Origin of the sequence: Brevundimonas sp. (genome assembly GCF_027484365.1) — a bacterium.
Lineage (GTDB): Bacteria > Pseudomonadota > Alphaproteobacteria > Caulobacterales > Caulobacteraceae > Brevundimonas.
This window is the reverse complement of the sequence record NZ_JAIXTC010000018.1, coordinates 164182-221394: the sequence shown is the minus strand read 5'-3', so window position 1 is coordinate 221394 and position 57213 is coordinate 164182. Positions and strand designations below refer to the sequence as shown.

General features: G+C 67.7%; 52 protein-coding genes (2 of these 52 cut by a window edge). 39 read left to right on the top strand and 13 right to left on the bottom strand.

Annotated features, from left to right (window positions below; genetic code table 11):
• On the bottom strand, positions 1-2138 hold the 5' portion of the coding sequence (gene ileS, locus Q0044_RS09155) for an isoleucine--tRNA ligase (RefSeq protein WP_298161620.1). It extends 793 nt beyond the left edge of the window; the window shows 2138 of its 2931 coding nt (coding positions 1-2138); its start codon is at positions 2136-2138; its stop codon lies off the left edge, out of view.
• A 236-nt stretch (positions 2139-2374) separates the two neighbouring features.
• On the opposite strand from ileS, the gene Q0044_RS09150 reads away from it, so the two are divergent.
• Both Q0044_RS09150 and Q0044_RS09145 read left to right on the top strand, forming a co-directional pair.
• Positions 2375-2938 (top strand): DUF3828 domain-containing protein, encoded by a 564-nt coding sequence (locus Q0044_RS09150; protein ID WP_298161619.1) that lies wholly within the window; start codon positions 2375-2377, stop codon positions 2936-2938.
• Positions 2935-3504, top strand: a complete 570-nt coding sequence (locus tag Q0044_RS09145) for a DUF3828 domain-containing protein (RefSeq protein WP_298161617.1) — start codon at positions 2935-2937, stop codon at positions 3502-3504. Before Q0044_RS09150 ends, Q0044_RS09145 begins: the two co-directional genes overlap by 4 nt.
• Before the next feature lie 337 nt (positions 3505-3841).
• On the opposite strand, the gene ribF is transcribed toward Q0044_RS09145, so the two are convergent.
• Genes ribF through Q0044_RS09130 form a run of 3 tightly spaced genes read right to left on the bottom strand, consistent with a single transcriptional unit; the run spans position 3842 to position 6205 of the window.
• Positions 3842-4828, bottom strand: coding sequence for a riboflavin biosynthesis protein RibF (ribF, locus tag Q0044_RS09140; protein WP_298161616.1), 987 nt, complete (start codon positions 4826-4828; stop codon positions 3842-3844).
• Positions 4829-4841: 13 nt separating this feature from the next.
• The gene (locus Q0044_RS09135) at positions 4842-5297 is read right to left on the bottom strand and encodes a MaoC family dehydratase (protein WP_298161615.1); all 456 of its coding nucleotides are present in this window, start codon (positions 5295-5297) and stop codon (positions 4842-4844) included.
• Positions 5298-5335: 38 nt separating this feature from the next.
• Complete coding sequence (locus Q0044_RS09130; RefSeq protein WP_298161614.1) at positions 5336-6205, bottom strand: TIGR01459 family HAD-type hydrolase; 870 nt, start codon at positions 6203-6205, stop codon at positions 5336-5338.
• 78 nt (positions 6206-6283) lie between these two features.
• Here Q0044_RS09130 and lspA point away from each other — a divergent pair, with 78 nt between their 5' ends.
• The 3 genes from lspA (at position 6284) to Q0044_RS09115 (ending at position 8005) form a co-directional block, all read left to right on the top strand.
• Entirely contained in the window at positions 6284-6790 is a 507-nt protein-coding gene (gene lspA / locus Q0044_RS09125; RefSeq protein ID WP_298161613.1) for a signal peptidase II, read from the top strand.
• Positions 6791-6862: 72 nt separating this feature from the next.
• Positions 6863-7429, top strand: coding sequence for a DUF3035 domain-containing protein (locus Q0044_RS09120; protein ID WP_298161611.1), 567 nt, complete (start codon positions 6863-6865; stop codon positions 7427-7429).
• A gap of 126 nt (positions 7430-7555) precedes the next feature.
• On the top strand, positions 7556-8005 hold the full coding sequence (locus tag Q0044_RS09115; RefSeq protein ID WP_298161609.1) for a PaaI family thioesterase: 450 nt from the start codon (positions 7556-7558) through the stop codon (positions 8003-8005).
• A 36-nt stretch (positions 8006-8041) separates the two neighbouring features.
• Here the strand turns inward: Q0044_RS09115 and Q0044_RS09110 are convergent, their stop codons facing one another.
• On the bottom strand, positions 8042-8593 hold the full coding sequence (locus tag Q0044_RS09110) for an IPTL-CTERM sorting domain-containing protein (protein WP_298161607.1): 552 nt from the start codon (positions 8591-8593) through the stop codon (positions 8042-8044).
• Between the two features lie 196 nt (positions 8594-8789).
• Between Q0044_RS09110 and serS the strand changes: the two genes are divergently transcribed.
• From serS to Q0044_RS09050, 12 genes are all read left to right on the top strand, one after another.
• Positions 8790-10073, top strand: a complete 1284-nt coding sequence (serS, locus tag Q0044_RS09105) for a serine--tRNA ligase (RefSeq protein ID WP_298161606.1) — start codon at positions 8790-8792, stop codon at positions 10071-10073.
• A gap of 156 nt (positions 10074-10229) precedes the next feature.
• Positions 10230-10601 (top strand): hypothetical protein, encoded by a 372-nt coding sequence (locus tag Q0044_RS09100; RefSeq protein WP_298161604.1) that lies wholly within the window; start codon positions 10230-10232, stop codon positions 10599-10601.
• Positions 10602-10799: 198 nt separating this feature from the next.
• The gene (gene surE, locus Q0044_RS09095; protein ID WP_298161603.1) at positions 10800-11588 is read left to right on the top strand and encodes a 5'/3'-nucleotidase SurE; all 789 of its coding nucleotides are present in this window, start codon (positions 10800-10802) and stop codon (positions 11586-11588) included.
• Positions 11585-12229 carry a protein-L-isoaspartate(D-aspartate) O-methyltransferase gene (locus Q0044_RS09090; protein WP_298161601.1) on the top strand — a complete coding sequence of 215 codons (645 nt, stop codon included), beginning with the start codon at positions 11585-11587 and terminating at the stop codon, positions 12227-12229. The genes surE and Q0044_RS09090 overlap by 4 nt, the downstream gene beginning before the upstream one ends.
• Positions 12230-12478: 249 nt before the next feature.
• Positions 12479-12937, top strand: coding sequence for an OmpA family protein (locus tag Q0044_RS09085; RefSeq protein ID WP_298161600.1), 459 nt, complete (start codon positions 12479-12481; stop codon positions 12935-12937).
• An 86-nt stretch (positions 12938-13023) separates the two neighbouring features.
• Positions 13024-14088: a M23 family metallopeptidase gene (locus Q0044_RS09080; protein WP_298161599.1), complete on the top strand. Its 1065-nt coding sequence runs from the start codon at positions 13024-13026 to the stop codon at positions 14086-14088.
• Between the two features lie 113 nt (positions 14089-14201).
• The gene (gene yajC / locus Q0044_RS09075) at positions 14202-14519 is read left to right on the top strand and encodes a preprotein translocase subunit YajC (protein ID WP_298161597.1); all 318 of its coding nucleotides are present in this window, start codon (positions 14202-14204) and stop codon (positions 14517-14519) included.
• Positions 14520-14550: 31 nt separating this feature from the next.
• A complete protein-coding gene (gene secD / locus Q0044_RS09070) occupies positions 14551-16155 on the top strand; it encodes a protein translocase subunit SecD (protein ID WP_298161595.1) in 1605 nt (534 codons plus the stop codon).
• Entirely contained in the window at positions 16152-17135 is a 984-nt protein-coding gene (gene secF, locus Q0044_RS09065) for a protein translocase subunit SecF (protein WP_298161594.1), read from the top strand. Before secD ends, secF begins: the two co-directional genes overlap by 4 nt.
• Positions 17136-17182: 47 nt before the next feature.
• Positions 17183-17800 carry a hypothetical protein gene (locus Q0044_RS09060; protein WP_298161592.1) on the top strand — a complete coding sequence of 206 codons (618 nt, stop codon included), beginning with the start codon at positions 17183-17185 and terminating at the stop codon, positions 17798-17800.
• Positions 17793-18425 carry a squalene/phytoene synthase family protein gene (locus tag Q0044_RS09055; protein WP_298161590.1) on the top strand — a complete coding sequence of 211 codons (633 nt, stop codon included), beginning with the start codon at positions 17793-17795 and terminating at the stop codon, positions 18423-18425. Before Q0044_RS09060 ends, Q0044_RS09055 begins: the two co-directional genes overlap by 8 nt.
• Complete coding sequence (locus Q0044_RS09050; protein WP_298161589.1) at positions 18425-20023, top strand: phytoene desaturase family protein; 1599 nt, start codon at positions 18425-18427, stop codon at positions 20021-20023. The genes Q0044_RS09055 and Q0044_RS09050 overlap by 1 nt, the downstream gene beginning before the upstream one ends.
• Here Q0044_RS09050 and Q0044_RS09045 read toward each other — a convergent pair.
• Both Q0044_RS09045 and Q0044_RS09040 read right to left on the bottom strand, forming a co-directional pair.
• Positions 19995-20372 (bottom strand): response regulator, encoded by a 378-nt coding sequence (locus tag Q0044_RS09045; protein WP_298161587.1) that lies wholly within the window; start codon positions 20370-20372, stop codon positions 19995-19997. The genes Q0044_RS09050 and Q0044_RS09045 overlap by 29 nt on opposite strands.
• Positions 20365-21876, bottom strand: coding sequence for an HWE histidine kinase domain-containing protein (locus tag Q0044_RS09040; RefSeq protein ID WP_298161586.1), 1512 nt, complete (start codon positions 21874-21876; stop codon positions 20365-20367). Before Q0044_RS09040 ends, Q0044_RS09045 begins: the two co-directional genes overlap by 8 nt.
• Positions 21877-21976: 100 nt before the next feature.
• On the opposite strand from Q0044_RS09040, the gene Q0044_RS09035 reads away from it, so the two are divergent.
• A complete protein-coding gene (locus Q0044_RS09035) occupies positions 21977-23500 on the top strand; it encodes a carboxylesterase/lipase family protein (protein WP_298161585.1) in 1524 nt (507 codons plus the stop codon).
• On the opposite strand, the gene Q0044_RS09030 is transcribed toward Q0044_RS09035, so the two are convergent.
• Entirely contained in the window at positions 23497-24843 is a 1347-nt protein-coding gene (locus Q0044_RS09030) for a GH1 family beta-glucosidase (RefSeq protein ID WP_298161584.1), read from the bottom strand. The two genes, Q0044_RS09035 and Q0044_RS09030, sit on opposite strands and share 4 nt — an antisense overlap.
• A gap of 267 nt (positions 24844-25110) precedes the next feature.
• Between Q0044_RS09030 and Q0044_RS09025 the strand changes: the two genes are divergently transcribed.
• The 8 genes from Q0044_RS09025 (at position 25111) to Q0044_RS08990 (ending at position 37372) form a co-directional block, all read left to right on the top strand.
• Positions 25111-26151: a LacI family DNA-binding transcriptional regulator gene (locus Q0044_RS09025; RefSeq protein ID WP_298161582.1), complete on the top strand. Its 1041-nt coding sequence runs from the start codon at positions 25111-25113 to the stop codon at positions 26149-26151.
• The gene (locus Q0044_RS09020) at positions 26148-29177 is read left to right on the top strand and encodes a TonB-dependent receptor (RefSeq protein WP_298161580.1); all 3030 of its coding nucleotides are present in this window, start codon (positions 26148-26150) and stop codon (positions 29175-29177) included. Before Q0044_RS09025 ends, Q0044_RS09020 begins: the two co-directional genes overlap by 4 nt.
• Before the next feature lie 98 nt (positions 29178-29275).
• Entirely contained in the window at positions 29276-30718 is a 1443-nt protein-coding gene (locus Q0044_RS09015) for a glucoamylase family protein (RefSeq protein ID WP_298161578.1), read from the top strand.
• Positions 30715-31992 (top strand): sugar ABC transporter substrate-binding protein, encoded by a 1278-nt coding sequence (locus Q0044_RS09010; protein ID WP_298161577.1) that lies wholly within the window; start codon positions 30715-30717, stop codon positions 31990-31992. Before Q0044_RS09015 ends, Q0044_RS09010 begins: the two co-directional genes overlap by 4 nt.
• Complete coding sequence (locus Q0044_RS09005; RefSeq protein ID WP_298161576.1) at positions 31989-32879, top strand: carbohydrate ABC transporter permease; 891 nt, start codon at positions 31989-31991, stop codon at positions 32877-32879. Before Q0044_RS09010 ends, Q0044_RS09005 begins: the two co-directional genes overlap by 4 nt.
• Positions 32876-33691, top strand: a complete 816-nt coding sequence (locus Q0044_RS09000; protein ID WP_298161575.1) for a carbohydrate ABC transporter permease — start codon at positions 32876-32878, stop codon at positions 33689-33691. Before Q0044_RS09005 ends, Q0044_RS09000 begins: the two co-directional genes overlap by 4 nt.
• 2 nt (positions 33692-33693) lie before the next feature.
• Positions 33694-36900: a discoidin domain-containing protein gene (locus Q0044_RS08995; RefSeq protein WP_298161574.1), complete on the top strand. Its 3207-nt coding sequence runs from the start codon at positions 33694-33696 to the stop codon at positions 36898-36900.
• 37 nt (positions 36901-36937) lie between these two features.
• Positions 36938-37372, top strand: coding sequence for a hypothetical protein (locus Q0044_RS08990; protein WP_298161572.1), 435 nt, complete (start codon positions 36938-36940; stop codon positions 37370-37372).
• A gap of 171 nt (positions 37373-37543) precedes the next feature.
• Here the strand turns inward: Q0044_RS08990 and Q0044_RS08985 are convergent, their stop codons facing one another.
• A complete protein-coding gene (locus Q0044_RS08985) occupies positions 37544-38818 on the bottom strand; it encodes a lytic murein transglycosylase (protein ID WP_298161571.1) in 1275 nt (424 codons plus the stop codon).
• 336 nt (positions 38819-39154) lie between these two features.
• Here Q0044_RS08985 and Q0044_RS08980 point away from each other — a divergent pair, with 336 nt between their 5' ends.
• Genes Q0044_RS08980 through Q0044_RS08970 form a run of 3 tightly spaced genes read left to right on the top strand, consistent with a single transcriptional unit; the run spans position 39155 to position 41130 of the window.
• Positions 39155-39577 carry a cupin domain-containing protein gene (locus Q0044_RS08980; RefSeq protein ID WP_298161570.1) on the top strand — a complete coding sequence of 141 codons (423 nt, stop codon included), beginning with the start codon at positions 39155-39157 and terminating at the stop codon, positions 39575-39577.
• Positions 39578-39592: 15 nt separating this feature from the next.
• Positions 39593-40711, top strand: a complete 1119-nt coding sequence (locus Q0044_RS08975) for an acyltransferase family protein (RefSeq protein ID WP_298161569.1) — start codon at positions 39593-39595, stop codon at positions 40709-40711.
• Positions 40711-41130 carry a DUF1801 domain-containing protein gene (locus Q0044_RS08970; protein ID WP_298161568.1) on the top strand — a complete coding sequence of 140 codons (420 nt, stop codon included), beginning with the start codon at positions 40711-40713 and terminating at the stop codon, positions 41128-41130. The genes Q0044_RS08975 and Q0044_RS08970 overlap by 1 nt, the downstream gene beginning before the upstream one ends.
• 132 nt (positions 41131-41262) lie before the next feature.
• On the opposite strand, the gene Q0044_RS08965 is transcribed toward Q0044_RS08970, so the two are convergent.
• Positions 41263-41493: a hypothetical protein gene (locus Q0044_RS08965; RefSeq protein WP_298161565.1), complete on the bottom strand. Its 231-nt coding sequence runs from the start codon at positions 41491-41493 to the stop codon at positions 41263-41265.
• 90 nt (positions 41494-41583) lie between these two features.
• Here Q0044_RS08965 and Q0044_RS08960 point away from each other — a divergent pair, with 90 nt between their 5' ends.
• Complete coding sequence (locus tag Q0044_RS08960) at positions 41584-42573, top strand: helix-turn-helix transcriptional regulator (RefSeq protein WP_298161564.1); 990 nt, start codon at positions 41584-41586, stop codon at positions 42571-42573.
• Here Q0044_RS08960 and Q0044_RS08955 read toward each other — a convergent pair.
• Positions 42570-44012 (bottom strand): helix-turn-helix domain-containing protein, encoded by a 1443-nt coding sequence (locus tag Q0044_RS08955; protein WP_298161563.1) that lies wholly within the window; start codon positions 44010-44012, stop codon positions 42570-42572. The genes Q0044_RS08960 and Q0044_RS08955 overlap by 4 nt on opposite strands.
• Positions 44013-44172: 160 nt before the next feature.
• On the opposite strand from Q0044_RS08955, the gene aceA reads away from it, so the two are divergent.
• Together aceA and Q0044_RS08945 are read left to right on the top strand one after the other, a co-directional pair.
• Positions 44173-45453, top strand: coding sequence for an isocitrate lyase (aceA, locus tag Q0044_RS08950; protein WP_298161562.1), 1281 nt, complete (start codon positions 44173-44175; stop codon positions 45451-45453).
• Between the two features lie 20 nt (positions 45454-45473).
• Positions 45474-45692 carry a hypothetical protein gene (locus Q0044_RS08945; protein WP_298161561.1) on the top strand — a complete coding sequence of 73 codons (219 nt, stop codon included), beginning with the start codon at positions 45474-45476 and terminating at the stop codon, positions 45690-45692.
• Between the two features lie 101 nt (positions 45693-45793).
• Here the strand turns inward: Q0044_RS08945 and Q0044_RS08940 are convergent, their stop codons facing one another.
• Positions 45794-48085, bottom strand: coding sequence for an ATP-binding protein (locus tag Q0044_RS08940; RefSeq protein WP_298161560.1), 2292 nt, complete (start codon positions 48083-48085; stop codon positions 45794-45796).
• A gap of 175 nt (positions 48086-48260) precedes the next feature.
• Here Q0044_RS08940 and Q0044_RS08935 point away from each other — a divergent pair, with 175 nt between their 5' ends.
• From Q0044_RS08935 to Q0044_RS08905, 7 genes are all read left to right on the top strand, one after another.
• The gene (locus Q0044_RS08935; protein WP_298161558.1) at positions 48261-49661 is read left to right on the top strand and encodes a sensor histidine kinase; all 1401 of its coding nucleotides are present in this window, start codon (positions 48261-48263) and stop codon (positions 49659-49661) included.
• A 146-nt stretch (positions 49662-49807) separates the two neighbouring features.
• Positions 49808-51247 (top strand): phosphate ABC transporter permease subunit PstC, encoded by a 1440-nt coding sequence (gene pstC, locus Q0044_RS08930; RefSeq protein WP_298161557.1) that lies wholly within the window; start codon positions 49808-49810, stop codon positions 51245-51247.
• On the top strand, positions 51240-52553 hold the full coding sequence (pstA, locus tag Q0044_RS08925; RefSeq protein WP_524536155.1) for a phosphate ABC transporter permease PstA: 1314 nt from the start codon (positions 51240-51242) through the stop codon (positions 52551-52553). The genes pstC and pstA overlap by 8 nt, the downstream gene beginning before the upstream one ends.
• Before the next feature lie 4 nt (positions 52554-52557).
• Positions 52558-53478: a phosphate ABC transporter ATP-binding protein PstB gene (pstB, locus tag Q0044_RS08920; RefSeq protein ID WP_298161556.1), complete on the top strand. Its 921-nt coding sequence runs from the start codon at positions 52558-52560 to the stop codon at positions 53476-53478.
• Positions 53475-54212, top strand: coding sequence for a phosphate signaling complex protein PhoU (phoU, locus tag Q0044_RS08915; RefSeq protein ID WP_298161555.1), 738 nt, complete (start codon positions 53475-53477; stop codon positions 54210-54212). The genes pstB and phoU overlap by 4 nt, the downstream gene beginning before the upstream one ends.
• A gap of 36 nt (positions 54213-54248) precedes the next feature.
• Complete coding sequence (phoB, locus tag Q0044_RS08910; RefSeq protein WP_298161553.1) at positions 54249-54938, top strand: phosphate regulon transcriptional regulator PhoB; 690 nt, start codon at positions 54249-54251, stop codon at positions 54936-54938.
• A 70-nt stretch (positions 54939-55008) separates the two neighbouring features.
• Positions 55009-56808 carry a gamma-glutamyltransferase family protein gene (locus tag Q0044_RS08905; RefSeq protein ID WP_298161552.1) on the top strand — a complete coding sequence of 600 codons (1800 nt, stop codon included), beginning with the start codon at positions 55009-55011 and terminating at the stop codon, positions 56806-56808.
• On the opposite strand, the gene Q0044_RS08900 is transcribed toward Q0044_RS08905, so the two are convergent.
• Positions 56802-57213, bottom strand: partial view of an Hsp33 family molecular chaperone gene (locus Q0044_RS08900; RefSeq protein ID WP_298161550.1) — the 3' portion only. 530 nt of this gene lie beyond the right edge of the window; only the last 412 of its 942 coding nucleotides appear in the window; its start codon lies off the right edge, out of view; the stop codon is at positions 56802-56804. The genes Q0044_RS08905 and Q0044_RS08900 overlap by 7 nt on opposite strands.

Genomic DNA, 57213 nt, shown 5'->3' with positions numbered 1-57213 from the left:
AGCTTGCGATAGGCGTCGACCGTGGTCTGGAGGATCTGCTTCCCGATCCTCTGGTCCTCGGCATAGTCCACCAGGGCGACCCACAGGCGCAGGATGTCGGCGCCCGATTCCTTGATGACGACGGCGGGGTCGGTTGTGTTGCCCCGCGACTTGGACATCTTCTCCCCGTTCTCGTCCTGGGTGAAGCCATGGGTCAGGACGGCGTCATACGGGGCGCGGCCGCGGGTGCCGGAGCCTTCGAGCAGGTTGGACTGGAACCAGCCGCGATGCTGGTCCGAGCCTTCGAGATAGAGGTTGGCCGGCCAGTGCGACGGGCGGTCGCCGACATAGCCGTGGGCCGGGTCGCGCGTCTCCAGGGTGAAGGCGTGGGTGCAGCCGGAATCGAACCAGACGTCGAGGATGTCCTCGATCTTCTCGTAGCTGGCCGGGTCGTGCAGGCCGAGGAAGTCGCTGTCCGGGCGGGTGTACCAGGCGTCGGCTCCGCCTTCCTCGATCGCGGCGACGATGCGGGCGTCGACCTCGGGGTCATGCAGGGGATGGCCGGTGTGCTTGTCGACGAACATGGCCAGAGGCGTGCCCCAGGCGCGCTGGCGGCTGATCAGCCAGTCGGGGCGGCCCTCGACCATCGAGCGGATGCGGTTCTTGCCGGCGGCGGGGTGGAAGTCGGTCTGGTCGATGGCCGTCAGGGCCGTCTCGCGCAGGGTGGCGCCGTCGGCATGGTCCAGGGCCTTGTCCATGCGGATGAACCACTGGGGCGTGTTGCGGAAGATCACCGGGGCCTTGGAGCGCCAGCTGTGCGGATAGGAATGTTCCATCCGGCCGCGCGCCAGCAGGTTGCCCGCCTCGATCAACTTGTCCATGACGGCGGGGTTGGCGCTGCCGAACTTGCCGGTCTTCTTGCCCTCGGTCTCGAGCACCTTGAGGCCCGCGAACAGGGGAACGGAGGGGTAGTAGGCGCCGTCGGGATCGACGGTGTCGGGCACCTCGTGATGACCGTGGGCCTTCCAGACCTCGAAGTCGTCGGCGCCGTGGCCCGGCGCGGTGTGGACGAAGCCCGTACCCGCGTCGTCGGTGACATGGTCGCCGTCGAGCAGGGGCACATTGAAGCGGTAGCCGTCGTCCAGCTCGGCCAGGGGGTGGGCGCAGACGAGGCCCGACGGGTTGATGTCGTCCAGACGGGTCCAGGTCGCGATCTTCGCGGCCTTGAAGACCTCCTCGGCCAGTTTGTCGGCGAGGATCAGCCGGTCACCCGGTTTGGCCCAGGGGGCGAACTCCAGGCCCGTCTCCATCGACTGGACCTCATACAGGCCATAGGCGATCTCGGGGCCGTAGCTGATCGCGCGGTTGGCCGGGATGGTCCAGGGCGTGGTGGTCCAGATGACGATCGACGGCGTCTGATGGCGGAAGGCCAGCAGGTCGTCGGGGTGGTCGTCGGTCGCGGCGATGACCGGGAACTTGACCCAGATCGTCGGTGAGACGTGGTCGTGATACTCGATCTCGGCGTCGGCCAGGGCGGTGCGCTCGACCGGGGACCACATGACGGGCTTGGAGCCGCGATAGAGCTGGCCGGAGTTCTTGAACTTGTGGAACTCCTTCACGATGGCGGCCTCGGAGCCGTAGTCCATCGTGGCGTAGCGGTTCTCGAAGTCGCCGGTGATGCCGAGGCGCAGGAACTGGGCCTTCTGCACCTCGATCCAGCCGGCGGCGTATTCGCGGCAGGCGGCGCGGAACTCGGCCTTGGAGACCTCGTCCTTGCGACGGCCCTTGGCGCGGTACTGTTCCTCGATCTTCCACTCGATGGGCAGGCCGTGGCAGTCCCAGCCGGGCACGAAGTCGACGTCGTAGCCGAGCAGGAACCGGCTGCGGACCACGAAGTCCTTCAGCGTCTTGTTCAGGGCGTGGCCGATGTGGATGTCGCCGTTGGCATAGGGCGGGCCGTCATGGAGGACATAGAGCGGGGCGTTCTGCTTTTGCCGCTCGGCGCGCAGGGTCGAATAGAGGTCGCCCCACTGTTCCAGGATCAGCGGCTCCTTCTGCGGAAGGCCGCCGCGCATGGGGAAGGGCGTCTCCGGCAGGAAGACGGTCTCCCGATAGTCGCGGGCGTCGGGGGAATCGGGAGTCTGGGCGTCGTCGGCCATGGGGTCGGTCTCGGATAATCGTATCGGGGCGTCGGGTGAGGTCGGCTGGAAATCCCGGCGTAAGCGGGGGCGAAGGGCCCCGTCGGCGCTACGCCGGGCGGCTAATCTCGATCGGAATGATCCGGCGCGCGTCCATGGGAGGGTCCTATCAGGGCGCGGGGGCTGGGAAAAGCGTGGGCTTTCGGTAACGTCGCTTTCGAACGGTGCCGCACGCGCGCCGGCAGGGACGAAATCCGATGCGCACGATCCTTATGATGACGGCCGCCGGTCTGGCCCTGACCGCCTGCAGCCCGCCCGCGGACAAGGTCGAGCCGGCACCGACGACGGCCGCAGCGACGCAAACCGCCCTGTCCCCGGAGGCCTTCGTGAGGTCTCTGTATTCCGCCGAGGCCGGCGGAACCGCAGCGGCGGCGGCCGAGGCGCCGGAGATCTGGTCCGCGCGGACCGCGGCCCTGATCGCCGAGACGGAGGCGCTGGGGAATCCGGGCGAGTACGCCTATTTCGAAGCCGACCCGATCTGCGACTGCCAGGACGACGGCGGCATGGTGCTGACCAGCGTCACGCCCGGGACCGTGAGCGGCGACCGCGCCGACGTCACCGTCCTCATGACCTGGACGATGGGCGACCCGGTCGAGACACGGACCCAGACCTACAGGCTCGTCAATGAGGGCGGTGCCTGGAAGATCGACGACATCCTGCGCGACCAGACCACGGCGTTTCCGCAGCCCCCGCTGGTTCAGGACATGACGCGCTGGATCGCCGAACGGCAGGCCGAAAACGCAGCAGGAGCGAAGGGATGATCCGGACCCTGATTCTTGTTTCGATCGGTGCGATGACGCTGGCGGCCTGTTCGCAAGGCGAGGAGGCCGGCAAGACCGCGAGCGCCCCGGCCTCGGCCACGGCGGGCTCCGCGGCCGCCCCGACCGGGCCCGTGTCGCGCGACCAGGTCTATGCGGCGGCGGGCGAGGGGCCCGAGGCCTTCGTGCGGACGATCTATGCCCAGTATGTCAACGGCGGACCGCAGGGCGAACAGCCGGCACCGGGGCAGGACCCGATGTTCTCGCGCACCATGAACGCCCTGATCGGCGCCGATTTCCGGGCCGCAAACGGGGAGGTTCCGACCCTGAACTACGACCCCCTCTGCGCCTGTCAGGACCAGGGCGAGTTCGTCGTCGCGGCGATGGCGGTAGCGCAGTCGGACCCGAACACCGCCGAGGCCAATGTCGCCTTCACCAATATGGGCGAACCGAAAAACCTGAAGCTCAAACTGGTGCGCGAGGGGCCGAACTGGAAGGTCGACGACATCATCGACGGCACGGACTCGCTGCATGACACCCTGATGGCGGTGGCCGAGGCGGCGGGGTGAGGCCTGATCAGTGGCGTTGGATCACGCCGCAGGCGTCGTCGCCGCCTCCGATCTGAATGTCGATATGGACGGGGCGGCTACGGGCCTGAGCACTGAATCTGTGACGCTCTCGCCGTCGTCGCAGAACGGCGGATGGATCTCGGTCATGATCAGCCCCTCGCCGGGGCTTACTCGCCGGGGGCGGGCTGGCGGGGCCTTTGCGCCTCGCGTTCTTGCTGGGCCCTGTCAAGGGAGGCGGCGGCCATCACGAGGCCGGTCACGCAGCCGGATAGTGAGACGCTGAGGACGGCAGCCAGGATGATTGTGGAAATCGCGGGCAGGGTGGGCCGGTTGAACGTCATGCTGGGTCTCCTCCGTTCAAGGCGATTTGAGCCATCCTTGCATCGCTGTCGATCTGGGTCTTGAGGGCGTCGAGGCCATCGAATTTCATTTCGCCACGCAGCAGGGCGACCAGCTCGGTCTCGACGGTCTGGCCGTAGAGCTCCTCCGCGAAATCGAACAGCCAGACCTCGAGCAGGGGTTCGGCGATCTCGAACATCGGCCGGACGCCGAGGTTGGCGACGCCGTCGATGACCCGCCCGTCGGGCAGGCGGGTCCGGGTCGCATAGACCCCGTAGGCGGGGCGCATGTAGTCGCCGAGGCGGACGTTGGCGGTGGGGACGCCGATGGTGCGCCCGCGCTTTTCGCCGTGGACCACCTCGCCCTCAATGGCGAAGGGGCGGCCGAGGATGGCGGCGGCTCGGGTCATGTCGCCGGCGTTGAGGGCCTCGCGCACGGCGCTGGAGGACAGTTTCAGTCCGCCGGCGTCGTCGACCCGTTCTGTGACCGCGACCGGGAAGCCCAGCCTGGTACCGATGCGGGCCAGCCCATCGGGCGAGCCGGTGCGGCCCTTGCCGTAGGTGAAGTCGAAACCGACCGAGGCATGGGCCAGCCCGAGGCCATCCTTGTGGCCTGCCGCGCCTTGCGCTGCTTGAGGCCGGCCGGACAGGACATCGACGGCGAAGGCCTCGTCCGACATGGCGGCCATCTCGGCATCGAAGGGCAGGAGGTAGAGGCGGTCGACGCCCAGGGGCTCGAGCGCGCGGGCCATCTGGCCGGCCGTCATCAGGCGGAAGGCGGCGGCGTCGGGCTGGAACCAGCGGCGCGGGTGCGGGTCGAAGCTGATGACGGCGAGGGGGACGTTGAGGCGGTCGGCGGCCTCCCGGGCCGAGGCGATCACCGCCTGATGCCCCCGGTGGACACCGTCGAAGGCTCCCAGGGCGGCGGCGGCGCCGCGCTGCGAGGCCGGCAGGTCGCGCCAGTCGCGGATGATCTCGATGGGCACGGCCGGGCCCCGGTCAGTCCCTGGCGGGGCGGCGGCGGCGGGGAACGCGCACGATCGCCTCGCCTTCCATGATCATCTCGTCCCCGACATAGCCCTCGGTCCGCAGGGTGACGCGGGCCGATTCGGCATCGACGGCGGCGACGGTGATCTTCGCCGTCACCACGTCGCCGATACGCACAGGTTTGTGGAAGGCAAGGCTCTGGGACAGATAGATGGCTCCGGCCCCCGGCAGGATGGTGCCGACGACGGCGGAGCCGAAGGAGGCGCTCAGCAGGCCGTGGGCGATCCGGCCCCGGTAGGCGGTCTTCGAGGCGAAGGCCTCGTCCATGTGAACGGGGTTGAAGTCGTCGGACGCCTCGGCGAACTGCTGGATGCGGTCCTCGGTGATGATCACGTCCTTGACGGCCACCATGCCGGGCGAAAGTTCTTCGAGGATATAGCCGCCCGAGGGGTGAGGTCCGGTGTTCATGGGGCGGTGTTAGCGATGCCGCGCCGATTTGGCGAGGACTACCACTTCAGATCGAGCGCGGCGTAGCGGGCGTACGCGGTCTCGGGCGTCAGGAGGGCGGCGGCGCGGGTCGGGTCGATCAGACCGTCATCGCCACGGGCGGCGTCGCCATGGATGCCCTGGGCGATGAACAGACAGTCCAGTCCCTGCTGGTTGGCGCCGAGAACGTCGGTGATGACGCCGTCGCCGATGCAGAGGACGCGGGAGCGGTCCACGGGGCGGCCCATCAGGGCCTCGGCCTCGGTCAGGGCGAGGGCGTAGATCGGGCCAAAGGGCTTGCCCGCCATGGTCACCCGGCCGCCGAGCGATTCGTAGACATCGGCCAGTGCGCCGCCGCAGTAGATGATCCTGTCGCCGCGCTGGACGATCCGGTCGGGGTTGGCGCAGATCAGCTCGAGATCGCGCGCAGCCGCCTCGGACAGCTGTTCGGCATAGTGGTCGGGCGTCTCGGTCTCGTCGTCGATCATGCCGGTGACCGACAGGAAGGCGGCGTCGGCGACGCCGGTGGCGCGCTCCAGGTCCAGGCCTTCATAGAGGATGTCGTCCCGGGCGGGGCCGATGATCAGGGCCGGGCCGGGGGCGCGGCGGGCCAGCTCCATCCGGGTGGCGTCGCCCGAGGTGACGAAGGCCCTCCAGCTGTCGCGGGGCACGCCGAGGGCGTCGAGCTGGGCGATGACGTCGTGTGACGGACGCGGGGAGTTGGAGATCAGGACGACGTGGCCGCCCTGTTCGTTGAACCTCGTCAGGGCCTCGCAGGCCTCGGGCCAGCTCTCGCGGCCGTTGTGGATCACGCCCCAGACATCGCAGAGCAGAATGTCGTAGTCGGCGGCGACGGCGCTGAGGGCCGGAAGGGCGTGGGGCAGGGTCATGGCGAGTGACTAACGCGTCAGGTCGAAAGGGTGAAGCGAGGGTTTGTTGGCGGGACCATGTCCTGCTAACCGACCCGCATGAAAATCCCTCGCATCGCCTGGGCGGCCTATGGATTCGCCCTCGTCATTATCGTGCTGGACCAGCTGACCAAGTTCTGGATCCTCGAAGGTCTGGACCTGCGTGAGGTCGGTCGGGTTCTGATCGCCCCGCCGGTTCTGAATTTCTCCTATGTCGAGAACGACGGCGTCAGCTTCGGCCTGTTCGGCGGCGGGTCCGGACGCTGGATTCTCAGCCTCTTCCCCCTGGTCGTGGCGGGCTTCCTGGGCTGGTGGGCTCTGAAGACCGACCGACGGACCCTGATAGCGGCGATCGGCCTTATCATCGGCGGCGCCCTTGGCAACGCCATCGACCGGATCCAGTACGGCTATGTCGTCGATTTCATCGATTTTTCGGGCACGGGCGTCTTTCCGTGGGTCTTCAACGTCGCCGACAGCGCCATCAACATCGGCGTCCTGCTGCTGATTATCGACAGCCTGCGTTCGGAACGGAAGCCGACCGTTGGCGCGGCCCACGAAAAGGCGTAATCACCCGCTCTTTCCTGCACTCCACACTCGTCTGACCTGGGCGCCGAATCCGCGCCGGAGCCGAACCGACCCATGCGAACCGCCCGTATCCTGACCGTTTCCGCCATCGCCGTCTCGGCCGTCGCCCTGACCGCCTGTGGGGGCCTGCGCCAGTCCATCGGCCTGACCAAGGTCGTGCCCGACGAGTTCCTGACCGTGTCGTCCGCCCCGCTGACCGTGCCGCCGGAATACGGCCTGCGTCCGCCCGCGCCGGGCCAGCCGCGTCCGCAGGAACTGGCGCCGGAAAGCGCCGCCCGCCAGATCCTTCTGGGTCAGCGTCAGGCCGTGACCCGCACCCCGGGCGAACAGGCTCTCGTCGCCGCCGCCGGCGCCGATCGCGCCGACCCCCTGGCCCGCTATGTCGTCGACGACGAGTTCGGCGACCTGGCGCACAAGGAAGAGAGCTTCGCCAACCGCATCCTGTTCTGGCGTCGCGACGACGCGGCCAGCCAGGCCCCGACCACGTCCCAGACGGCCCAGGGTGCCGTCACCATCGACGCCGCCAGCGAGAACGCCCGTCTGCAGGCCCTGACCGGCACGCAGAGCACCATCGTGATCGCGCCGCGCCGCTCGGGCGGGTTCAAGCTGCCGGGCCTGTAGAAGCCCGGCTTTCGAAGTCGATGAGGGGCGCGCCGGCGACGGTGCGCCCCTTTTCAATTCGGCGAGCGCTTGCCTCGGGCCTTGGACCGTCCTTATTGTGAACGGACCTTCTACGGGACCCTTCGCATGACCGATCTCCGATCCCTCAGCCACCTGTCGGGCGTCGAACAGTTGCGGCTCAGCTTCCTGGCGGACCGCAACACCGCGCCCATCGCGCAGACGCTGGACTATCGCATGACCGCGGTCGAAGAGGGGCGGGTGGTGTTCGAGGGGACGCCGACCCTGGCGGTCTACAATCCCATCGGCACGGTGCACGGCGGCTGGATGGCGACCCTGCTCGATTCGGCCTGCGCCTGCGCGGTGCATTCGATGCTGAAGCCGGGGCAGGCCTATACGACGCTGGAGATCAAGACGGTCTTCCACCGCGCCCTGACCGAGGGGGTGCCGGTCATTGCCGAGGGCCGGATCATCCAGATCGGTCGCCGTGCCGGATTCGCCGAGGCGGACCTGAGGGGGGCCGACGGCAAGCTGTATGCGACGGCGACCTCGACCTGTCTGGTGATGGAGGTCGGCTAAGCGCCCGGCCCCGTGGGGACGGGCGCCGGAAAGTCTCTAGGCCTGGACTGCCCGCCGCTGGATAACGATTGCGGCGCCGCCGGCGAGTGAAAGGGCCAGCAGGATCATGGCCCACTCGGACAGGGTCGGGACAGGGGCCGGCGGCGCCGAGCTCAGAACCACGGACGCGGCATTGACCGACGTCCTCGCAATCATGCTGTCACAGCTCGCCGACGCGCAGGTGTTGTCGCTGCCCGAGGAGACGTCCGGCGTCCCCGCATTGAGGTTCGGGCTGAAGCTCAGGCCGAAGCCGGGGTTGCCGCTTCCGAAGGGCGTGTTCGAGACAAACAGGACCCCAGGGTCCGAATAGCTGACGGCCGTATAGGTTTGAGCGGCCCGCGCTGCGCCCGTGTCGGTCAGGCCCGCGCCGACGCTGATGTTGGCCGATGTGACCTTCGATATGCCGGGATCATAGACGAACGACCCCGTGAAGGTCCCCGTCCCCGGCGCCTGGAAGCTGCCGGACACATTGTAGGTCACGGTCTGCGCGGCGGCGACGCCCGGCAGGGCGAGCACGAGCATCAGAATCAGTCCGGCCAGAATTCGCATCTACTCTCTCTCTCCCGCAGTCCGAGGCGTGGTCAAAAACTGCGATTTCGCTAATGGCGAAGCTTGATCCGGTCAAGCGGACAGGGCTTTCGGGCCTGCACCGGCCGGATTGTCATCGGACCTGCCAAGGTTTGCCCCATCGGGCGACGCCCGCTAGAGCATCCGCTTCCCTGAAGCCTGCCCCAAAGACCGCGCCATGCACGATATCCGAGCCCTTCGAGACAACCCCGGCCAGTTCGTCGCCGGCTGGTCGTCGCGCGGCGTGGAGGATGCGCAGGCGCTCGTCGACCAGATCCTGAGCCTCGACACCGAACTGCGCGCCGCCCAGACGGCGGGGCAGGAGGCGCTGGCCAGGCGCAATGCGGCGTCCAAGCTGATCGGCGCCGCCATGGGCCGCAAGGACATGGCGGAGGCCGACCGGCTGAAGGCCGAGGTGGAGACGCTCAAGGGCGAGATCGCGAAATCTGAAGCGGATGAGCGGGACTTGAAGGCCAAGCTGTCCGGGCCTCAAGGGCTGCTGGCGGCACAGAAGAACCTTGCGGCCGAGGACGTGCCGGACGGCGAGGACGAGGCGGGCAATGTCGAGACCGCGCGCTGGGGCACGCCGCGCGCCGGTGGGCCGGCCAAGGATCATGCCGACCTCGGCGAGGCCATGGGCCTGCTGGACTTCGAGGCGGCGGCGCGGATGTCGGGCGCGCGGTTCGCGGTGCTGAAGGGCGGGCTGGCGCGGCTGGAACGCGCCATCGGCCAGTTCATGCTCGACGTGCAGACGACCGAGCACGGCTATCTGGAGGTCAATCCGCCCTATCTGGTGCGGGACGAGGCGATGTTCGGGACGGGGCAGTTGCCGAAGTTCGAGGAGGACCTGTTCCGCGTCGGCGAACATCTGCTCATTCCGACCGCCGAGGTCTCCCTGACCAACCTCGTGCGCGAGCAGATCACGCCCGAGGAGGAACTGCCGTTGCGGCTCACCGCCCTGACGCCCTGTTTCCGGGCCGAGGCGGGGTCGGCAGGGCGGGATACGCGCGGGCTGATCCGCCAGCACCAGTTCCACAAGGTCGAGCTGGTCTCCATCACCACGCCGGACCAGTCCGACGCCGAACACGAGCGGATGACGACCTGCGCCGAGGCGGTCCTCCAGAAGCTGGAGCTACCCTATCGCCGGATGCTGCTGTGCAAGGGCGACATGGGCTTCTCGGCGAAGAAGACCTTCGACCTCGAGGTCTGGCTGCCGTCGCAGGGGACCTATCGCGAGATCAGCTCGGTCTCGAACTGCGGGGACTTCCAGGCGCGGCGGATGGACGCGCGGTTCAAGCGCAAGGAGGGCAAGCCCGAGTTCGTCCACACCCTGAACGGCTCGGGCCTGGCCGTCGGCCGGACCCTGGTGGCGATCATGGAGAACTATCAGGACGAGAACGGCAAGATCGCCGTGCCGGCCGCCCTGCTGCCGTATATGGGCGGGGCGACCCACGTCGGCTGACCTGAAATCCGCTCATCCCCGCGAAAGCGGGGACCCAGTGATTTTGCGAGTGACTGGTGCATGAGATGAGCAACGGTGCGAATTCTGCCGCGTTGATCGCCTACAGAACTGGGTCCCCGCTTTCGCGGGGATGAGCGGAAACAAAGGGAGTCCCTGATGAAAATGATCCTTGCGGCCCTGTCACTGATCGTCGCCGCCCCGGCTGCCGCCGAGGTCCAGCCCGCCGCGACCCCGACCACCTTCGAAGGCTGGATCAATTTCTCGGGCGAGGAGTTCCAGCTGGTCGAGAGCCAGAACCGCTACGTCGCGGGCACGCGTCGACCCTGCATCTCCGGGGCCCTGCCGCGCGATCTGCAACGGATGTCGGCCTCGACCATCGGCCGCCAGAAGGTGCGCGTCACGGGGACAACGATGGCCTGGTCCGAAGACCTGCCGGGCGATCGCTATGAATACGAGGGATCGGTCGTGCGCAACGAGTGCGAGGGCGCCCTCGTGATCCTGGGCACGGACATCGCCGTCATCCAGTAGTCGGCTGCCCTTGCGGATCAGCCCCGTTTTCGTCATTCCGGGCGGAGGCGCGCAGCGCCGCAGACCCGGAACCCAGCGGCGCGCGAGAGCGCGAAACTGTCGCGCACGCGCTCGCTGAGACATTTCGCCTTCGCTTCGCTTCGGCGCCGCTGGGTTCCGGGTCTCCGCTGCGCTTCGCCCGGAACGACGAAAGAAAAGATGCGCATCCTGCTGACCAACGACGACGGCATCGAGGCCGAGGGCCTGGCCTGTCTGGAGCGGATCGCGCGGACGCTGTCGGACGATGTGTGGATCGTTGCGCCGCATGAGGAACAGTCCGGCAAGGGCAGGGGGATCACCCTGACCGAGCCGCTGCGGGTCAACCGGTTCGGCGAAAAGCGGTTCTCGGTGACGGGGACGCCGACCGACTGTGTGGTCCTGGCCGTCAACGACCTGATGGATGCGAAGCCGGATCTGGTCCTGTCGGGCGTCAATCGCGGGCATAATGTCGGGGAGGACTGCTCCTATTCCGGCACGGTGGCGGGGGCGCTTCAGGGCATGGCCTTCGGCATCCGCTCGATCGCCCTGAGCCAGTCGCTGGAGCGGTTCCACGACGAGGTCACCGCCCACTGGGAGACGGCCGAGGCCTATGCCCCGCCGATCATCAGCCGGCTGCTGGCCGAGACCTGGCAGCCGGGCGTGGTGATGAACCTGAACTTCCCCGCCCGTGCGCCGGAGGACGTCACGGAGGTCGAGGTGACCGTGCAGGGCTTCCGCCAGGCCGGGGAGATGCATGCGGTCAAGCGCACCGACCTTCGCGGGCGCGACTACTACTGGATGAGCTTCCGCGGCACGAAACAGGACCATGCGCCGGGCACCGACCTGCGGGCCATGGACGACGGAAAAATCTCGGTCACGCCCCTGCATATCGACCTGACCCACCGGGCCAGCGTCCACGACCTGAAGGGCGTGCTGGGCGGGGCGCCGCCGAAGGCGCTGGCGGGATGAACCTGCGCGACGACCGGGCAGGGCGGCTGATCCTGTCGCTGCGGCAGCAGGGGGTCACCGATCCCCGGGTGCTGGCGGCGATGGAATCGATCGACCGCGCCGTGTTCGTGCACGAGAAATTCCTCGACCAGGCCTGGGAGGATCAGGCCCTGCCGATCGACTGCGCCCAGACGATCAGCCAGCCCTATATCGTCGGCCTGATGACCCAGGCGCTGGAGGTCGAACCCCGCCACCGGGTGCTCGAGATCGGCACCGGCAGCGGCTACCAGTGCGCGGTGCTGTCGCGGCTGGCCCGCTATGTCTATTCGGTCGAACGCTACCGCAGCCTGCTGATGGAGGCGGAAGGCCGTCTGCGGCGGCTGGAGATCGACAACGTCATCACCAGACATTCCGACGGCGGCCTCGGCTGGCCGGAACAGGCGCCGTTCGACCGGATCATGGTCACGGCCGCCTCGCCGACCGAACCGACCGAACTCCTGAAACAGCTGAAGCCCGGCGGGGTGCTGGTCGCGCCTGTGGGCCGGACCTCGGTCCAGATGCTGCATCGCTATACCGGCCAGGACGACGGCTCCTTTCGCCGCGAGAGCCTGTGCGAGGTGCGGTTCGTTCCCCTGGTCGAGGGAACGGCGAAGGAGGGGTGACGCCGGCGGTTGTATGGCGGACAGTGAAGCCATGTGGTTTCGTTTGGTCCTCCTGATCAGTTTGCTGTGCGGCGCGACGCCGGCTGCGGCGCAGACGTGGAACGTCTGCATCGATTCTGCATCCGGCGGTCTGACGGCTGACGGCTTCAGATCGGTTCGGGAGGTCGCGGCCGCCGCGTCAGCGTCGCAGTATGGCTTTCTGAACTATCGGATTCGCCGATCCTGTCTCGGTCGGCAGGCGGCCGCGCCATGATCGCAGTGATTTTCTTTACGGTGCTGGCTTCTCAGCAGGCTGCCCCGCCGCCGCCATGCATGCCGCCGTATGTGGATGAGCACGTCATCTATTTCCCGACCGGTGATGCGACGCTGGACCTGCAACGCGCCTGGCGGGTGGCGCTGGCGTCGGATGCATTGGAACACGGCGTCGCGCGTGTCCTGCTGCGCGCCTACACCGATACGATCGGCGCGCCAGAGGCCAATATCGCCTTGTCTCGACGTCGGGGAGAGGCCGTGGCCGACGAATTGGTGCGGCTCGGCGTGCCGCGAGAGACGATCACCGTAGAGGCGCTGGGTGAACCGAATCTGGCGCGCCCCACCGGCGATGAAACCGCTGCGGACCTCAATCGTCGCGTGGTGATCAGCTGGCAGGGCGGCGACTCCGGGCTGATGGACAGGCTGCGCGCCGCCTACTGCCTCGACCCGCATTAACCTCTCCGCCCCACTTTCGCGCGCTTTGGCGGGTTGGCTTATGGTTGACGGCGGGGCATGTCGGGCAGGGCGAACGGGAGCGGCGGATGCGCATTTCTAACTGGATCAGGGCGGGGGCGATCGCCGTCGCCGGCATGGCGGCCACGGCCTGCGCCAGCTATCCGGACGCGCCCCGCTATTCGACCCGGCCGATGGAAGGCTATGGCGCGAACGGCGTGCGCCCGGCCGATCCGTATGGCGCACCGCCCCAGCCCCAGCCGCCGGTCTATGAGGCGCCGCCGCCCCTGACCGCGCCGACCGAGCGGATCGAGGGCGGAGCCCTGCCGCCGCCGTCGTCGTCGGCCTCGAACAGCTATCCGCCGCCGCCTGCCTACAACCCGCCGCCGCCCGCGACCTCGCCCTCCTATGTGACGCCCAGCGCGCCGGTGAGCGTCAATGCGGGCGCGGCCTATGTCATCCAGCCGGGCGACACGATCTCGGGCGTCGGGCGGCGTTTCCAGACGCCGGTGCAGAACCTGATCGACCTGAACGGCCTCGGGCCGCGCGGCGCGATCACCGTGGGCCAGTCGATCATCCTGCCCGACAGCGCCCTGGATACTGGCCCCGATCCCTATGCGACCGGTCCCGCGCCCGTCGGGGTCATGGTGCCTGAGAACGGGGTGATTCCCCCGCCGCCTCCGCCGCCGTCCGGAAATCCCGCTGCGCCGCCGCCGCCGCGCCAGCCGGCTGCGACCGGCTCGACCGGCGTGGCGCCCGCCGGCTCGACGGTCCTGCAATGGCCTGTGCGCGGGGAGGTCCTGCGCCGGTTCGGGCCCGTGGGTCTGGGCGAGCGCAACAACGGCATCAACATCGGCGCAGCCGCAGGCGCTCCGGTCAACGCCGCCGCCGGCGGACGCGTCGCCTATGTCGGCGACGATATCGTAGGGCAGGGGCTGACCGTGGTGCTCGTGCACCGGGACGGCTGGCGCACGGTCTATGGCCATCTGGGTTCGGCCACGGTCGACGACGGGGCCGACGTGCGCGCGGGCCAGCAGGTCGGCACGGTCGGCCTGACGGCGGGCGACGGACGGCCCTCCATCCACTTCGAGACCCGGCGGATGCAGGGCGACGAGCCGGTTGCCATCGATCCGTTGACCGTTTTGCCACGGTAAGGACGCCGAAACATCACGCCGCGTTGCAATCCCGGAGTCTCGGCCCTAGGTTCCGCGCCTTGTTTTAAACGGGCGCCCGGAAGCGGCTGCCTCATCCCCCGGGGACTGACCAAATGACATCCACTGGTGAAGGCGGCCTGGTGGCCATGATCGTGCAGTTCCTGCCGTTCGTCGCGATCTTCGTCCTGTTCTACTTCCTGCTGATCCGTCCGCAGCAGAAGCGCGCCAAGGAACATGCGGCCCTGATCGCCGCCGTGAAGCGCGGCGACACCATCGTCCTGTCTTCGGGCCTGATCGGCAAGGTGACCCGCGTCGAGGAGACCGAGGTCAATGTCGAGATCGCACCGAGCGTCAACGTCCGCGTGGTCAAGAGCCTGATCGCCGAGGTGCGCAACCGCACCGCCATCGCCGCCAACGACTCCAAGGCGTGAGCCTCGGCTCGTTGAACCGGAACCCCCGTCCATGATTCAGCTGTCCCGCTGGAAAATCATCCTGGTCGCGCTCGCGCTTGCCTTAGGCGTGCTGCTGGCCTTCCCCAACGCCCTGTCTCCAGCCCAGCGGGCGGCCCTGCCGGGCTGGCTGCCGAAGAACGCCCTGAATTTGGGCCTCGACCTGCAGGGCGGATCCTATCTGCTTCTGGAAGTCGATGTGGACGCGATGCGGACCAAGCGCGTCGACAACCTGATCGAGGACGTCCGTGTCTCCCTGCGCGAGGACGGCATCGCCACCAACCAGATCTCGCGTGAAGAGGGCGGCGCGGTCATCACCCTGGCCGACCCGGGCCGGCAGGACGCCGCCTATACGGCACTGCAGGCCCTTGTCGGTCCGACGAACGCCAGCGGCGTGGCGGAACGTCAGGTCCAGCGTATCGGCAACGATCGTGTGCGCCTCGCCTTTACCGAGGCGACGCTGAATTCGATGGGCGCGACGGCGGTGGACCAGTCCATCGAGGTCGTGCGTCGCCGCATCGACAGCCTGGGCACCCGCGAACCCTCCATCACCCGCCAGGGCGCCGAACGGATCGTCGTGCAGGCGCCGGGCGAGAGCGATCCCGCCGCCCTGGAACGGGTCATCGGCCAAACGGCCCAGCTGACCTTCCAGATGGTCGATTCCGAGAACTCGGTGCAGGACGCGGTCGCCGGCCGTGTGCCGCCGGACTCGCAGCTGTTGCTCGGCCCCGACGGTGTGACTCCCTACCTGGTCAAGAAGCGCGTGCTGGTCTCTGGTGAGAACCTGACCCGGGCCGGCGTCGGCGCCGACCAGAGCGGCCGCCCCGCCATCGACTTCCGCTTCGACGGCCAGGGCGCGCGTCGCTTCGGCGAGACCACGGCGGCCAATGTCGGCAAGCCCTTCGCCATTATCCTGGACGGCAAGGTGATTTCGGCTCCGACGATCCAGAGTCCGATCACGGGCGGCACGGGCCAGATCACCGGGAACTTCTCGATCGAGGAGGCGTCCGAGCTGGTGAACCTGCTGAACGGCGGCGCCCTTCCGGCTCCGCTGACGGTCGAGGAACGCCGGACTGTGACGGCTGAACTCGGCGCCGACGCCGTCAAGGCCGGCGCCCTGTCGACCATCATCGGCTTCATCATCATCGTGCTGTTCATGCTGCTGGCCTACGGCTTCCTGTTCGGCGGCATCTCGGTGCTGGGGCTGATCCTGAACGGCATCCTGATCGTGGCGGCCATGTCCCTGACCCAGGCGACCCTGACCCTGCCGGGCATCGCCGGCCTGATCCTGACCTTCGCGGTCGCCGTCGACGCCAATGTGCTGATCTTCGAGCGGATGCGTGATGAGGCGCGGGCCGGACGGTCCGTGATCGCCTCGATGGACGCGGGCTTCAACAAGGCCATGGGCACGATCATCGACGCCAACCTGACCACCCTCGTCGCCGCGATGATCATGTTCATCTTCGGTGCAGGTCCGGTGCGCGGCTTCGCCTGGACCCTGACCATCGGCGTCTTCACCTCGGTCTTCTCGTCCGTTCTGGTCGCCCAGATCCTGCTCGCCTACTGGCTGAAGATCGCCAAACCCAAGTCCCTTCCGATCGCGGAGTCCGCCCGATGACCTGGTGGCCCCTTATCAAGATCCTGCCGCAGAAGACGAACTTCACCTTCGTCAAATACGCGCGCTACGCGGCCGTTCTGTCAGTCGTCCTGTGCATCTCGGCGATCGTGTCCTGCTTCTATCCCGGCCTGAACATGGGCATCGACTTCAGGGGCGGCGCGTCGCTGGAAGTCGCCAAGCCTGCCGGTCAGACGATCGACCTCGAGGCCGTGCGCAGCTCTGTCGGCGAACTCGGGCTGGGTGACGTCGGGGTCCAGGGGATCGCGCGCCGCGACACCAACGTCGAGGACGGCTCGACCGCCGTCCTTCGGTTCCAGATTCCCGACGGTCAGGACCAGACCGCCGTCGTCAACCAGGTCGAAAACGCCATTACCGGTGCGGTCGGCGAGGTCACCTATTCGGGCGTCAGCGTCGTGGGCTCCAAGGTCTCGGGCGAATTGTTCACCTCCGGCCTGCTCGCCCTGGGCTCGGCCATCGTCTTGATGTTCGCCTATATCTGGTTCCGGTTCGAGCCCCAGTTCGGCTTCGGCGCCGTCGCCGGCCTGCTGCACGACGTGATCCTGACCTTCGGCCTGATCGTCCTGTTCAAGCTGGAGTTCAGCCTGAACATGGTCGCCGCCATCCTGACGGTCATCGGCTATTCGATGAACGACACCGTCGTGGTGTTCGACCGACTTCGCGAGAACCTGCGCAAGTACAAGACCATGCCGTTGCGCGAAGTGATCGACCTGTCGCTGAACGAGACCCTGTCGCGGACCATCATCACCGGCGTCACCGCCGTCATGGTGCTGGGCGCCCTTGCGGTGTTCGGCGGCGAGGCCCTGTTCGGCTTCTCCATCGCCCTGATGTTCGGCATCATCGTCGGCACCTATTCCTCGATCTACGTCGGGGCGCCGATCATCCTGCTTTGGGGCGTGAAGCGCGGCGAGCTCGCCGAAGACGCCAAACCGGTCAAGCTGGGCATGGCATCGCGGCCGTAGTCAGCTAGAGTTCGCCCCTTCACGATTCCCTGGGGAGGGGCGAACACATGGCCAATCTGCTTTCTAATTTCAGGAACACGCTGATCCTCAGCCTCGTGCTGGCGGCGGTGATGATCTTCGCCTTCTTCCGCATTGCGGAGGTCGACGCCCTGCAGTTCTGGCAGGCGGTGGCCCGCTGGTTCCACGTCGGCTTCGGCATCCTGTGGATCGGGCTGCTGTACTATTTCAACTTCGTCCAGATCCGCGTCATGCCGTCGATCCCGGGCGAGCTGAAGCCGGCCATCTCCAAATACATCGCGCCCGAGGCCCTGTTCTGGTTCCGCTGGGCGGCCCTGTTCACCGTGTTGGCGGGCCTCGCGGTCATGCTGCTGAAGGGCCACGTCTATTCGATGGAGGTGCTGAGCTTCGGCTTCGCCGGGGGTCTGGTCCAGGGTGATCAGGGCTTCGCCCTGATGGGCGTCGGCGTCTGGCTGGCGATCGTCATGTTCCTCAACGTCTGGGGCATCATCTGGCCGAACCAGAAGCGGGCCCTGGGCATCGTCGTGGTCGACGACGAGAAGAAGGCGAAGGCCGCGCGGGTCGCCATGCTGGCCAGCCGCACCAACCTGCTGCTCAGCCTGCCCATGCTGACCTCCATGGCGATGTACCAGACCCTGTTTGGCTGATCCGGCTACCAGTCTCGACGATCAGGTCCGCGCGGCCGATCCCGACCGCTGGCTGTCCAGCCGGTTCGTCGGTGATGCGCAGGCGCGGGCGGACCTGATCGCCCTCTACGCCTTCGAGGCGGAGCTGATGAGCATTCCCGCTCGGGTGACCCAGCCCCTGCTGGCAGAGATGCGCTATGCGTGGTGGCGCGAGCAGATGGACGGGGTGTTCGCCGGGGTCGCGAGGAAGGGCCATCCGGTGCTGGAGGCCCTGACCGATCTGGTCGCCCGTCGCAGCCTCGACCGCGCGCCGTTCGACGCCCTGATCGAGGCCCATATCGGCCGGGTGCACAGCGAACCGCACGATCTGGACGCCTTCTATGTCGGGCCGATGCAGGCGGCTGTGCGTGTCCTGGCCGGAGCGGGCCACGATGACGCCGTCGCCGAGGCGGGACGGGTTCGGGGGCTGAACCAGGTGGGCCGAAGGGATGAAGCCGCGGCCTTGAGACCGGCCGCGAACCGGGCGCTCAGGACCCTTCCGGCCGAGGCCTTTCCAGCGGTGGCGCACGCCGGGCTGGCGACCGGGGCGCCTGAACCGGTCAAGCGGCTGACGTTGATCTGGGCGACGTTGAGAGGCCGGATCTGATGGCGGCGACCGAAACCGACGTCGTCATCCTAGGGGGCGGCCACAACGGGCTGGTCTGCGCCTTCTATCTGGCGCGGGCCGGGCTGAAAGTCACGGTGCTGGAGCGGTGCGGCGTCGTCGGCGGAGCGGCGGTGACGGAGGAATTCCATCCCGGCTTCCGCAACTCGACCGCCAGCTACACAGTCAGCCTGCTGAACCCGAAGATCATCGCCGACCTGGAACTGGCCCGGCATGGGCTCAGGGTGGTCGAGCGGCGGATGTCGAACTTCCTGCCGCTCGACGGGGACTATTTCACGGCCGGCGAGGGACGGACCCAGGCGCAGGTGGCGAGGGTCTCGGCGCGGGATGCGGAGCGGTTGCCGGACTATGAGGCGCGGCTGGAGGCGGTGGCGGCGGTGCTGCGGGCGCTGGTGCTGGAAACGCCGCCGAACCTGCCGTGCGGCGGCTGGCTCGAGGCCCTGCCGGAAATGCTGAAGTCGGCCTCGGTGGCCAGGCGGCTGGGCGGGCTGGACCTGACCGGGCGGCGTGACGTGCTGGACCTGTTCGCCAAGTCGGCCGGCGACTGGCTGGACGGCTGGTTCGAGAGTGATCCGATCAAGGCCCTGTTCGGGTTCGACAGCGTCGTCGGCAACTATGCCAGCCCCTATACGCCGGGGTCCGCCTACGTCCTGCTGCACCACGTCTTCGGCGAGGTGAACGGACGCAAGGGCGTCTGGGGCCATGCGATCGGCGGCATGGGGGCGATCACACAGGCCATGGCCGCCGCCTGTCGTGAGCAGGGAGTCGATATCCGGCTCGACACCGAGGTCGCCGAGGTCCTGACGGAGAAGGGCAGGGCGGTCGGGGCGGTGACGACGGCGGGCGACACGATCAGGGGCCGTGCCGTCGTCTCGAACCTGCATCCGCGCCTGCTGTTCGACCGGCTGGTCGATCCGGCGGTCGTGCCGGCCGATTTCACGGAGCGGATGAGCCGCTATGCATCGGGGTCAGGGACGTTCCGGATGAACGTCGCCCTGTCGGAACTGCCCCGGTTCACGGTCCTGCCGGAGCCCGGCGACCACCACACGGCCGGCATCATCATCGCGCCCAGCCTCGCCTATATGGATCGGGCCCATGCGGAGGCGCGGCTGAACGGTTGGTCGTCGCAGCCGATCGTCGAGATGCTCATCCCCTCGACCCTGGACGACACCCTCGCGCCATCGGGACAGCATGTCGCCAGCCTGTTCTGCCAGCATGTAGATCCGACGCTGGGCGACGAACATCGCGATACGGTGGCGGACCTGATGATCGAGACGGTCGAGGCCCATGCGCCGGGCTTCAAGGCCTCGGTGCTGGGGCGGCTGGCCCTCGGGCCGCGCGATCTGGAACGTCGTTTCGGCCTGGTCGGAGGCGACATCTTCCACGGCCGGCTGACGCTGGACCAGCTGTTCAGCGCACGGCCGGTTCTGGGCCATGCCGATCACCGCATGCCCGTGCCCGGCCTCTATCTGTGCGGATCAGGGGCGCATCCCGGGGGCGGGGTCACCGGTGCGCCGGGACACAATGCAGCCCGCGCCGTGCTGAAGGACATCAGACGCGGGCGACGCCCAGAGCCTTGAACAGGGCCGCTTTCACCGCGTCCTCGGTGAAGGGCTTCTGGATGGTGGCCTGACCGCGCCAGTGGTCGGGGAGGCCTCCTTCGCCATAACCGGTCGAGAAGACGAACGGGATCCCCTTGGACTTCAGGGCCTCGGCGACAGGGAAGACTTCCCTGCCGGCCACGTTGACGTCCAGCAGGGCGCCGTCCAGCAGGGGATCGTCGGCGACGACTTCCAGAGCCTCGTCGACCGTGGCGACCGCGCCGACGGGCACCGCGCCCATGTCTTCGAGAATGGTTTCCAGCAGCATGGCGACCAGCGACTCGTCCTCGACCACCAGGATACGGCGGCCCGTCAAACCCTCAGACATGCTGTTGCGTATCCTTATCAAGCGGAATGCAGAATTCCGCGATAAAACCGTCGCTTGCGTAGCTGAGTTTGACCTCGCCCGCCAGATCGTGGCGGACGTTCCTTTCAATGAGCCGGCTCCCGAAGCCTCGCCGGGTCGGGGTCTCGACCGGGGGGCCGCCGGCCTCGCGCCAGACAACGTTCAGTGTCCGGCTGGCCTGATTGGCGACCGTCCAGTCGACGCAGACCCGTCCATCCTGCGCGGACAGGGCGCCGTATTTCGCGGCATTGGTCGCCAGTTCGTGGAAGATCATCCCCAGTGACAGGGCGGCTGCCGGTTCGAGCGCAACAGGCGGGCCGTGCAGGGCGATTCGGGCCGGGCCGTGGGCGTCCGTCTCGTGCTCCAGAACGGCGCGGAGATCGGCGCCCTGCCAGTGACTGAGGGTCAGGAGGTCGTGGGTGTGGGAGAGACTCATCAGCCGGGCCTGGAAGCTCTCGGCGAACGTCTTGGGGTCCGCGTGCGATCGGGCGGTCTGCATGGCGATCGACTGGATCGTGGCCAGGGTGTTCTTCACCCGGTGATTCAGCTCGTCGATCATCAGCCGCTGGCGTTGCGCCGCATGGATTGTTTCCGTGACGTCGTGGCCCTGGACGAAGATGCCCACGACGGCGCCATGATTGTCGCGGACCGGCTGATAGATGAAGTCGACGTAGCGGCTCTGTGCCCGTTCGGCCCCGTTCGGCCGGAAGGTGACCGGCACCCCCTTGCCCTCATAAGGTTCGCCGGTCGCGAAGACGGAATCGAGACGCTCGTAAAAGCCCTGCCCCGCGAGGTCGGGAAGCGCCTCATGGATTGTCTTCCCGGTGATGTCGTTGCGACCGACGATGCGGGCATAGGCCTCGTTGTGCATCTGGAACACATGATCGGGGCCGGACAGGATGGCGACGAAGCCGGGCGCCTGCATGAACATCTCGACGAGGCGGTTGCGCTCGGTCTCGAGGCGGCGATTGTCCTCCTGAACGGCATGGGCCCGGCTCATGACGCCGCCGCCCAGGATCATGTCCAGGGCGCTGACGCTCGGCGCGTCGTCCCGCGCCCGCCGCAGGCGCTCCAGTTCGGTGATGTCCGATGTGTGCTGGAGGATCAGCACGATCTTGCCGTCGGCGTCGTGCAGCGGCGTGTGGCTGGCGCTCCAGTAGCGATCCTCGTGGATCACGGCCCCGTCGGGGCCCGTAACCGGTATGGCGAAGTGAATCAGCGCCAGATGATCGCGTTCGCCGGTCGCCAGGACCTTTTCGAAGGACGCCCGGAGCTGGCGGACGTTCTCGGCCCCGGCCTCGGTCGGTCCGCCGGTGAAGATGTCGAAGATGGGCTGGCCGATGAGCTGGTCCCGGCACATGCCGACCGCAGACAGATAGGCGGCGTTCATCCCCGCGTAGCGCAGGTCGGGGGTCAGCAGCATATAGGGGTTGGACGAGGCCTCGAACGCCGCCGCCAAGTCTATCGCCTGATCAAGTGCCCGCACGCGTAACCTCTTCCCCGATCCGGGGCAGCGCACAAGGCGACGATTGGTTCCCGGGGAGGGTGACGATTGTTTCGTGGACCCGTCCGGTTAGGATCGCCCCATGTTCCTCGCAAGTCTCGCCCTGGCCGCCCAGATGACGCTGTCGCCCGTCTCCTCAGACAATCCGCAAATCCAGGTGGCGCAAGGACGACTGGTCGGGCGGCAGGCCGGTGACATCGAATCCTTCAAGAGCATCCCCTTTGCGGCGCCGCCCGTTCGGGACCTGCGCTGGCGTCCGCCCCAGCCTCCCGCCGCGTGGACCGGGGAGCGCGATGCGAGCCGCGTCGGCGCAATCTGCATCCAGGCGCCGGCCAACGGCGACCCGGGCGTGGGACCTGAGCCGGCGAGCGAGGACTGTCTGACGTTGAACGTCTGGCGACCGTCGGCGCGAGCCGAGCCGCTGCCGGTGATGGTCTGGATTCACGGCGGCGGGTACAATAACGGGTCGGGCACGCCGCCGCTCTATGACGGGACGAACCTGGCGCGGCGTGGCGTGGTGCTGGTGACGATCAACTACAGGCTCGGGCGACTGGGCTTCTTCGATCATCCGGCCCTGGCGTTCGAGCGCGGGCCCGTCGAGCCGGCCGGAAACTATGGCGTGATGGACCAGATCGCGGCCCTGGAATGGGTCCGGGACAATATCGCGGCCTTCGGCGGCGATCCGGGGCAGGTCACGATCTTCGGTGAATCGGCCGGTGGTGCGGCCGTCGCCCAGCTGATGGTCGCGCCCGCCGCGCGCGGCCTGTTCCAGCGCGCCGTGATTCAGTCGGGTCTGGGGCGGCAAAGGTCCGCCCTGCTGGACGACGATCGTCCCGGACGCCCCTCGGCCCAGACGCTGGGGGTCGCCTTCGCGCGGTCAGCGGGGCTGCCGAATGCGACGGCGGACGACCTGCGCGCCCTGCCCGCCGAGCGGCTGCTGTCGCCGATGCCGGCCTTCTACAGCGACAACCTGATCGTCGACGGCACGGTCCTGCCCGAGGACGTGGTCGAGGCCTTCGCGGCCGGACGGCAGGCCCCGGTCCCCCTGGTCATCGGCACCAACAGCGCCGAGTTCTGGTGGATCCGGCCGACGGACGCCGGCGCCTATGGCCGGACCGACGACGTGATGACCGACGCCGAGTATGACGCCCTCGTCGCCGCCTATTCGGGGCAGGCGGGCTATGACGCCAACGTCATCAGCGACCTGATCTTCAACGAGCCGGCCAGGCATCTGGCGCGATTGCATGCGCGGGCCGGTCAGCCGACCTGGCTCTATCGTTTCGACGTCGTGCCTGAATCCAACCCCGAGCCGAGCGGCGGGGCGACCCATGCGTCGGAGCGGCCCTATGTCTTCGACAATCTCCACACCGTGGGGCGGCCGATGGGCGAACGGGACGACCGGGCGGCGACGGCGATGGCCGACTACTGGACGACCTTCGCGAAGGCGGACGATCCGAACGGCGGCGACCGTCCGGCCTGGCCGGAGTTCGGCGACGCGCCGGACCAGCTGCTGGAGTTCACCAATGACGGGCCGGTCGCGAAACCGGTCCCGTTCCACGAGCGGCTGGACCTGATCGAGCAGTTCTATGCGCGGATCAGACCCTAGAGGCAGGCCCCGTTGGTGCGGATCACCTCGGCGTAGAGGTAGCCTGAGTCCTTGATCGTCCGCTCCTGGGTCAGGAAGTTGACGTGGGTGATGCCGAACCGCTTCGAATAGCCCAGCGACCATTCGAGATTGTCGAGCAGCGACCAGGCCATATAGCCCTCGAGCCTGACGCCCTTGCCGAGGGCGTCGTGAACCGCCTTCAGGTGGTTGGTCAGATAGTCGACCCGCATCGGGTCGTGGATGCGTCCGTCGATGGCATGGGGCGGATCGTACCAGGCCGAGCCGTTCTCGGTTATCATCAACGGCAGGCCGTTGGTCTGCTCATGCAGCCAGACCAGGGTGTCGGTGAGGGCAGGGGGATAGACCTCCCAGCCGGTTTCCGTGTGGGCGTGCTGGACCTGTTTCACCGGCCGGGCGCGGACGGGCCAGGCGTCGGGCGCGTTCTCGGGCACCGCGCGCGTGTACCAGTTCAGCCCCATCCAGTCGGTCGGGGTGGCGATCAGGTCGAAGTCCTCGGCCGGGAAGTCGCGCATCGCGTCGCCGTAGACCTCGTGAAGCTCCGCCGGATAGCCGCGGCCCATCAGGGGGTCGAGGAACCAGCGGTTCATCTGGGCCTCGGCGCGTCTGCGGGCGGCCTCGTCCTCCGGCCTGTCGCTGGCCGGATATTTGGGCTCGATGTTGAGGACGATGCCGATTCGGCCCTCGCCGACCTCGCGGAAGCGTCGGACGGCGGCCCCGTGGGCGCGCAGGACGTTGTGGCCGGCGATCACGGCCTCGTAGTGGGACCTGTGGCCGGGGGCCAGGACCCCGTGCAGATAGCCGCCGTCGACGATGACCCAGGGCTCGTTGATCGTGCCCCAGGTCTTCACCCGACCCTTGAACCGTTCGAACAGGACCTGGCCGTAGTTGGCGAACCAGTCGGCGATCTCGGGGTTCAGCCAGCCGCCGCGATCGTCGAGCGCCGCCGGCAGATCCCAGTGATAGAGGGTGCAGAGCGGCTCGATCCCCGCCTCGATCAGGGCGTCGATCAGATTGTCGTAGAATTTCAGCCCCGCCTCGTTCAGCCGACCCGTGCCGTCCGGCATGACCCGGCTCCAGCTGACCGAGAATCGGTAGGCCTTGAGCCCCAGCCGTTTCATCAGTTCGACGTCCTCGCGCCAGCGATTGTAGTGGTCGCAGGCCACGTCGCCGGTGTCGCCGTCCTTCATATTGCCGGGAATCTGGCAGAAGCGATCCCAGGTGGATTCCCCCGCTCCGTCCGCCATGGACGAGCCCTCGATCTGATAGGCGGCCGTCGCCGCTCCCCACAAAAAACCCTCTGGAAATTGATAGTTGGCGGTCATCGAAAGGCTTTCATCAGTGGTCGGAGCGATGGCTTCGGCGGGGAGGCGGGAAGCGATGCAGTGAGGTCACGCAGGGGAGTTTTCCGTCGTATGGCCAAACTACGGCACTTGCGGGCGGCATTACCAGTGTGCGATGTAACCGATTACAGGTTTTTGTCGACGGACCTTCGATAAGGGGGCCGGTACGAACGGGACGTTTCAGGACACACGCGTGCAACGCACCTTGACCCACAGCTCAGACGGCCGTGCGCTGATCGGACCCGCGGCATGAAGCCGGCGACGATCCGTGACGTGGCGGAGCGCGCCCAGGTCTCCGTGGCCTCGGTGTCGCGCGTGCTGACGGGGGCCGGCGCCGTGACGGAACCGACCCGGCTGAAGGTGCTCGAGGCCGTCGAGGCCCTGTCCTACGTTCCCCATTCCGGCGCCCGCAGCCTGTCGACCAGCCGGACGGACACGGTCGGCGTCATCCTGCCGGACCTGTTCGGCGAGTTCTTCTCTGAGCTGATCCGGGGCATGGACGTGGCCGCGCGCGCAAACGGCCTGCATCTGATCGTGTCGAGTTCACACGATGACGCCTCGGAGGCCGCCGCCGCCATCCGCTCCATGCGCGGCCGGGTCGACGGGCTGATCGTCCTGTCGCCCCATCTCGATTCCGCCAATCTGGCGCACAGTCTGGCAGGCCGCCTGCCGGTGCTGCTGATGAACGGCGGGGCCAATGACGCCGGACGGCCGTCCATGGTCGTCGACAATGTCGGCGGCGCCGTCGCCGCAGTCGAGCATCTTCTGGCCCACGGGCGTAAGCGGATCGTCCATATCGGCGGCCCGTCGGGAAACCTGGAGGCGCGCGAACGGCAGGCCGGCTACGTCCAGGCCATGACGGCTGCGGGGCTGGAGCCGGCCGTCGTCGCCGGGGCCTTCACCCAGGCCTCCGGCCTTGAGGCGACGACCCTGCTGCTGACCGAGGGCGTGCGCCCGGACGCCATCTTCGCCGCCAACGACACCATGGCGGTCGGCGCCCTGCTGGCGCTGCAGGAGGCGGGCGTGCGCTGCCCCGAGGATGTCGCCGTCGTCGGTTTCGACGACGTGCCGATCGCAGCCCTCGTCCGGCCGGCCCTGACCACCCTGCGTATCGAGATCGCCGAGACCGGCCGCCGCGCCATGGACCGTCTGGTCGCCCTGATCGCCGCTTCCAATGACCCGCAGGCGACGCCCGACGCCGCCTGCGAAACCATTCGACCCCGACTCGTCGTCCGCAGTTCCTGCGGCGCCGCCCCATCCAGCATCGCCCTCAACGGAGAAACCCAATGACCCGCATGACCCTGCGCACCCGCGCGCTGGGCGCCGCCTCGGCCCTGGCCGTCGCGACCCTGCTGACAGCCGGAGCCGCCTCGGCCCAGGTCTCCACCTCGACCCTGCGCGGCACGGTCTACGAAGGCCAGGCCGTCGAGCCCGGCGGCGAGGTCGTCGCCCGCGACACCGCGACCGGCTACACCAACCGCGCCCGGGTTTCGGACCGCGGCACCTACGTCCTGTCCGGTCTGCGCCCCGGCAGCTACGAGGTGACGGTCACCAGCGCGGACGGTCAGACGGCGACGGACACCGTGACCCTGTCGCTCGGCCAGATCGGCACCCTGGACCTGGAAGTCGGGGCCACCGCCACGGCGAACGCCGGCGAAGGCACCCAGGTGGACGACATCGTCGTCACCGGCCGTCGCATCTTCGAGGTCCGTACCTCGGAAGTCGCCACCAACGTCAGCCGCCAGCAGATCAACGACCTGCCGCAGATCAGCCGCAACTTCCTCAACTTCGCCGCCCTGGCTCCGGGCGTGGTCGTTCAGGAAGGCGACACGGAACGGACGATCTCGGCCGGCGGTCAGCCGTCGCTCGCGGTCAACGTCTTCATCGACGGCCAGAGCCAGAAGTCGACCATCCTCGACGGCGGCATCGCCGGTCAGGACGACAGCCGCGGCAACCCCTTCCCGCAGAGCGCGGTGCAGGAATTCCGCGTCCTGACGCAGAACTTCAAGGCCGAGTATGAGCAGGCCTCGTCGGCCATCATCTCGTCGATCACCCGTTCGGGCACCAACGACCTGACCGGCGATCTGTTCGTCTACTACCAGCCCAGCGACTGGATCGCCCAGGACGTGTTCGGCCTGCGCGCCGGTCGGCCTCAGGCGCGTCTGGACCGGCTGCAGTACGGCGGCTCGCTAGGCGGCCCGATCATCGAGGATCGGCTGCATTACTTCCTGAGCTACGAGCGCAAGGACGAGACGCGCGAGCGTCAGGTGTTCCTGAACCGCACCGAATACAACAACCAGTTCGCGTCGCGCCTGGGCACCTTTGAGGCCCCGTTCGAACAGGATCTGTTCTTCGGCAAGCTGTCCTGGCAGGTGGATGATCGTCAGCGCGTCGACCTGTCGACCACCTATCGCACGGAGACTGATCTCCGTGACTTCGGCAACGGACCGACCGACATCAGCCGGGCGATCGAGATCAACGGCGAGACCCTGGGCGTCGTCTTCAAGCACCAGTTCCAGGGCGAGAGCTTCCTGAACGAGTTTTCGATCGACTATCTGGACTCGGTCTACAATCCGACCGCGTCGAACTTCAGCGAGTCCGGACGCCGGTTTCTCATCTATCGCGACACCAATGCGACGACGCCCGGCTTCCAGTTTGACTACAACCAGACCGAGGCCAACGTCTTCAATCAGGGCGGCGGGTCGAACAACCAGGACATCGAGCAGCAGAGCCTGACGTTCCGCAACGACCTGACGTTCAACGCGATCGAATGGATGGGGTCGCACACGATCAAGGTCGGCGCCAAGTATTCCATGCAAGAATACTATGTGAACAAGCAGTTCAACCGGAACCCTCAGTTCGACTACGACATCACGGCCAACCCGGCGATCTTCGGCAGCGCGACCATCCCGACCCGGGTGACACTGAACCTGCCGGTGGCTCCGACAACTGCCGAGAACGCCGTCTTCGGCCTCTACATCCAGGACGACTGGCAGGTCACCGACAAGCTGGAACTGAACCTGGGCCTGCGTTGGGACTATGAGGACAACGCCGTCAACAACGACTACACGACGCCCCAGGTCGTGCGTGACGTCCTGGCCCTGATGGTCGCCAACCCGAACTATGTCCGCCAGGTCGACGTCAACGACTACATCACTACGGGCGGCCGCGACGCCTACACCAAGGCGTTCCAGCCGCGCATCGGTCTGTCCTATGACGTGTTCGGCGACGAGCGCACCGTCCTGTTCGCCGGCGCCGGCCGCTATTTCGACCGGATCGCCTTCAACTTCGCCTTCGACGAACGCTACAAGCCTTTCCAACTGAGCCGCACCATCTACTTCTCGCCCGCGGGCGGGGCGTTCGGCGGACAGCCCAACACCGTGGCCTGGAATCCGACCTATGCGACTGCGGGCGGGCTCGACACCCTTCTGGCCGGCACCCAGGGCCGTGGCGAAATCTTCCTGGTCAACAACGAAGCCCCGCCGCCGCGCACGGACCAATTCAACTTCGGCATTCGCCAGAAGTTCGGCGACATCCAGACGGCGCTGACGTTCTCGTACGCCAAGACCGAGAACGAGTTCCAGTGGTCGCGCCTGAACGTCAACAACACCAACGGCATCACGGTGCGTCCGTCGCAGTTCACCAATCCGGCGACCGGCCAGCCCTACGCCTTCAACGACAGCGTCTTCTACTCCGACCACGGTCGCGAGCGTGAATATAAGGCGATGTATGTGACCATCGACCGTCCCTACACCGAGGAGTCGGGCTACGGCTTCAACCTGGCCTACACCCTTGCGGACGGGACCCAGAACGGCAGCCGGGATCAGGGCACCGGGAACTTCGACTTCGACTATGCCTCGACCGCCTTCAGCCCGACCTTCAACTCGCCGGGCGTCGAGCGTCACCGCATCGTCGCCTCGGGCACCCTGCGCCTGCCGTATGCGTTCAAGCTGTCGTCGATCGTGACCCTCGGCTCGGGCCGTCCGTTCACGGGCTTCCCGGACGGCGGCCTGCCGATCCAGTGGTTCGCCCACTTCCCCGACAAGCGCGCCTTCCTGCCGGGCCTGAACTTCGCCTATCGCCAGGTCGACCTGCGTCTGGCCCGCCCGATCGCCATGCCGGGCGGAACCCGGCTGGAACTGACGCTGGACGCGATCAACGTGTTCAACTTCCGCAACTACTCCGGCTACAACCAGGGCATGTTCCTGGACGGCAACAACCCGGCCCTGCGTCGTCCGAACCCGATGTTCGGCGCCCCGACGGCCCAGTTCGTGCCGACCCAGAGCTTCCAGCTCGGCCTGCGCTACGTCTTCTAGAAACCTCTCCTGAGACTGGCCGCCCTCGCTTCAGCGTGGGCGGCCAACTTTTTGTTGGGGCATGATCGTCCCGCCGGTTCCGCGTAAGAGGTGTACCCATGGATCGTCGTCGCTTCTTGATGGGTTCGACCCTGGCCGGTCTGGTGGCCGCCGCCGCATCGCCGGCCCTGGGTCAGGACCGGAGAGGGGTGCGGTCAGGCGTCAATCCTGTCGATCCGGAGATCGATGAGCTTCAGCGCCGGACCTTCGACTGGTTCGTCCATGTCACCGACCGTGAGACCGGCCTGACGCCGGACCGATGGCCGACCGAGTCCTTCTGTTCGGTCGCGGCCGTGGGCTTCGCCCTGGCCTGCTGGCCGGTGGGGGTGCAGCGCGGGTGGATGACCCGGGCCGAGGCGCGCGAGCGGACCCTGATCACCCTGCGCTACTTCGCCGCCCTGCCGCAGGGGCCGGAGGCCAGCGGCGTCAGCGGCTACAAGGGCTTCTTCTATCATTTCCTCGAGATGGAGACCGGCCACCGCTACGCGCGCTGCGAACTGTCGACCGTGGATACGACCCTGCTGCTGGGCGGCATGTTGTTCGCCGCGCAGTATTTCGACGGCCGCCATGCCGACGAGGCAGAGATCCGTCGTCTGGCCCAGGCCATCTACGACCGCGTGGAATGGGACTGGGCCGTGGTGCGGCCCAACCGCATCTCGATGGGCTGGCATCCGGAGACGGGCCACATCCCGCACGACTGGTGGGTCTACAACGAGGGGATGCTGGTCCTGCTGCTGGCGATCGGCAGTCCGACCCACCCGGTTCCGACCGGCGTCTGGGACGAGTGGGTCCATGCCTATGAGCAGAGCTGGACCGACCGCTGGGGCGACTGGCATCTGCAGTTCGCGCCGATCTTCGGCCACCAGTACAGCCACATGTTCATCGACTTCCGCGGCATCCGCGACGCCTGGATGCGGGGCCAGTCGATGATGACCGAGCAGTCGCTCGACTATTTCGAGAACAGCCGCCGCGCCGTCCACGCCCAGCGCAGATACGCCGTCGACAATCCCGGCGGATGGGACGGCTATTCGGCCGACGTCTGGGGGCTGACGGCCTGCGACGGGCCGGGCGACTTCAAACAGGTCATCGACGCGCGCGAGCGGGAGTTCTTCTCCTATTCGGCGCGCGGCCCGGGCGACCGGGACGACGGCACGATCGCGCCGACGGCGGCCATGGCCAGCTACCCCTTCGCCCCGACCGAGGTGACCGCCGCCCTGAAGGCGATGAAGACCCGCTACGGGTCTGGCATCTATACCGAATGGGGCTTCCTCGACTCGTTCAACCCGACCCTGACGGAGCGGGAAGGGCGGTTGCAGCACGGCCGGATCGTGCCGGGCCTCGGCTGGGTCAACGGCGACTACCTCGGCATCGACCAGGGACCGATCGTGGTCATGATCGAGAACGGCCGCTCCGAACTGGTCTGGCGTCACATGCACGGCGAACCGAACCTGAAGCGCGGACTGCAACGGGCCGGGTTCACCGGCGGCTGGCTGGACGCATGATCCATCGCCGGTCCGCGCTGGGACTGATGGCGGGGGCGGGCGGTCTTGCCCTTTCCGGCGGCCTGGCGGGGTGCGGCCGCGAGGACGGGATCACCCGATTGACCTTCTGGGCCATGGGCAATGAGGGGACCCATGTGCCCGATATCCTGCCCGCGTTCGAGGCGGCCAATCCGGGCATCAGGGTCGTGGTCCAGCCCCAGCCCTGGTCGGCCGCGCACCAGAAGCTGCTGACCGCCTATGCCGGCGCCTCGCTGCCCGACGTCAGCCAGATCGGCAACACCTGGGTCGCGGAACTGGCGGCTATCGGGGCCCTGTCGCCGACGCCGGAGGCGGCCGCGGACCTTCTGACCGATCAGTTTCCTGCTGTGCTGGAGACCAATGCGATCGCCGGTCGCGCCATGGCCACGCCCTGGTATGTCGACACGCGGCTGATCTTCCTGCGCACCGATATTCTGGCCCGTGCGGGCTTCGACGCCATGCCGACCGACTGGGCGGAGTGGAAGCGGGCGATGCATGCGGTCAAGCGCGTGTCCGGCGACGGCAACTTCGCAATCCTGTTGCCGGTCAATGAGTTCGAGCAACTGCTGACCTTCGGTCTGCAGGGCGATCAACCCTTGCTTCGTGACCAGGACACGCGCGGCAACTTCTCCAGCGAGTCCTTCCAGGCGGCGCTCGCCTTCTACAAGAGCCTGTTCGACGAGGGCCTCGCCCCCCTGGCCTCGGCGGCCCAGATCAGCAACGTCTGGAACGAGTTCGCCAGGGGTTATTTCGCCTTCTACTTCTCGGGCCCCTGGACCATCGGCGACATGAAGACCCGGTTGCCGCCGGAGGTTCAGCCGCACTGGACGACGGCCGGCGTGCCCGGTCCGACCGGTCCCGGCGCCTCGGCCCCCGGCGGGTCGTCCCTGGCCGTCTTCCGCTCTTCCCCCCGTCAGGAGGCGGCCTGGAAGCTGGTCCGCTACCTGTCCGATCCGGCGGTGCAGGCCCGGTTCAACGTCATCTCCGGCGACCTGCCCGCGCGTCGCTCCGCCTGGGCCGCGCCGAAGGTGGCGTCCGACCCCTATGTCACCGCCTTCAACGGTCAGTTGGCGCGCGCGAAGGCCGTGCCCAAGGTTCCCGAGTGGGAGCGGATCGTGACCGAGATGCAGGTCGTGGCGGAGCGGATGGTGCGCGGCGAGTTCTCCGTGCAGCAGGCCGGCGCCGAGATCGACCGCCGCGCCGACCGCCTGCTCGAGAAGCGCCGCTGGATGATCGAACAGGGGCGGGCGGCATGATCTCTCGCCGGGAACGCGCCGCATGGGGCTTCGTCGCCCTTGCGCTGATCGCCATCGCGATCTTCTTCGTCATTCCGGTCGTGTCGTCGCTGCTGCTCAGCCTGACCGACTTCGACATCTATGCCCTGGCCGACCTCGGCAACATGCGGTTCGTGGGCCTGCAGAACTATGAGCGGCTGCTGACCAATCCGCTGTTCTGGCAGGCGATGAAGAACACCCTGTGGTTCAGCGTGCTCGGCGTGCCCCTGTCGATCATCGCCTCGCTCGCGGCGGCCGTGATCCTGAACGCCCGGACCATCAAATGGCGGCCGGTCTGGCGGGTCATGTTCTTTGCGCCTTACGTGACCACGCTCGTGGCCACGGCGGTGCTGTGGAACTATCTGCTGCACACCCGCTACGGCGTCATCAACTGGGCCCTGACGTCGATCGGCCTGCCCGCCGTCGACTGGCTGGGCAGTCCCGACACCTCGATCCCGGCCATCCTGATCTTCGTGGTGTGGAAGATCTTCGGCTACAACATGCTGATCTTCCTCGCGGTCCTCCAGACCGTGCCGGACGACCTCTATGAGGCCGCGCGGATCGACGGCGCCGGGCCATGGGCGCGGTTCACCAATGTGACCCTGCCGGCCATCGCCCCGACCCTGCTGCTGGTGTCGATCATCTCGGTCGCCGGCTTCTTCCAGCTGTTCGCCGAGCCCTATGTGATGACGCAAGGTGGCCCGGCGCAGTCGACCGTGACGGTGCTCTACTTCATGTACGAAGAGGGCTTCAAATGGTGGAACCTCGGGTCCGCCTCGGCCGTCGCCTTCATCCTGTTCCTGTGCATCTTCGCGGTGACCATGGTGCAGCTGGCCGTGTCGCGGCGGCTGGGCGGAGATCACACGTGAAGCCCCGGACCCTGCTGTTGAACCTCGGCGTGGCCCTGATCGGGCTGATCGTCCTGTTCCCCCTGCTGTGGATGCTGTCGGTCAGTTTCATGCAGACGGGCGAGGCCGCCGTCTTCCCGCCGCCGCTTCTGCCCCGGACACCGACGCTGGAGCACTACCGCGACCTGTTCGTGAACCAGGGCATGGGCCGCTATATGTGGAACAGTTTCGCCCTGGCGACCCTGGCAACAGGCCTGGCGCTGGGCTTCACCGTTCCCGCCGGCTACGCCTTCGCCAAACTGGCCTTCAAGGGGCGGGACCGACTGTTCCAGCTGCTGATCGGCGCCCTCGTCATTCCGGCCCAGATCGGCACCCTGCCGCTGTTCCTGATGCTGAAGTCCATGGGGCTGGTGAACACCTATGCCGGGGCCCTTGTGCCGTGGCTGGCGTCGATCTTCGGCCTGTTCCTGGTGCGCCAGTATGCGCTTTCCATCCCCGACGAGATGCTGGAGGCCGCGCGCGTCGACGGCGCGACCGAGGGCCAGATCTTCCGCCGCATCGTCCTGCCGACCCTGACTCCAATCCTCGTGACCCTCGGCCTGTTCGTCTTCCTGGGCAGCTGGAACGACTTCCTGTGGCCGCTCATCATCCTGACCGACCAGTCGAACTATACGCTGCCGGTCGCGCTGGCGGCCCTGTCGCGCGAACATGTCCAGGACGTCGAACTGATGATGGCGGGCGCCGTGATCACGGTGGCGCCCGTACTGGTCCTCTTCCTCGCGCTGCAGCGGTTCTATATCCGCGGCATGCTGGCGGGCAGCGTAAAGGGTTGAGTATGCGTTGGGTCCTCGGGCTGGTTGCCGCCTTGCTGTTCGCCGCCCCCGCGCACGCCCAGTCGTCACGGACGCTGGATGCGTTCGAGGACCTGGCCCCCTGGACCGCCGATGCCTCGACCGATGTGACCTCGACCCTGTCCAGCGTGACCGGCCATCGTGGCGAGGCCCTGCGCCTGGACTATGATTTCAACGGCCGGTCCGGCTACGCCTTCGCGGCCCGCGACCTGCCGTTCGAGGCGCCGGAAAACTACGAAGTCAGCTTCCGGGTCCGGGGCGCGGGCCCGACCAACACCTTCGAGGTCAAGTTCACCGACGCCTCGGGCGAAAACGTCCACTGGAGCCGCACCGCCCGCTACGACTTCCCCGACGGCTGGACCCTGTTCACGATCAAGAAGCGTCAGATCGGCTGGGCCTGGGGCCCCCGCGCGGACCGGACCTTCCGGGGCGCCGAGCGGGTCGAGTTCGTGGTCACGGCCGGAGAGGGGGGCAGGGGCTTCATCGAGATCGACGACCTGACCCTGCGGACCCTGCCGCCTGAGCCGTCGGTTCCGCCGCGACCGGTCGCCGCGGCGATGAGTGAAGACGGAAACGCGATCGCCTCCCTGAGCGTGGATGACAATCCGCTCAGCGCATGGACGACCCTCGGAGCGGGTGAGCAGAGCCTGACGCTGGATCTCGGCTACGAGCGCGAGTTCGGCGGCCTGACCCTGCGCTGGGCCGACGGCAAGGCGGCGTCCGCCTATCGGGTCATGGCCTCAGCCGACCGCCGACAGTGGCGTGAGATCGCCCGCGTGCGTCAGGGCGACGGCGGAACGGACTGGATCCGGACGCCCGAGGCCTCGGCCCGCTGGTTGCGGCTGGACCTGATGACGCCCCAGACTGCGCCGGGCTCCGGCCAGATGGGCGCCGGGTTCGGCACGACCGGCGCGGCGGCGACGGCCTATTCGCTGGCCGATCTGCGCATCGAACCTCTGGCGTTCGGCGAGGACGAGACCGCCTTCCTGACCGCCGTCGCGGGTCAGAGCCGACGCGGCCTCTACCCGCGCGGCTTCCGGGGCGAACAGCCCTACTGGACCCTGGTCGGCGTGGACGGCGGCGGCGAGAGCGGCCTGATCTCCGAGGACGGCGCCATCGAGCTGAAGCGTGGCGGGCCGTCGATCGAACCCTTCGTTCTGGACAACGGCCGGCTGGTGACCTGGGCCGATGCGCGGATCGAACAGGCCCTGGTCGACGACGACCTGCCGATCCCGACCGTGACCTGGGCGCATGACGACTGGACGCTGAAGATCACGGCCATGGCCGAAGGATCGCCCGACGCCGCAGCGCTGTACGGCCGCTACGACCTGACCAACACCTCGGCCCTTGAGCGGACCCTGACCCTGGCGCTGGCGGCACGACCGATGCAGGTCAACGGGCCGGAACAGTTCCTGGCCGTATCGGGCGGGGCGGCGCCGGTTCGCCAGATGCAATGGCATCAAGGGGAGCTGGTGCTGGATGACGTCGTTCGGGTGCATCCCCTGGCCGCGCCCGATGCGGTGCGCACCGCGACCTTCGAGGCCGGAGCCGATCCGCAGAGCCTGATCGCGCGGACCGGCGAGGGCGTTCGCGACGGCGCCCGGACCGCCGATGCGACCGGTCTGATGTCGGGCGCGATGCTCTACACCGTCACCCTGCGACCGGGCGAGACGCGCACCTTCGGCTGGGTTTCGTCGCTCGACGGGCCGCGACCGGCTCTCCCGGCGACGGCCTCCGTCGAGGCGGCGCTCGATCTGATCCAGACCCGTGTCGCCGCCGGCTGGCGCGAAAAACTGGACCGGTTCGACCTGATCACGCCGCCGGAGGGGGCGCGGATCGAGGCGACCATGAAGAGCTCTCTCGCCCATATGCTGATGTCGCGTCAGGGGCCGGCGCTCCAGCCCGGCACCCGCAGCTACAACCGCTCGTGGATCCGCGACGGAGCGATGATGGCCGAGGGGCTGAACCGGCTCGGTCATGCTGCTCTCAGCCAGGACTATCTGCGCTGGTATGCCCCCTATGTCTTCGAAAACGGCAAGGTGCCGTGCTGCGTCGACAGCCGGGGGGCCGATCCGGTGCCGGAGAACGACAGCCACGGGGAGTTCGTCTTCCTGGCGGCCGAGACCTGGCGCTACACGGGCGACCTGACCCAGTTGCGCGCCGTCTGGCCCCAGGTCCAGGCCGCCATCGGCTATATGGACACGCTGCGCGCCTCGACCCGCACCGAAGCGAACCGTACGCCGGCGACCCGTCATTTCTACGGCCTGCTGCCGCCGTCGATCAGCCACGAGGGCTATTCAGACCGCGCGGCCTGGTCCTACTGGGACGATTTCTGGGGCCTGCTCGGCTATCGAGACGCCATCGAGATCGCGGAGGCTCTGGGTGAGACCGAGGCCGCCGAACGGTTCGCGGCGGCGCGCTCGGAGTTCTCGGCGGACGTCACGGCGTCCATCACCGGCACGGCCATCCACCACCGCATCGACTGGATCGCCGGCGCCGCCGACCGGGGCGATTTCGACGCCACGTCCACGACCATCGGCCTGTCGCCGGGCGGCCTTCAGGACGAGCTCCCGCAGGGTCTGCTGATCCGGACCTTCGAGAAATACTGGGAGAACTTCACCGCGCGTCAGGCCAACCGGACGGTCTGGCGCGACTACACCCCCTATGAGCTTCGGACTGTCGGGGCCTTCGTCAGGCTGGGCCAGCGCGAGCGGGCGATGCAGGCCCTGGACTTCTTCTTCGCCGACCGCCGGCCCCGGGCCTGGAACGGCTGGGCCGAGGTGGTGGGGCGGGACCTGCGCGAGCCGCGCTTCATCGGCGACATGCCGCACGCCTGGATCAGCTCGGACTATATCCGCTCGGCCCTGGACCTGTTCGTGTACGACCGCGACGCGGACCACGCGCTCGTGCTCGCTGCCGGCCTGCCGATGAGCTGGATCGACAGCGCGACCGGTGTCGGTGTCCGCGAGATCCGTACGCCCTACGGACCATTGACCTACGCCCTGCGTCGCCGGGCAGGCCTGACCACCCTGACGCTGTCGCCGGGCGTAACCCCGCCGGGCGGGTTCGTTCTGCAATGGCCGGAGGGGCAGGACCTGCCGGCGCGCATCCGCATCGACGGGCGCGCGGGCGAGTGGAAGGGCCGCGAACTGGTGATCCCGACCGGCGCACGGCGGGTCGAACTGCGCTGACCTTTTCGAGGCGCAGAGGAGGGGATAGAGCGGACGCATGACCCAGACTCTCCGCCGCCTTTTCGACCTGCCCGGCGTCGCCGACCTTGAAGCGAAGGCGCTGATGAAGCCCGGCTATGCCGACCCGTCGCGCCGCGACGAGTTTCCCGAGGTGGACGAGGTGCTGGTCGCCGTCTTTGGCCTGACCGCCGAACAGGCCGAGGACGCCCCGCGTCCCGACGACTGGGACGGGATCGAGCGGCTGTCGCCTCAGGATCAGGCGGATCTGTTCGAGGCGGAAGGCTGGGACGTGCGCGACGCGAAGCGCAAACCGCTGCGCATGCTGGCGGTGATGGCCGAACCTCTGGCCCTGGCCATGCGGGGCGTCGCGGGCGCGCTGCCCGAAGCGGCCTTCGTGCCGGAACCGGCCGAGGAGAAGAGCGACTGGGGCTCGGGCCTGGCCGCCGAGGCTGCGCGATTCAGGAAGCGGTGATGGATTCCTTCTCCCCTTGCGGGAGAAGGTGGCAGCCGAAGGCTGACGGATGAGGGGTCACGCAGTCGGATGAAGTGAGGGCTGGCAGGGCTGACATCCAAGGTCAGCGCGACCCCTCATCCGACCTCGCTTCGCTCGGCCACCTTCTCCCGCAAGGGGAGAAGGGCCTGTTCACATGCCCCGCATCAACTCATCGGCCAGGGCTGCCGTCAGGTAGCCGTCGGGGATGCGGCCGTGGGCGATCTGCCATTGTTTGAGGGCCCGGCGGGTGCCGGAGCCGACCACGCCGTCGATGGCCCCGGGGTCGTATCCGGCGCGCGCGAGGGCGGTCTGGGCCCCGAAGCGCTGCTCCCGTGAGATCGGACCGTCATCGGGCCATGTCCCCACCAGACCGGGACGCCCGGCGATGCCGTCGGCCGTCAGTCCGATGGCCAGGGCATAGCTGACCGAGTTGTTGTAGCGCCGGATCACATAGTGGTTCGGCAGGGCCAGGAAGGCCGGGCCGCGCGCGCCTTGGGGCAGCAGGATGACGCCGTTTTCGGCCGCCTCGTCGGCGGACGGCGCGCCGCCACGGGCGATCGCGACGCCGCGCTGGGCCCAGAAGCTCCACGGACGGCCGTCGGCCTCGGCCAGGGCATAGTCGAACCCGGCCGGCAGGGTGATTTCGTAGCCCCAGGCCTGACCCCGCTTCCAGCCGGCCTCGGCCAGCAGGTTGGCGGCGGAGGCGAGGGCGTCTGCGTCCGAACCCCAGATGTCGACATGGCCGTCACTGTTCTGATCGACGCCGAGACGAAGATAGTTGTCGGGCATGAACTGGGTCTGGCCCATGGCCCCGGCCCAGCTGCCCAGCAGGCCCGACCGCTCGCGGCGGCCGTCGACCACGATGTCGAGGGCATTCTTCAGCTGGTCCTCGGCCCAGTCGCGGCGGCGTCCGTCGAAGGCGAGGGTGGCCAGGGAGCGGATGACGTCCTTGTCGCCCTGGACCTGGCCGAAGCTGGACTCATTACCCCAGATGGAGACCAGGATCTCCGCAGGCACGCCGAAACGCTGGGGCACGCCCCACGGCACAGCGTCGATACGACGCCGCGCCTCGGCGATCCGGACGGCCGAGGCGGCGTTGGAGATATAGGCGCCGGCCGGACGGCTGAATTCGGGCTGGCTGCCGTCCAGGCGAATGACGTCGGGGTCGGGCGTCAGATCGGCCAGCTGTTGCTCGTAGAGCGCCCGCCGCTCGCCGCCCTTCCGCGACAGGAAACCCTGTTTCCAGCCCTCGAACCCGGCGGCGTCGACCTGCGGCGGGGCCGCCGGCGTCGGCGTGGGCTGCGGGCGTTCGGGTTCCGGGAGGCCGGGGGTCGTCCAGCCGGTCGCACTCACGGGCGGCGGCGGCAGCATCGGCGCGCAGGCCGAAACGCAGGCGATCAGGGCGAGGCGGTAGTCGAAACGCATGAGCCGAGGGTTTCCCGAATTGATCCGACCGGATCAAGAGCCTGCAAACAGCGCGCGAGTATGGCGGTCCGTTGCGGCGAAAGGATGAACACCATCTCAACCGTGTTCGATTCCATCATCTTAGGACATCTGCGACATTCTGTCCCCGCTCTCGGACACGGCCTGGTGGCGGAGGGGCGACGCAACGGGTGTGCAAACCCGTAGACCCTCCGTTCAACTCGGAGGCCAGGCCTCCAAGCACTCTCCTCACGTGCGCTAACGCTCCCGGCGCGGTCGCTCGCTGCCTGAACGCGGGAACCCCTCACATTTGACAGTCGAAGCGGGTAGCGTTCCCGCATGCCCACCGCTGCCGACATCATCGCCCTGCTGGACCTGAAGCCCCATCCGGAGGGCGGCCACTATCGCGAGACCTTCCGGGATCCTCGCGAGGTCGACGGCCGGTCCGTGGGCACGGCCATCTATTTCCTGCTGGCCGAGGGCGAGAGCTCGCGCTGGCACCGCGTCGATGCGGCGGAGATCTGGCACTGGCACGCGGGCGCGCCTCTGGAGTTGCGGATCGCCGACCCGGTCGAGCAGACGGTCATGCTGGGGCCTGACCTGATGGCCGGAGAGCGGCCGCAGGGCCTAGTCCCGACCGGAGCCTGGCAGGCGGCCCGCAGTCTCGGGGCCTGGACCCTGGTGGGCTGCACCGTCGCGCCGGGATTCGACTTCGCCGGGTTCGAGATGGCGCCGGAGGGCTGGTCGCCGCCGGGCGTCTGACTGTATCACGCAGCCGTGACCCCTATCGCCCCCTCCACGTCAGCCGCACCCCGCCGTTTCGAGGCCCTCGATTCCCTGCGGGGGATCTGCGCCGTCCTGGTGGTCATGTTCCACATGCCCGTCGCCAGCCACTGGCGCGACTGGGGCCTGGTCCAGCACGGCTATCTGTTCGTCGACTATTTCTTCGTGCTCTCGGGCTTCGTCATCGCCCACGCCTATGCGACCCGGCTGAAGACGGCGGGCGATGCCGGACGGTTCATGGTGCGCCGGCTGGGGCGGGTGTGGCCGCTGCATGTCCTGATGCTGGGCGCCTTCATCGGACTGGAGCTGGCCCGGCTGTGGTTCCACATCGACTTCGCCACGCCGTTCACGCGCGACCGGTCGGTCGAGGCGATCTTCGCCAACCTCCTGCTGGTCCAGGCCTGGCACATCCTGCCGTCCCTGACCTGGAACGGCCCGTCCTGGACGCTGAGCGCCGAAGTGGCCTGCTATCTGATCTTCGCCGGATTGGTGCTGGCTGCGCCGAAACGGTTCCGCTGGATCGGCGCCGTGCTGGCGGTGATCGGCGGGATCATGGTCCTGATGTTCGCCCGGCGCTGGATGAACACGACCTATGATTTCGCCGTCCCGAGGGCGGTCTACGGCTTCTTCCTGGGCTGCCTGCTGCAAGGGGTCTGGATGAGGATCCCCAGACTGAAGGGCCGGGCGGCGACCGCCCTTGAGGTCGCGACCGTCGTGGCCATCTGCGCCTTCATCGGCTGGGCCGAGGGGCCGGTCACGGTCGCGGTGACGCTGCTGTTCATCGGCGTGGTCTGGGTGTTCGCGGGCGAGGACGGGGCCCTGTCGAAGGGGCTGGATCACCCGGCCCTGGTGACCCTGGGGCGGTGGTCGTTCGCGATCTACATGGTGCACATGTTCCTGCTGACGGTGATGATGATCATCGCCCGCAAACTGGACTGGATGCCCGGCGGGCGAAGGATCGACTTCGGCTCGATCTGGATCAATGATCTGTTCGCCGTCGGCATGTTCGGCCTTATCGTCATTGTCGCCGTGGCCGCGCATCGTCTGGTCGAGCGGCCGGCACAGAAACAGATCGATCGCTGGACCGCCGTGCAGAAACAGGGAGCGGGATGATGGCTGGGCAGAAGACGAAACCGACAGCCGTATCGGTCGAGGCCTTCATCGCCTCGGTGGAGGACCCGAAGCGACGCGAGGACGCCCGGGCCCTGGTCGCGCTGATCGAGTCGGAGACGGGCGAGACCGCCACCCTGTGGGGCTCGTCGATCATCGGCTTCGGCCACTATCGCTACCGGTATGAGAGCGGCCACGAAGGCGACGCCAGTCTGGTCGCCTTCTCGCCCCGGAAAGCGAACCTCGTGCTCTACATGGCCGCCGATGAGCCGACCCGGGCGGACATGCTGGCCCGCCTGGGAAAGCACAAGACGGGCAAGGGCTGCATTTATTTGAATCGCCTGTCCGATGTGGACGAAAGCGTCTTGCGCGAGATGGCGAGGGTCTCGGTGGCGACCCTGAAGGCGCGCTACCCGGCCTAGAGCATGATCGTTTCTGGTGGACCCGCTTCGCGGGTCCGGCATGAAGCGTGAATCATGCTCTCGCTTTAGTCTGGAGCCTGATTCACGGCATCAGCGGAATCGCGAAGCGATTCCTCCTCAGCCGATCAGGCTCTAGGCCGCCATGCGGAAGTCGTCGCAGTGTGCGTCGGCGGCGCGGGCCTCGTCCCACAGGGCGTCCTCGTCCGAGTAGCGGGCGCTGGCGCGGGCGTCGATCACATCGACCACCTGTTCCTCCAGCCGGTCCCAGATCACGGCCAGGTCGCCGCAGCCGTCGGCCTCGCACGGGACGATCAGGTAGCGGCTGGCGTTGATCTGCGTCTGGGGAGCGAAAGCGCGGGCCATGGGGTGTCTCCGGTCTCGAGGCGGTTGCTGTTGAGGATGAGATAGGACAGTGTTGCGTCAGTTTCGGACGTACCTTTCGGAGGCGGGCGCTTGCGGCACGACAAGGCGGTGATGGTCATCGAGCTGGCGCGGCGCATGGCGGCCTCGGCCGAAGGGCTGACGCTGGACGAGATGGCGCGCGAGAGCGGAGTCGGCCGGCGCACGGCCGAGCGGATGCGCGACGCCGTCATCCTGCTGTTCCCCACGGTGGAAGAGGTCTCGGACCCGCCGACCAAGCGCTGGCGCATCCGGGGCGGACTGTCGGCGTTCGAACAGGCCCCGACGGCGACCGAACTGCTGGAACTGACCAAGGCGGCGCAGGGGCTGCGGGCTTCGGGCGAGGCGGGCCGGGCGGCGGCGCTGGAGGGGCTGGAGCGCAAGCTCAAGTCGGCGATGCGATCGACGACCCTGAACCGTCTGGCCCCCGATCTGGAGGCCCTGGTGCGGGCCGAGACCATCGCGGTCCAGGCTGGGCCGAGGCCCAGCGCCGACGAGGCGATGCTGGCCACCATCCGGGGCGCCGTCCTCGCCCAGTCTCCGCTCGCCTTCACCTATTCGCGGCCGGGGGCGGAGGCGCGCCGGCGGTCTGTCGCCCCCTGCGGCGTCATGTTCGGGCGCGCCAACTATCTGGTCGCAGCGGACCGGGAGAGCGGCCGGGTGCAGACCTTCCGCCTCGACCGGATGAGCGCCGTGGAGGCCCAGGACGGGTTCGCACCGCCGCCACCGGAGTTCGACCTGTCGGTCTTCGCCAGCCAGTCCTTCGGCATCTATCAGGACGAGATCGAGGACGTGGTCCTGCGCGTCTCGCCCGAAGGCGCGGCCGAGGCGCGGGGCTGGCGCTGGCACCCGACCCAGACGCTGGAGGATCAGCCGGACGGCGGCGTCATCGTCCGCTTCCGGGCCTCGGGCATGCGCGAACTGGCCTGGCACCTGTTCACCTGGGGCCAGCAGGTGAGCATCGGCGCGCCGCAGCGGCTCAGGGCGGTGATGGCCGGCGAAATTGCCGCAGCGCAGCGGGCGCTGGACACCGCCCCCGGCTAGGTCGTCGCGAACGGATAGGGGCTTACCGACTTCGACCAGTCGTCGACGCGCAGCGGCCGGTCCACCGGCGGGGCGGCGCGTTCGGCGCAGGGGTGGCGGTGGCACAGGCGGCAGGCCGGGCCGATCGGGGTGACCTCGGGCGCGGTCAGATCGAGACCGCGCCCATAGACCAGCCGATGGGCGTCCTTGAGCTCGCAGCCCAGACCGATGGCGAGGTCGTGGGGCTCGCCGTAGCCGTCGTGTCCCTGGCGATCGACGGTGCGGGCCAGGGTGAACCAGCGCCGGCCGGGCTCGTTGTTCTGGGAGGGCGTCTCGATGATCTGGGTGACGATCCGCCCGGGCGTACGGAAGGCCGAGTGCAGCCGCCAGCGGGGGCATGCGCCGCCGAAGCGGGCGAAGGGGAAGGCGCCCGAGGCATAGCGTTTCGACACATTGCCCGCCTGATCCACCCGCATCAGGAAGAAGGGCACGCCGCGCGCCGTCGGGCGCGACAGGGTCGTCAGGCGGTGGGCGACCTGTTCGAACGAGACGGAAAACCGCGTCTGGAGCCGGGCGATGTCATAGCCGGTCTGCTCTGCCGTCCGCTGGAAGGCGGCGTAGGGCATGAGGATGGCGGCGGCGAGGGTGTTGGTCAGGGACACCTTGAGCAGGGCGCGCGTCGTCTCGTCCTGAGGGCGGGCGATGTCGGCGAGCGCCGTCAGCTCGGCCTCGTGCTCGGACAGAGCCAGCTGGTAGGCGATAGCGAAGCCGCGCGATGACGGGTCCAGCGTTTCGGACAGCAGCAGGCGTCGGCGATGCGGGTCGAAACGGCGGGTCCATTCGACCATGACCTCGGCCGGCATGACCCGGACCGACAGGTTGTGGCGGGCCTGAAGGCGGGCGCGGGCCAGGGCCTCGAAGCCGTCGCCGGTCTGGTTGGGGTCGAGGGCGGCATGCAGGGCCTCGCCGAGGGCGTCCAGCTCCGGGAAATGGTTGGCGCGGGACTGGATATGGTCGCGGACCCAGTCGGCGGGGGAGGGACCGCTCCCCGTCTCGCCGCCGTCGATCAGGGCGGCGCGGGACCGGTCGCGCTGCTCCGCGAAGGCGCGATAGAGGCGAAGCAGGGCCTCGGCGGCGCCCGGCGCCTCGTCGGCCAGCTGCAAAAGTTCGTGGCGCGGGACGTCCAGCCCCTGGAACAGGGGGTCGGACAGGATCTCCGACAGTTCCGCCTCACCGGCCGTGCCCGACTGGCCCAGCTGACGCAGGTCGACGTCATAGGTCTGTGCCAGCCGCAGCAGGAGCTGGGCCGAGACGGGCCGCTGGTTGCGCTCGATGTGGTTCAGGTAGCTGGGCGAGACGCCGAGGTCTCCGGCCATGGCCGTCTGGGTCAGTCCCCGGTCGCGTCGCAGCCGTTTGAGCCGGGCGCCGAGGAACAGTTTGCGATCGGTCGAGGCGTCCATGGGCGCAGAATGTCACAACGTGACCCAAATGCAAGAGTCACGATATGACAACATGACACGATATGCCTGCCCTGTGCTGTATCAGAAATGACAGCGGCGTGTTCTCTGTCCTGACCGAACCGGGGCGACGTTCGCCCCGGCAGATCCTGAGCAGAGCGCCATGACCACCTTCGCCGATCTCGTCCCTTCGCCCAAAGGCCGCTTCGACGGCATCGAGCGTCCGTACACGCCGGAAGACGTCCTCAAGCTGCGCGGTTCCGTGCCGATCACCCACACCCTGGCCGAGCGCGGCGCCAACCGCCTGTGGGAGCTGCTGCACACCGAACCCTTCATCAATGCCCTGGGCGCGGTGACCGGCAACCAGGCCATGCAGATGGTCCGCGCCGGGCTGAAGGCCATCTACCTGTCGGGCTGGCAGGTCGCGGCGGACGCCAACACCGCCGGTGCCATGTACCCGGACCAGTCGCTGTACCCCGCCAATGCGGCGCCGGAACTGTGCCGCCGCATCAACCGCACCCTGCAGCGCGCCGACCAGATCGAGCATGCCGAGGGCGGCGCCAAGCGCGACTGGTATGTGCCGATCGTCGCCGACGCCGAGGCCGGCTTCGGCGGGCCGCTGAACAGCTTCGAGATCATGAAGGCCTTCATCGAGGCGGGCGCCGCAGGCGTCCACTTCGAGGACCAGCTGGCCTCTGAGAAGAAGTGCGGCCACCTCGGCGGCAAGGTGCTGATCCCGACCCAGGCGCACGAACGCAATCTGGTCGCCGCCCGCCTGGCCGCCGACGTCATGGGCACGCCGACGATCACCGTCGCCCGCACCGACGCCGAGAGCGCCCAGTTGATCACGTCCGACATCGACGAGCGTGACCAGCCCTTCATCGACCGCGAGAACCGCACGCCGGAAGGCTTCTTCCGCCTGAAGGAAGGCACGGGCCTGGATCACTGCATCGCCCGCGGCCTCAGCTACGCCAACATCGCCGACCTGCTGTGGTGGGAGACCTCGCATCCCGATCTGGACGACGCGAAGAAGTTCGCCGAGGCGATCCAGAAGGCCCACCCCGGCAAGCTGATGGCCTACAACTGCTCGCCCTCCTTCAACTGGAAGGCCAAACTGGACGACGCCACCATCGCCAAATTCCAGCGCGAGCTGGGGGCCATGGGCTACAAGTTCCAGTTCGTGACCCTGGCCGGCTTCCACAGCCTGAACAACTCGATGTTCGAGCTGGCGGACGGTTACCGCGACCGCGGGATGGCCGCCTATTCAGAGCTCCAGCAGCGCGAGTTCGCCAACGAGGCCATCGGCTACACCGCCACGCGTCACCAGCGGGAAGTCGGCACCGGCTACTTCGACCAGGTCGCCACCGTCATTTCCAACGGGCAGTCCTCCACGACCGCCATGAAGGAATCCACCGAGACCGCGCAGTTCGTCGCGGCCGAATAACCCATCGAGGAGAGACGCTTATGGAACCGCTGAGCCGCCCCCAGGCCATCATCGACTTCTGCCTGGCGCCCCTGGCGCTGGATGCGGGAACCGAGGCCGAACGTGAAGTCCGCCGCCGTCTGGAGCATGTGATCAAGACCTACCAGACCAAGCTGGCGGTCGCCTCGGCCCCGACCGCGGTCGACTTCAGCCAGATGCCGTCACAGGTCATCAACGAAGCCGCCCACGGCTACGAGTAGAAGGACCAGGCCGCCGACGCTTCGCAGTGTCGGCGGCCTTTGCCGTTCGAGACGGCTCGAATTGGCGGTCTCGGCGGTTCACGTCGCCGAGTTTTTGCCGTTCACGCCGCCGCCGCGCTTTGCCGGTTCTCACCGCCGAGCTCGGCCATCAGCGCGAGCAGTTCCGCGGCGTCGAACGGCTTGGCCAGGTGGCGGTCGGCGCCGGCCGCCTTGGCGGCCGCGACATGGTCGGGCAGGGCGTTGGCCGTCAACATGACGATCGGCGCGCGGTCCCGGCCCATGGCCAGTTCGTGCAGACGGATTTCGCGCACGGCGGTCAGGCCGTCCATGACGGGCATCTGCATGTCCATCAACACCACGTCGAAGGGCTGGGCGCGGCAGGCGTCCAGGGCCTCGGCGCCGTTTTCGGCCTGGACCAGATCGACCGGCGTCTGCGCCAGGATCAGCTCGACGACCTTTCGGTTGGTCGGATGGTCGTCGGCGACGAGGACGCGCAATCGCCGGGCGGAAGCGTCCTTGGTTCCGGCCGCCGGGGTGACGACCGCTGCCGGGGCTTCGCCCACGATCAGGGGCAGGGTCAGGATGAAGGCCGAGCCGCCGCCGGGCTCGCTCTCGCAGTCCAGTTCGCCGCCCATCATATCCGCCAGCTGACGGCAGATGGCGAGCCCGAGCCCCGTGCCGCCGAAGCGCCGGGTGATGGTGCCGTCAGCCTGTTCGAACCGGGTGAACAGCCGCGCCTTGGCGGCGGCGTCGAACCCGACGCCCGTATCCTCGACCGTGAAGCGCATGATGGGGGCGCCGACCCGGTCCTTGCCCACGCAGGCGGTCAGGCTGACGAAGCCGGTGGTGGTGAACTTGACCGCATTGGACACCAGGTTGGTCAGGATCTGTTTCAGGCGGACGACGTCGCCGCGCACCCAGACAGCGGCCTCCGGCTCGATCTCGACGAAGAACTGCAGCCCCTTGTCCGACGCCGGTTCCCGATAGAGCTGCGCCGCGTCGTTGACGGCGCGATTCAGGTCGAAGACTTCGTCGGCGATTTCCAGACGGCCTGACTCGACGCGGGCCAGGTCGAGGATGTCGCTGAGCAGGGTCTGGAGCGTGTGACCCGACGACTGGATCAGGTCCAGCATCTCGCGCTGGCCGGCGTTGAGATCGGTGCGGGCCAGGGCCTGGGTCAGCCCGATGACTCCGTTCAGCGGCGTCCGGATTTCATGGCTCATATTGGCCAGGAACTCGGACTTGGCCCGGTTCGCCGCCTCGGCCGCATCCCGTGCCTCGGCCAGGGATTTCGCGTCGCGCTTCAGATCGGTGATGTCATTGACAACCGTAACGATTCCGCCGTTTGAGGTGCGACGGTCCTGGATGCGCAGCCAGCGGTCGCCGGCGATCTGCTGCTCCTTGGTGTTGGACAGGCGGCTGCGGGCGGCGAGCCGTTCCTCCATCCATTCCTCTTCCCGGCCGATGGCTTCTTCGTACAGGCCCTGATCGACCCCCAACTGGAGCATATCCCGGAAGCGGACGCCTACGGCGAGGGCCGCGGCGAGGTCCGAGTTCACCTCGGCATAGCGGGCGTTCCAGATCAACAGCCGGTCGTCAGCGTCGTAGAAGCCGAGGCCGTCAGGCATGGTGTCGATGGCTTCGCGCAGATGATTGAGAGCGGTCGAACGTCCCCACAGACCCAGGCTTGTGACGATTGCGGCGACGATGACCACCAGGGTCGCGCCGCTGACAACCCACAGCAGCAAGCCCGACTCCGGCAACATTCCGGCCGACAGAACTGATCTCGAATCCGGTACGACCGTTACCGCCGCCATGCCGCCGAAATGCAGGACGCCGACGCTGAGAACCGCGAACGTGGTGTTCGCCGGAATGCGCCACCAGCCATCGCGCTTGACCCATAGCGCAGTGCAGAGCGCGAGGAGGACGCTCACGCCGATCGCCACGGCCGCGATACCGATATTCCAGGTCAGAACACCGCCCTCGATCCGCATCGCTGACATGCCGACGAAATGCATCGCGATGACGCTGCAAGACGCCAGCGCCGCGACCAGCCCCCTCGTCAGCCGCGAACTTCCGTTCAGGGCGACGGCGACGCCCAGGACCATGCCCACTATGACGATGCCTAGCGAAAGCAGGGTCTCGGCGGCTGCATAGCGGATCATGGTTTCGGACCGGAAACCGAGCATGGCCAGGAAATGTGTAGCCCAGACGGCCAGGCCGCCGACCACCCCGGCGGCCGCGCCATAGACCATACGCATGCGCTCGGTACTGTGGCGCGCCATGCCGATCAGGGTAATGCTCGTCGCCAGACCGACCACGCAGACGGCCGCCGCCAGCAGCGTAAGCCGTCCGTCGTGCTGCACCACCAGGTAGTTCAGGAACCAGTTCAAGGGCGCGACTTCTCTGACATTGGCGATCACTTTGGCGGCCACAGGTAAAAAAACAGGCCTATGGCCGTGACGGTCGGCCGATCCTCGAATCCACTCGCCTTTCCGGGGCTGCTCGTTCTAGGAAACAGGGAGACGTCAGGAGGGCCGGACGTCGGCAAGGAGGCGCGACGACACCATGCCGTTCGACGAGTCGCCGTCCCCCGTCGCCCCGCTCGCCACCTCCAGACTCTGGACCAACGGCGCTACGGGCAGTGTTGCAGTGATCATCATGCTGGCCCTGGCGTCGGCGCGACCCGATGCGGCGCCCTGGCTGATCGCCGGGGCAGCGGTCACCGGCTTCATGACGCTGATGGGGCTGAGAGCCCCACGCAAGGTCGCGGATGAGGCTTCGGCTGTCGTTCCGGGCGTCAGCCTGTCGGCGCCCGAGGATGCGGGTCTGCTCGACAGCGTGTTCGAGGCGCTGGACGACCCGGTCATGATCGTCAGCGGCGGGGAGGCTGATGACATCGCCGGCCGGCGGATCGTCCTGGCCAACCGAGCGGCTCGCGATCTGCTGCGCATTCAGCGGGAGGGGGCGCTGCTGGTCTCGGCGGTCCGAGATCCGAATGTGCTCGAAGCCGTGGACGAGGCTCTTTACGGCGGGGTCAGCCGGACGACGGACTTCAATGCTGCGGGGGCCCGGACCCGGCACTGGAAGGCCTGGGTGCGACCGCTGCCCTCGCCGGACAGCACCACCATGGCCCTGCTCGGTCTGCGCGACGAGACGGATGTGCGACGCATGGAGCTGATGCGCGTCGACTTTCTGGCCAACGCCAGCCATGAGTTGCGCACGCCCCTGGCCTCGCTGACCGGTTTCATCGAGACATTGAAGGGACATGCCCGGGACGATCCCAAGGCAAGGGACAAGTTTCTCGACATCATGGCGGCCCAGGCGGACCGGATGGGACGGCTGGTCGCGGATCTCCTGTCGCTGAGCCGGATCGAGCTGAACGAGCATATCCCGCCCTCGGGGAAGGTGGATCTGCCACGCGCGGCGTCCGACGTCGTCGACGCGATCAGTGTCCTGTCCCAGGAACGGGGTGTCACCGTATTGCTGGACGTCCAGCCCGGCGACGCGCGAATCATAGGCGATCGGGACGAGATTGTTCAGGTCATCCAGAATCTGACGGACAATGCGATCAAATACTCCCCGGTGGGCGGCACGGTCGACCTGACGGTTCGGCATGGGCTGGACGTCGAGTCGGCGGCCGGTGCGCGGGTGCCGGGCGCGACGCGGCTGTCGCTGCTGACCCCCGACCGTGAGGCCGGTGCGCGCTACGTCCTCGTGACGGTACGCGACTACGGTCCCGGCATGGCGCGCGAGCATTTGCCGCGCCTGACCGAGCGCTTCTATCGCGTCGAGGGCCAGAAGAGCGGGGAGCGGCCGGGAACGGGCCTGGGGCTCGCGATCGTCAAACACATCGTCAATCGACACCGGGGCGGAATGACCGTCGAAAGCGCGCCTGGCGACGGGTCGCTGTTCAGCGTCTATTTCCCGATCGCCACAGCGTCGTCGGGCGTATCCGAGCCAGCTTGACCGTTGAAAAACGTCGGTCGTTTACGACGTTGCAGAACTGTCATCCAGCCGTCTTAATCCGCTGACCATCCAAGGGCAGGTTCCGCGCCGAGACGGGCCGGATTTCCGAGCACGCTCTGATTCTCGCGCGTGCGCTCCGGGGCCTGATGATCTGGCTTGTTATTCCTCTCTTGGCGGTGTTCGCCGTGCTCGCCTATCTGGCCGGGCGCGGCCGGGCTCAACGTCGCGCCGCGGCCCTTCCTGGTCAGCACCCGCATTCGCGCCCGGAACAGCACGGCTATTACGCCATGATCTGGGTCGCCGTCCCGGCCCTGGTCGTGACGATCCTCGCGGGCGTCTTCTCCGCTCCGATCGCCCACCACCTGCTGGCGGCCGACGCGCCGCCCGTCGTTCAGGAACTTGAACAGTTCCGTCGCGAGGCCTTCTTCAATGACGCGCGGCTGACCGGAGAAGGCCAGCGCGCCTTCCAGGTCTGGTCGGGCGAACTGGCTGAAGCCCTGACGACGGAGGCGGCGCGTTCGGCGCGCGTACATCAGACCCTGACCTGGGGCGGGGTCATTGCTGCGATCCTGGCGGCGGTGATGGGTGGCCTGTTCGCCTGGACGCAAATCCGGCCGACCCTTCGTGCCCGCAATCGGGTCGAGGGCTGGATCGGCGGCCTCCTGTTCGCATGTTCCGCCGTGGCCATCCTGACGACCATCGGCATCGTGTTTTCCCTGCTTTGGGACAGTCTTCGCTTCTTCCAGGCCGTGCCCGTCACCGAGTTCCTGTTCGGAACCCAATGGAGTCCGCAGATTGCGATCCGCGCCGATCAGGTCGGTTCGTCCGGCGCCTTCGGGGCCGTGCCGCTGTTTGCCGGCACCTTCCTGATCATGATCATCGCCATGGTCGTGGCGGCGCCGGTCGGGCTGTTCTCGGCCATCTATCTTTCGGAGTACGCCAGCGCCCTGTCGCGGGGCGTGGTCAAGCCGGTGCTGGAGATCCTCGCCGGGGTGCCGACCGTGGTCTACGGTTTCTTCGCCGCACTGACGGTGGGGCCGGCGTTCCGGGAGTTCTTCAACGGCATCGGCGCGCTTCTCGTCGGCGGACCGCTGGACGGGATTGGGCAGTATCTGATGCTGGTGCAAAACCAGATGGCTCTGGTCGCCGGCGCGGTCATGGGAATCATGTTGATCCCGTTCGTCTCGTCCCTGTCGGACGACATCATCAACGCCGTGCCCCAGTCGCTGCGCGACGGGTCCTACGCCATGGGGGCGACCAAGTCCGAAACGGTGAAGCGGGTGCTGCTGCCGGCCGCCCTGCCGGGCATTGCCGGCGCCTTGCTGCTCGCCATGTCCCGGGCCATCGGCGAGACCATGATCGTGACCATGGCCGCGGGCCTCGCCGCGAACCTGACCCTGAATCCGCTCGACACCGTGACCACCGTGACCGTCCAGATCGTGACCCTGCTGACCGGCGATCAGGAGTTCGACAGCCCGAAGACGCTCGCCGCCTTCGGCCTCGGACTGACCCTGTTCCTCGTCACCCTGCTGCTCAACATCGTCGCCCAGCGCATCGTCCAGACCTATCGGGAACAGTATGACTGACACGGGCGCGGACAAGATGTGGGCCCGTCTGGCGGCCGAGGATCCCGCGCGCGCCGCTCGCCTGCAGCGTGGACTGAAGCAGCGCTATGCCCGGGAGGGACGCTTCAAGCTGTACGGGATTCTGGCCGTCTCGGTGGCGATCGGATTCCTGCTTCTGCTGCTCGGCCGGATCATCGAACAGGGTCACACGGCCTTCTACGCCAATCAGTTGACCGTGTCGGTCTACCTGGATCCCGCGCGCATCGACCGCGCCTATCCCCAGGGCACCAACTTCCAGCAAATGGTCGCACAGCAGCAACTGGCGCGGCTCGGCGAGACGGACGATGCGCGGGGCACGAAGGCAACGGCGTATCGCTCGCTGTTGTCATCGGAACTGAAGTTCCGCGCCGCCGAGCTGGTCCGCAACGACCCGTCGCTGATCGGCCGTACGGTGGAAATCACCGCGCCGGTCTCGGACGAGGCGGACCTTTACTACAAGGGCGAGATCACCCGCGAAACGGCCGCGGATCAGCGGCGTGTCAGCGACGCGCAGATGGCTTGGCTGGACGAGCTGAAGGCCGGAGGTCACGTCTCGACCACCTTCAACACCCTTCTGTTCACCAATGGCGATTCCACCGAGCCGGAGCTGGCCGGCGTCCTCGGCGCGGTGGTCGGATCGGCCCTGATGCTGCTGGTCACGGCCGGCATCGCCATTCCGCTCGGCGTCGGAGCGGCTGTCTATCTGGAAGAATTCTCGAGGAAGGGCCGGATCACTGACCTGATCGAGGTCAACATCAACAATCTCGCGGCCGTTCCTTCGATCGTCTACGGCCTGCTGGGCGTGGCCCTGTTCATCAACTGGATGCACCTGCCGCGTTCGTCGCCCCTGGTGGGTGGTCTGGTGCTGGCCCTGATGGCTCTGCCGACCATCATCATCGCCACCCGTTCAGCACTCAAGGCCGTGCCGCCGTCGATCCGCGAGGCCGCGCTCGCCATGGGCGCCAGCCGGACCCAGACGGTGTTCCACCACGTCCTGCCCCTGGCCATGCCGGGCGTGCTGACCGGGACCATCATCTCCATGGCCCATGCGCTCGGCGAAACGGCCCCGCTGCTGCTGATCGGTATGGTCAGCTTCGTGCCCGGCATCCCGGGCGCGATCGACGAGCCGGCCGGGGCCCTGCCGTCGCTGGTCTATATCTGGGAGAACGCCTCTGAACGCGCATTCCATGAGCGGACGGCCGCGGCCATCCTGGTTCTCCTCGCCTTCATGATCGTCATGAACGCCGCCGCGATCCTGCTGCGCCGGCGGTTTGAACGTCGGTGGTAATCCAATGAAACTTCCCTTTTTCCGCGCCCCCGACGGACGTGAGGGCGGCGAACCCGCCAGCCCGATCAACACGCCCGTGACGGGCGATCAGGGTCCGTCCCAGGCCGATACGGCCGGCGTGGCTGCCGGTCGCGTGCCCGAGGTGACGTCGCCGTCCGGCCCGACCGGACCGACCAAGATCGCGGCGCGCGACGTCTCGGTCTTCTATGGCGACAAACAGGCCCTGTTTGACGTCAGCCTGGACATCCCGGACAAGACCGTGACTGCCTTCATCGGTCCGTCGGGTTGCGGCAAGTCGACCTTCCTGCGCTGCATCAACCGGATGAACGACACCATCCAGGGCGCCAAGGTGACCGGAAAGATTCTGCTGGACGAGCAGGACATCAATGCAAAGTCGGTCGATCCGGTGCTGCTGCGCGCCCAGGTCGGGATGGTGTTCCAGAAGCCCAACCCTTTCCCCAAGACCATCTACGAGAACGTCGCCTACGGCCCGAAGATTCACGGCCTGACCACCTCGAAGTCCGAGCTCGACGGCATCGTCGAGAGCTCGCTGAAGAAGGCGGGTCTGTGGGACGAGGTCGCCGACCGGCTGCATTCGGCCGGCACCGGCCTGTCGGGCGGCCAGCAGCAGCGTCTGGTCATCGCGCGCGCCATCGCCGTGAACCCCGAAGTCATCCTGATGGACGAGCCCTGCTCGGCGCTGGATCCGATCGCCACGGCCCGGATCGAGGAGCTGATCGACGAGCTGCGCGAACGCTATTGCATCGTCATCGTCACCCACTCGATGGCCCAGGCCGCCCGGGTGTCGCAGCGGACCGCCTTCTTCCATCTCGGCCGTCTCGTCGAGCACGGCAACACCGAGGAAATCTTCACGAATCCCCGCGAACGGCGCACGCTGGACTACATCACGGGACGCTTCGGTTGAACCAGCACACGGTCAAGGCCTACGGCGACGAACTGAACCAGCTGACCGCAGAGGTCGCCCGCATGGGCGGCCTGGCGGAGGCCCAGGTGGCCGACGCCGTCGAGTCCGTGGCCCGTCGCGACATCGCCCTGGCGCGTGCGGTCGTGGAGCGTGACGCCAAGGTCGACGCGATGCACCGCGACATCGAGAAGAAGGCCATCCGCCTGATCGCCTTGCGTCAACCGGTGGCGTCGGACCTGCGCAAGACCCTGGCCGCGATGAAGCTGTCGGTCGATCTGGAGCGCACAGGCGACCTGGCCAAGAATATCGCCAAGCGGGCCCTGTCCCTGGCCGAGACCGAGCCGATGCAGCCCCTGACCCGCTCGATCGAGCGGATGGGCAAGCTGGTGTCGATGCGGCTGCGCGACGTGCTGGATGCCTATACGGCCTCCGAGATTGACCGGGCCTTGGCTGTCTGGGCGTCCGACGATGAGGTCGACGAGCACTACAACGCCCTGTTCCGGGAACTGCTGACCTACATGATGGGCGATCCGCGCACGATCAGCGCCTGCACCCATCTTCTGTTCATGGCCAAGAACCTTGAACGGATCGGTGATCACGCCACCAACATCGCCGAGGTCATCCACTACGAGATCACGGGCGACGAGATGACCGGGGAGCGGCCGCGCTGGACGCCGTCGCCGGGAGACTGGGATTCCGACCTGAGCCATTTGCCGACCCCGCCGACGAACTGACGGCGCGCTGACGACGACGACGACGGAGACTGAGACGTGCAGCCTTATATCCTGGTGATGGAAGACGAGGACGCCCTCGCGACCCTGCTTCAGTACAACCTCGAAAAGGAGGGCTACGACGTCGTCGTGGCCGCCGACGGCGAAGAGGGGCTGGTCCAGATCGACGAGCGCCAGCCGGATCTGGTCCTGCTGGACTGGATGCTCCCGAAGGTGTCGGGCATCGAGGTATGCCGTCGCATTCGCGGACGTCCCGAGACGCGCAACCTGCCGGTCATCATGCTGACGGCGCGGGGCGAGGAATCGGACCGCGTGCGCGGGCTGGACACCGGAGCCGACGACTATCTGACCAAGCCCTTCTCGATGACCGAACTGATCGCCCGCATCCGCGCGGTCCTGCGTCGCATCCGGCCGGGTCTGGCCGACGACCGGGTCGGCCACGGTGACATCATCATCGACCGTGTCGCCCACCGGGTGCGCCGCTCGGGCAAGGAGGTCCATCTGGGCCCGACCGAGTTCCGCCTGCTGGATCATTTCATGCGTCACCCGGGCCGGGTGTTCAGCCGCGAACAGCTGCTGGACGCCGTCTGGGGCTCCGACGTCTATGTCGAGGCCCGCACCGTCGACGTCCACGTCGGCCGTCTGCGCAAGGCCCTGAACGTCGAGGACAGCGCCAACCCGATCCGCACCGTGCGGTCGGCGGGCTACTCGCTGGACCTGGAAGGGTAGCGGCGACAACGCCTCTTCACAGGATCGCCTGAGGCAATAGGGTTCGCCCCTCGCAACCGAGGAGTCGCCCATGCGCCGTCGCACCTTCCTGTCGACCCTGCCCGCCGGGGCGCTGATGGCGACTGCCGGAGCCGCGACGGCCCGGCCGTCGTTGCAGACGGCGCCGGAGAACCCGTTCGCTGGCGTGACCATGGGGGACCGGATCACGGGAGCTCCGTTTGCGGGGCGGTCGACCGTCTGGGGCATGAACGGCGCGGCGGCGACGGCGCATCCGACAGCGACCCTGATCGGGATCGACACCCTGAGGCGCGGCGGCTCGGCGATCGACGCGGCCATCGCCATCAACGCCGCCCTGGGCTTCCTCGAGCCGACCGCCAACGGCATCGGCGGCGACGCCTTCTGCATGCTGTGGGACCCGGCCCAGCGGAAGGTCGTCGGCTTCAACGGGTCGGGAAACAGTCCGCGAGGCCTGTCGCTGGAGACGGCGCGGTCGAAGGCGATTGACGGCTATTTGCCGCGCTACGGCGCGGTGACGGTCAATGTGCCGGGGACGGTGGACGCCTGGTGGAGCGCGCACCAGCGGTATGGAAAGCTGCCCTGGGCGGACGTCCTGCTTCCGGTCGCCGAGCTCTGCGATCAGGGCGTGCCCATGCCCCAGACCATTGCCTGGTACATGGAGCGAAACATGGCCGGGTTCGACCGTTCGACGGTCATCGAGGAGAACGAAAACCGCAAGGCCGTCTATGCGCCGGGCGGTCGGACGCCGCGCGTCGGAGAGGTTTTCGCCAATCCCCATCTGGGCCGGACCTTGCGCCTGATCGCCGAGGGCGGACGCGACGCCTTTTACCAGGGGCCGATCGCCGGGCAGATGGAGCGCTATTTCCGGCGCATCGGCGGATGGATGACACGGGCGGACCTGGCGGCGCACCGGACGGAATGGGTCGAGCCGATCCAGACCAACTACAGAGGTGTCGACGTCTACGGGTTGGGGCCAAACACCCAGGGCCTGGCGACCAACCAAATCCTCAATATCTGCGAGCAGTTCGACCTGAAGGGCATGGGTTTCCAGACCGCGGCCTCTATCCACCATCAGGCTGAGGCCAAGCGGCTGGCGTTCGAGGACCGCGCGAAATGGTTCGCCGACGACCGCTTCTCGCAGACGCCCGTCGAGTGGCTGAACTCCAAGGCCTATGCCGCCGGGCGGGCGCGGTTGATCCGGCCAGACCGGGTCATGGATCGGGCCTTCCCGGGCGATGCGCCGACGCAGGGCGACACGACCTATTTCAGTGTCGCCGACAGGGACGGGATGATGGTCAGCTGGATTCAGTCCAACTATCGCGGCATGGGATCGGGTCTGGTGCCCGATGACGGCGAACGACCGTTGGGCTTCATGTTCCAGGACCGGGGCGAGCTTTTCGCCCTGACCGACGGCCACCCGAACGTCTATGCGCCGGGCAAGCGGCCATTCCACACCATCATCCCCGGTTTCGCCTGCAAGGACGGAGATCCGTGGATGGCGTTCGGCGTCATGGGGGGCGGCATGCAGCCCCAGGGCCAGGCCCAGATCATCATCAACATGGTCGACTACGGCCTCGATCCGCAGGAGGCCGGGGACAGCCCGCGCTGGCAGCATGAAGGATCATCAGAACCGACGGGGCAGCCGTCAGAGGGCGTCGGCGTCCTGCATCTCGAGAACGGTGTGTCCCAAGCGGCCCGGGCCGGCCTGGAGCAGCGTGGCTGGGTACTCGGCCCGACGGACGGTGGGTTCGGCGGGTATCAGAACGTGGTCATGCAACAGAACCCCGGCAGCCGCTGGACCTATGGCGCGGCCACCGAGATGCGAAAGGACGGTATCGCTCTCGCTTACTGAGCGGACGCTTCTGCCTGGGCCTCCACCACGTCCGGCTCCAGCTTGTAGACCGTCGCGCAGTATTCGCAGGTGACATGGATCTTGCCGTCGGGCTCGACCATTTCGGCGCGTTCTTCCGGCCCGAAAGAGGCGAGGACGGCGCTGATACGATCGGCGGAGCAGCGGCACCGGGCCTTCAGGGCGCGGGCGTCCTCCAGCCGCACGCCGTCTTCGTGAAACAGACGGAACAGCAGTGTCTCGGGCGTGATGGTCGGATCGACCAGTTCGTCGTCCGCCAGGGTCTGGAACAGGGCGCGGGTCCGGTCCCACACCTCCTCCGTCGAACCGCGCGCGTCGTCAGCAGCAATCAACTGGATCAGGGCACCGCCCGCACGCCAGGTCGTGCCGGTCTCGTCGGTGACGGAG

Bases quoted from the DNA above. Each gene is read 5' to 3' on its own strand.
- Q0044_RS09150 (WP_298161619.1), top strand. From the start codon at position 2,375: ATGCGCACGATCCTTATGATGACGGCCGCCGGTCTGGCCCTGACCGCC.
- Q0044_RS09145 (WP_298161617.1), top strand. From the start codon at position 2,935: ATGATCCGGACCCTGATTCTTGTTTCGATCGGTGCGATGACGCTGGCG.
- Q0044_RS09135 (WP_298161615.1), bottom strand. From the start codon at position 5,297: ATGAACACCGGACCTCACCCCTCGGGCGGCTATATCCTCGAAGAACTT.
- Q0044_RS09130 (WP_298161614.1), bottom strand. From the start codon at position 6,205: ATGACCCTGCCCCACGCCCTTCCGGCCCTCAGCGCCGTCGCCGCCGAC.
- lspA (WP_298161613.1), top strand. From the start codon at position 6,284: ATGAAAATCCCTCGCATCGCCTGGGCGGCCTATGGATTCGCCCTCGTC.
- Q0044_RS09120 (WP_298161611.1), top strand. From the start codon at position 6,863: ATGCGAACCGCCCGTATCCTGACCGTTTCCGCCATCGCCGTCTCGGCC.
- Q0044_RS09115 (WP_298161609.1), top strand. From the start codon at position 7,556: ATGACCGATCTCCGATCCCTCAGCCACCTGTCGGGCGTCGAACAGTTG.
- Q0044_RS09110 (WP_298161607.1), bottom strand. From the start codon at position 8,593: ATGCGAATTCTGGCCGGACTGATTCTGATGCTCGTGCTCGCCCTGCCG.
- serS (WP_298161606.1), top strand. From the start codon at position 8,790: ATGCACGATATCCGAGCCCTTCGAGACAACCCCGGCCAGTTCGTCGCC.
- Q0044_RS09100 (WP_298161604.1), top strand. From the start codon at position 10,230: ATGAAAATGATCCTTGCGGCCCTGTCACTGATCGTCGCCGCCCCGGCT.
- surE (WP_298161603.1), top strand. From the start codon at position 10,800: ATGCGCATCCTGCTGACCAACGACGACGGCATCGAGGCCGAGGGCCTG.
- Q0044_RS09090 (WP_298161601.1), top strand. From the start codon at position 11,585: ATGAACCTGCGCGACGACCGGGCAGGGCGGCTGATCCTGTCGCTGCGG.
- Q0044_RS09085 (WP_298161600.1), top strand. From the start codon at position 12,479: ATGATCGCAGTGATTTTCTTTACGGTGCTGGCTTCTCAGCAGGCTGCC.
- Q0044_RS09080 (WP_298161599.1), top strand. From the start codon at position 13,024: ATGCGCATTTCTAACTGGATCAGGGCGGGGGCGATCGCCGTCGCCGGC.
- yajC (WP_298161597.1), top strand. From the start codon at position 14,202: ATGACATCCACTGGTGAAGGCGGCCTGGTGGCCATGATCGTGCAGTTC.
- secD (WP_298161595.1), top strand. From the start codon at position 14,551: ATGATTCAGCTGTCCCGCTGGAAAATCATCCTGGTCGCGCTCGCGCTT.
- secF (WP_298161594.1), top strand. From the start codon at position 16,152: ATGACCTGGTGGCCCCTTATCAAGATCCTGCCGCAGAAGACGAACTTC.
- Q0044_RS09060 (WP_298161592.1), top strand. From the start codon at position 17,183: ATGGCCAATCTGCTTTCTAATTTCAGGAACACGCTGATCCTCAGCCTC.
- Q0044_RS09050 (WP_298161589.1), top strand. From the start codon at position 18,425: ATGGCGGCGACCGAAACCGACGTCGTCATCCTAGGGGGCGGCCACAAC.
- Q0044_RS09045 (WP_298161587.1), bottom strand. From the start codon at position 20,372: ATGTCTGAGGGTTTGACGGGCCGCCGTATCCTGGTGGTCGAGGACGAG.
- Q0044_RS09035 (WP_298161585.1), top strand. From the start codon at position 21,977: ATGTTCCTCGCAAGTCTCGCCCTGGCCGCCCAGATGACGCTGTCGCCC.
- Q0044_RS09030 (WP_298161584.1), bottom strand. From the start codon at position 24,843: ATGACCGCCAACTATCAATTTCCAGAGGGTTTTTTGTGGGGAGCGGCG.
- Q0044_RS09025 (WP_298161582.1), top strand. From the start codon at position 25,111: ATGAAGCCGGCGACGATCCGTGACGTGGCGGAGCGCGCCCAGGTCTCC.
- Q0044_RS09020 (WP_298161580.1), top strand. From the start codon at position 26,148: ATGACCCGCATGACCCTGCGCACCCGCGCGCTGGGCGCCGCCTCGGCC.
- Q0044_RS09015 (WP_298161578.1), top strand. From the start codon at position 29,276: ATGGATCGTCGTCGCTTCTTGATGGGTTCGACCCTGGCCGGTCTGGTG.
- Q0044_RS09010 (WP_298161577.1), top strand. From the start codon at position 30,715: ATGATCCATCGCCGGTCCGCGCTGGGACTGATGGCGGGGGCGGGCGGT.
- Q0044_RS09005 (WP_298161576.1), top strand. From the start codon at position 31,989: ATGATCTCTCGCCGGGAACGCGCCGCATGGGGCTTCGTCGCCCTTGCG.
- Q0044_RS08995 (WP_298161574.1), top strand. From the start codon at position 33,694: ATGCGTTGGGTCCTCGGGCTGGTTGCCGCCTTGCTGTTCGCCGCCCCC.
- Q0044_RS08990 (WP_298161572.1), top strand. From the start codon at position 36,938: ATGACCCAGACTCTCCGCCGCCTTTTCGACCTGCCCGGCGTCGCCGAC.
- Q0044_RS08985 (WP_298161571.1), bottom strand. From the start codon at position 38,818: ATGCGTTTCGACTACCGCCTCGCCCTGATCGCCTGCGTTTCGGCCTGC.
- Q0044_RS08980 (WP_298161570.1), top strand. From the start codon at position 39,155: ATGCCCACCGCTGCCGACATCATCGCCCTGCTGGACCTGAAGCCCCAT.
- Q0044_RS08970 (WP_298161568.1), top strand. From the start codon at position 40,711: ATGGCTGGGCAGAAGACGAAACCGACAGCCGTATCGGTCGAGGCCTTC.
- Q0044_RS08965 (WP_298161565.1), bottom strand. From the start codon at position 41,493: ATGGCCCGCGCTTTCGCTCCCCAGACGCAGATCAACGCCAGCCGCTAC.
- Q0044_RS08955 (WP_298161563.1), bottom strand. From the start codon at position 44,012: ATGGACGCCTCGACCGATCGCAAACTGTTCCTCGGCGCCCGGCTCAAA.
- aceA (WP_298161562.1), top strand. From the start codon at position 44,173: ATGACCACCTTCGCCGATCTCGTCCCTTCGCCCAAAGGCCGCTTCGAC.
- Q0044_RS08945 (WP_298161561.1), top strand. From the start codon at position 45,474: ATGGAACCGCTGAGCCGCCCCCAGGCCATCATCGACTTCTGCCTGGCG.
- Q0044_RS08935 (WP_298161558.1), top strand. From the start codon at position 48,261: ATGCCGTTCGACGAGTCGCCGTCCCCCGTCGCCCCGCTCGCCACCTCC.
- pstC (WP_298161557.1), top strand. From the start codon at position 49,808: ATGATCTGGCTTGTTATTCCTCTCTTGGCGGTGTTCGCCGTGCTCGCC.
- pstA (WP_524536155.1), top strand. From the start codon at position 51,240: ATGACTGACACGGGCGCGGACAAGATGTGGGCCCGTCTGGCGGCCGAG.
- pstB (WP_298161556.1), top strand. From the start codon at position 52,558: ATGAAACTTCCCTTTTTCCGCGCCCCCGACGGACGTGAGGGCGGCGAA.
- Q0044_RS08905 (WP_298161552.1), top strand. From the start codon at position 55,009: ATGCGCCGTCGCACCTTCCTGTCGACCCTGCCCGCCGGGGCGCTGATG.